The sequence below is a fragment of the Quadrisphaera sp. KR29 genome, from assembly GCF_052644995.1.
Window position 1 is genome coordinate 1 of the sequence record NZ_JBQXXG010000011.1, and the last position, 57,671, is coordinate 57,671.

General features: G+C 71.8%; 49 protein-coding genes (1 of these 49 running past the window's edge). 23 read left to right on the top strand and 26 right to left on the bottom strand.

From position 1 onward, the window contains the following. Positions 1-41 precede the first annotated feature (41 nt). On the bottom strand, positions 42-1,256 hold the full coding sequence (locus ACUN9U_RS11250) for an MFS transporter (RefSeq protein ID WP_445485059.1): 1,215 nt from the start codon (positions 1,254-1,256) through the stop codon (positions 42-44). A 188-nt stretch (positions 1,257-1,444) separates the two neighbouring features. Then, positions 1,445-2,500: a helix-turn-helix domain-containing protein gene (locus tag ACUN9U_RS11255; protein ID WP_445485060.1), complete on the bottom strand. Its 1,056-nt coding sequence runs from the start codon at positions 2,498-2,500 to the stop codon at positions 1,445-1,447. A 218-nt stretch (positions 2,501-2,718) separates the two neighbouring features. Here ACUN9U_RS11255 and ACUN9U_RS11260 point away from each other — a divergent pair, with 218 nt between their 5' ends. After that, positions 2,719-3,741 (top strand): zinc-dependent alcohol dehydrogenase family protein, encoded by a 1,023-nt coding sequence (locus ACUN9U_RS11260; RefSeq protein WP_445485202.1) that lies wholly within the window; start codon positions 2,719-2,721, stop codon positions 3,739-3,741. A 500-nt stretch (positions 3,742-4,241) separates the two neighbouring features. On the opposite strand, the gene ACUN9U_RS11265 is transcribed toward ACUN9U_RS11260, so the two are convergent. The 3 genes from ACUN9U_RS11265 to ACUN9U_RS11275 form a co-directional block, all read right to left on the bottom strand. Next, the gene (locus ACUN9U_RS11265; protein WP_445485061.1) at positions 4,242-4,577 is read right to left on the bottom strand and encodes a carboxymuconolactone decarboxylase family protein; all 336 of its coding nucleotides are present in this window, start codon (positions 4,575-4,577) and stop codon (positions 4,242-4,244) included. 42 nt (positions 4,578-4,619) lie between these two features. Further along, on the bottom strand, positions 4,620-5,027 hold the full coding sequence (locus ACUN9U_RS11270) for a (R)-mandelonitrile lyase (protein WP_445485063.1): 408 nt from the start codon (positions 5,025-5,027) through the stop codon (positions 4,620-4,622). Positions 5,028-5,153: 126 nt separating this feature from the next. Continuing rightward, positions 5,154-6,467: an MFS transporter gene (locus ACUN9U_RS11275; protein ID WP_445485064.1), complete on the bottom strand. Its 1,314-nt coding sequence runs from the start codon at positions 6,465-6,467 to the stop codon at positions 5,154-5,156. A gap of 487 nt (positions 6,468-6,954) precedes the next feature. Here ACUN9U_RS11275 and ACUN9U_RS11280 point away from each other — a divergent pair, with 487 nt between their 5' ends. Further along, positions 6,955-7,863, top strand: coding sequence for a helix-turn-helix domain-containing protein (locus ACUN9U_RS11280; protein ID WP_445485065.1), 909 nt, complete (start codon positions 6,955-6,957; stop codon positions 7,861-7,863). Between the two features lie 306 nt (positions 7,864-8,169). Here ACUN9U_RS11280 and ACUN9U_RS11285 read toward each other — a convergent pair whose 3' ends face one another. Then, positions 8,170-8,985 (bottom strand): SDR family NAD(P)-dependent oxidoreductase, encoded by an 816-nt coding sequence (locus tag ACUN9U_RS11285; protein WP_445485066.1) that lies wholly within the window; start codon positions 8,983-8,985, stop codon positions 8,170-8,172. Positions 8,986-9,114: 129 nt separating this feature from the next. Between ACUN9U_RS11285 and ACUN9U_RS11290 the strand changes: the two genes are divergently transcribed. The 3 genes from ACUN9U_RS11290 (at position 9,115) to ACUN9U_RS11300 (ending at position 14,528) form a co-directional block, all read left to right on the top strand. Next, positions 9,115-9,855, top strand: a complete 741-nt coding sequence (locus ACUN9U_RS11290; RefSeq protein ID WP_445485067.1) for a TetR family transcriptional regulator — start codon at positions 9,115-9,117, stop codon at positions 9,853-9,855. Positions 9,856-10,221: 366 nt separating this feature from the next. Beyond that, positions 10,222-13,254: a family 78 glycoside hydrolase catalytic domain gene (locus tag ACUN9U_RS11295; protein ID WP_445485068.1), complete on the top strand. Its 3,033-nt coding sequence runs from the start codon at positions 10,222-10,224 to the stop codon at positions 13,252-13,254. Then, a complete protein-coding gene (locus tag ACUN9U_RS11300) occupies positions 13,251-14,528 on the top strand; it encodes an MFS transporter (protein ID WP_445485069.1) in 1,278 nt (425 codons plus the stop codon). The genes ACUN9U_RS11295 and ACUN9U_RS11300 overlap by 4 nt, the downstream gene beginning before the upstream one ends. A gap of 33 nt (positions 14,529-14,561) precedes the next feature. Here the strand turns inward: ACUN9U_RS11300 and ACUN9U_RS11305 are convergent, their stop codons facing one another. The 4 genes from ACUN9U_RS11305 to rhaI are packed head-to-tail and all read right to left on the bottom strand — an operon-like array spanning position 14,562 to position 20,553. Beyond that, positions 14,562-15,800 (bottom strand): alpha-hydroxy acid oxidase, encoded by a 1,239-nt coding sequence (locus ACUN9U_RS11305; RefSeq protein ID WP_445485070.1) that lies wholly within the window; start codon positions 15,798-15,800, stop codon positions 14,562-14,564. Between the two features lie 5 nt (positions 15,801-15,805). Further along, complete coding sequence (locus tag ACUN9U_RS11310; protein ID WP_445485071.1) at positions 15,806-17,257, bottom strand: rhamnulokinase; 1,452 nt, start codon at positions 17,255-17,257, stop codon at positions 15,806-15,808. A gap of 7 nt (positions 17,258-17,264) precedes the next feature. Then, a complete protein-coding gene (locus tag ACUN9U_RS11315) occupies positions 17,265-19,334 on the bottom strand; it encodes a bifunctional aldolase/short-chain dehydrogenase (protein WP_445485072.1) in 2,070 nt (689 codons plus the stop codon). A 49-nt stretch (positions 19,335-19,383) separates the two neighbouring features. Beyond that, positions 19,384-20,553, bottom strand: coding sequence for an L-rhamnose isomerase (gene rhaI / locus ACUN9U_RS11320; protein ID WP_445485073.1), 1,170 nt, complete (start codon positions 20,551-20,553; stop codon positions 19,384-19,386). Between the two features lie 124 nt (positions 20,554-20,677). On the opposite strand from rhaI, the gene ACUN9U_RS11325 reads away from it, so the two are divergent. The 4 genes from ACUN9U_RS11325 (at position 20,678) to ACUN9U_RS11340 (ending at position 25,060) form a co-directional block, all read left to right on the top strand. Further along, positions 20,678-21,718 (top strand): LacI family DNA-binding transcriptional regulator, encoded by a 1,041-nt coding sequence (locus tag ACUN9U_RS11325; protein WP_445485203.1) that lies wholly within the window; start codon positions 20,678-20,680, stop codon positions 21,716-21,718. A 308-nt stretch (positions 21,719-22,026) separates the two neighbouring features. Beyond that, on the top strand, positions 22,027-23,202 hold the full coding sequence (locus ACUN9U_RS11330) for an ABC transporter substrate-binding protein (protein WP_445485074.1): 1,176 nt from the start codon (positions 22,027-22,029) through the stop codon (positions 23,200-23,202). A 98-nt stretch (positions 23,203-23,300) separates the two neighbouring features. Next, complete coding sequence (locus tag ACUN9U_RS11335) at positions 23,301-24,233, top strand: carbohydrate ABC transporter permease (protein ID WP_445485075.1); 933 nt, start codon at positions 23,301-23,303, stop codon at positions 24,231-24,233. Further along, on the top strand, positions 24,233-25,060 hold the full coding sequence (locus ACUN9U_RS11340; protein ID WP_445485076.1) for a carbohydrate ABC transporter permease: 828 nt from the start codon (positions 24,233-24,235) through the stop codon (positions 25,058-25,060). Before ACUN9U_RS11335 ends, ACUN9U_RS11340 begins: the two co-directional genes overlap by 1 nt. Before the next feature lie 609 nt (positions 25,061-25,669). Here the strand turns inward: ACUN9U_RS11340 and ACUN9U_RS11345 are convergent. From ACUN9U_RS11345 to ACUN9U_RS11355, 3 genes are all read right to left on the bottom strand, one after another. Beyond that, a complete protein-coding gene (locus ACUN9U_RS11345) occupies positions 25,670-28,273 on the bottom strand; it encodes a family 78 glycoside hydrolase catalytic domain (RefSeq protein ID WP_445485077.1) in 2,604 nt (867 codons plus the stop codon). An 11-nt stretch (positions 28,274-28,284) separates the two neighbouring features. Then, complete coding sequence (locus ACUN9U_RS11350; RefSeq protein ID WP_445485078.1) at positions 28,285-30,189, bottom strand: glycoside hydrolase family 3 protein; 1,905 nt, start codon at positions 30,187-30,189, stop codon at positions 28,285-28,287. A gap of 95 nt (positions 30,190-30,284) precedes the next feature. Continuing rightward, positions 30,285-31,595 (bottom strand): MFS transporter, encoded by a 1,311-nt coding sequence (locus ACUN9U_RS11355; protein ID WP_445485079.1) that lies wholly within the window; start codon positions 31,593-31,595, stop codon positions 30,285-30,287. Between the two features lie 123 nt (positions 31,596-31,718). On the opposite strand from ACUN9U_RS11355, the gene ACUN9U_RS11360 reads away from it, so the two are divergent. Beyond that, positions 31,719-32,354 (top strand): TetR/AcrR family transcriptional regulator, encoded by a 636-nt coding sequence (locus ACUN9U_RS11360; RefSeq protein WP_445485080.1) that lies wholly within the window; start codon positions 31,719-31,721, stop codon positions 32,352-32,354. Between the two features lie 112 nt (positions 32,355-32,466). Here ACUN9U_RS11360 and ACUN9U_RS11365 read toward each other — a convergent pair whose 3' ends face one another. Together ACUN9U_RS11365 and ACUN9U_RS11370 are read right to left on the bottom strand one after the other, a co-directional pair. Continuing rightward, positions 32,467-33,612: a sensor histidine kinase gene (locus tag ACUN9U_RS11365; protein WP_445485081.1), complete on the bottom strand. Its 1,146-nt coding sequence runs from the start codon at positions 33,610-33,612 to the stop codon at positions 32,467-32,469. 92 nt (positions 33,613-33,704) lie between these two features. Then, on the bottom strand, positions 33,705-34,424 hold the full coding sequence (locus tag ACUN9U_RS11370) for a response regulator transcription factor (RefSeq protein WP_445485082.1): 720 nt from the start codon (positions 34,422-34,424) through the stop codon (positions 33,705-33,707). A 266-nt stretch (positions 34,425-34,690) separates the two neighbouring features. Here ACUN9U_RS11370 and ACUN9U_RS11375 point away from each other — a divergent pair, with 266 nt between their 5' ends. The 7 genes from ACUN9U_RS11375 (at position 34,691) to ACUN9U_RS11405 (ending at position 40,984) form a co-directional block, all read left to right on the top strand. After that, positions 34,691-35,092 (top strand): hypothetical protein, encoded by a 402-nt coding sequence (locus tag ACUN9U_RS11375; RefSeq protein WP_445485083.1) that lies wholly within the window; start codon positions 34,691-34,693, stop codon positions 35,090-35,092. Between the two features lie 74 nt (positions 35,093-35,166). Then, positions 35,167-36,186, top strand: coding sequence for an AAA family ATPase (locus ACUN9U_RS11380; RefSeq protein WP_445485084.1), 1,020 nt, complete (start codon positions 35,167-35,169; stop codon positions 36,184-36,186). Between the two features lie 230 nt (positions 36,187-36,416). Then, complete coding sequence (locus ACUN9U_RS11385; protein ID WP_445485085.1) at positions 36,417-37,403, top strand: DUF58 domain-containing protein; 987 nt, start codon at positions 36,417-36,419, stop codon at positions 37,401-37,403. Then, positions 37,403-38,344, top strand: coding sequence for a VWA domain-containing protein (locus ACUN9U_RS11390; RefSeq protein WP_445485086.1), 942 nt, complete (start codon positions 37,403-37,405; stop codon positions 38,342-38,344). Before ACUN9U_RS11385 ends, ACUN9U_RS11390 begins: the two co-directional genes overlap by 1 nt. A gap of 132 nt (positions 38,345-38,476) precedes the next feature. Further along, entirely contained in the window at positions 38,477-39,391 is a 915-nt protein-coding gene (locus ACUN9U_RS11395) for a trypsin-like peptidase domain-containing protein (RefSeq protein WP_445485087.1), read from the top strand. A gap of 123 nt (positions 39,392-39,514) precedes the next feature. Beyond that, positions 39,515-40,228, top strand: coding sequence for a lytic murein transglycosylase (locus tag ACUN9U_RS11400; RefSeq protein ID WP_445485088.1), 714 nt, complete (start codon positions 39,515-39,517; stop codon positions 40,226-40,228). Between the two features lie 489 nt (positions 40,229-40,717). Further along, on the top strand, positions 40,718-40,984 hold the full coding sequence (locus ACUN9U_RS11405; RefSeq protein WP_445485089.1) for a helix-turn-helix transcriptional regulator: 267 nt from the start codon (positions 40,718-40,720) through the stop codon (positions 40,982-40,984). Positions 40,985-41,163: 179 nt separating this feature from the next. Here the strand turns inward: ACUN9U_RS11405 and ACUN9U_RS11410 are convergent, their stop codons facing one another. After that, complete coding sequence (locus ACUN9U_RS11410) at positions 41,164-42,399, bottom strand: Shedu immune nuclease family protein (RefSeq protein WP_445485090.1); 1,236 nt, start codon at positions 42,397-42,399, stop codon at positions 41,164-41,166. Between the two features lie 677 nt (positions 42,400-43,076). Continuing rightward, a complete protein-coding gene (locus ACUN9U_RS11415; RefSeq protein WP_445485091.1) occupies positions 43,077-43,274 on the bottom strand; it encodes a hypothetical protein in 198 nt (65 codons plus the stop codon). Positions 43,275-43,473: 199 nt separating this feature from the next. On the opposite strand from ACUN9U_RS11415, the gene cls reads away from it, so the two are divergent. Next, positions 43,474-44,964, top strand: coding sequence for a cardiolipin synthase (cls, locus tag ACUN9U_RS11420; RefSeq protein ID WP_445485204.1), 1,491 nt, complete (start codon positions 43,474-43,476; stop codon positions 44,962-44,964). Between the two features lie 22 nt (positions 44,965-44,986). On the opposite strand, the gene ACUN9U_RS11425 is transcribed toward cls, so the two are convergent. The 5 genes from ACUN9U_RS11425 to ACUN9U_RS11445 all read right to left on the bottom strand — a co-directional run bounded on the left by ACUN9U_RS11425 (position 44,987) and on the right by ACUN9U_RS11445 (position 48,778). Continuing rightward, positions 44,987-46,189: a GDSL-type esterase/lipase family protein gene (locus ACUN9U_RS11425; RefSeq protein ID WP_445485092.1), complete on the bottom strand. Its 1,203-nt coding sequence runs from the start codon at positions 46,187-46,189 to the stop codon at positions 44,987-44,989. Positions 46,190-46,217: 28 nt separating this feature from the next. Further along, positions 46,218-46,658, bottom strand: a complete 441-nt coding sequence (locus tag ACUN9U_RS11430; RefSeq protein ID WP_445485093.1) for an Asp23/Gls24 family envelope stress response protein — start codon at positions 46,656-46,658, stop codon at positions 46,218-46,220. Further along, entirely contained in the window at positions 46,655-47,089 is a 435-nt protein-coding gene (locus ACUN9U_RS11435) for a DUF2382 domain-containing protein (RefSeq protein ID WP_445485094.1), read from the bottom strand. The genes ACUN9U_RS11430 and ACUN9U_RS11435 overlap by 4 nt, the downstream gene beginning before the upstream one ends. A gap of 19 nt (positions 47,090-47,108) precedes the next feature. Further along, a complete protein-coding gene (locus ACUN9U_RS11440) occupies positions 47,109-48,080 on the bottom strand; it encodes a PRC and DUF2382 domain-containing protein (protein ID WP_445485095.1) in 972 nt (323 codons plus the stop codon). A 266-nt stretch (positions 48,081-48,346) separates the two neighbouring features. Next, on the bottom strand, positions 48,347-48,778 hold the full coding sequence (locus ACUN9U_RS11445) for a hypothetical protein (protein ID WP_445485096.1): 432 nt from the start codon (positions 48,776-48,778) through the stop codon (positions 48,347-48,349). A 198-nt stretch (positions 48,779-48,976) separates the two neighbouring features. On the opposite strand from ACUN9U_RS11445, the gene ACUN9U_RS11450 reads away from it, so the two are divergent. Then, complete coding sequence (locus ACUN9U_RS11450) at positions 48,977-49,879, top strand: hypothetical protein (RefSeq protein ID WP_445485097.1); 903 nt, start codon at positions 48,977-48,979, stop codon at positions 49,877-49,879. A 6-nt stretch (positions 49,880-49,885) separates the two neighbouring features. On the opposite strand, the gene ppgK is transcribed toward ACUN9U_RS11450, so the two are convergent. After that, a complete protein-coding gene (gene ppgK / locus ACUN9U_RS11455; protein ID WP_445485205.1) occupies positions 49,886-50,653 on the bottom strand; it encodes a polyphosphate--glucose phosphotransferase in 768 nt (255 codons plus the stop codon). A 201-nt stretch (positions 50,654-50,854) separates the two neighbouring features. Between ppgK and ACUN9U_RS11460 the strand changes: the two genes are divergently transcribed. Both ACUN9U_RS11460 and ACUN9U_RS11465 read left to right on the top strand, forming a co-directional pair. Then, positions 50,855-51,040: a hypothetical protein gene (locus ACUN9U_RS11460; RefSeq protein WP_445485098.1), complete on the top strand. Its 186-nt coding sequence runs from the start codon at positions 50,855-50,857 to the stop codon at positions 51,038-51,040. Positions 51,041-51,042: 2 nt separating this feature from the next. Continuing rightward, complete coding sequence (locus ACUN9U_RS11465) at positions 51,043-51,483, top strand: VOC family protein (RefSeq protein WP_445485099.1); 441 nt, start codon at positions 51,043-51,045, stop codon at positions 51,481-51,483. A gap of 43 nt (positions 51,484-51,526) precedes the next feature. Here the strand turns inward: ACUN9U_RS11465 and panB are convergent, their stop codons facing one another. From panB to ACUN9U_RS11480, 3 genes are read right to left on the bottom strand one after another with little or no spacing between them, the layout of a single operon-like run. After that, positions 51,527-52,342: a 3-methyl-2-oxobutanoate hydroxymethyltransferase gene (panB, locus tag ACUN9U_RS11470; protein ID WP_445485100.1), complete on the bottom strand. Its 816-nt coding sequence runs from the start codon at positions 52,340-52,342 to the stop codon at positions 51,527-51,529. After that, positions 52,339-54,168 (bottom strand): NAD+ synthase, encoded by a 1,830-nt coding sequence (locus ACUN9U_RS11475; RefSeq protein WP_445485101.1) that lies wholly within the window; start codon positions 54,166-54,168, stop codon positions 52,339-52,341. Before ACUN9U_RS11475 ends, panB begins: the two co-directional genes overlap by 4 nt. Positions 54,169-54,209: 41 nt before the next feature. Next, positions 54,210-55,715: an MFS transporter gene (locus ACUN9U_RS11480; RefSeq protein ID WP_445485102.1), complete on the bottom strand. Its 1,506-nt coding sequence runs from the start codon at positions 55,713-55,715 to the stop codon at positions 54,210-54,212. Between the two features lie 55 nt (positions 55,716-55,770). On the opposite strand from ACUN9U_RS11480, the gene ACUN9U_RS11485 reads away from it, so the two are divergent. Together ACUN9U_RS11485 and ACUN9U_RS11490 are read left to right on the top strand one after the other, a co-directional pair. Further along, positions 55,771-57,117 (top strand): glutamine synthetase family protein, encoded by a 1,347-nt coding sequence (locus ACUN9U_RS11485; RefSeq protein ID WP_445485103.1) that lies wholly within the window; start codon positions 55,771-55,773, stop codon positions 57,115-57,117. Next, on the top strand, positions 57,114-57,671 hold the 5' portion of the coding sequence (locus tag ACUN9U_RS11490) for a type 1 glutamine amidotransferase (protein ID WP_445485104.1). The gene runs 213 nt beyond the window's last position; the window shows 558 of its 771 coding nt (coding positions 1-558); the start codon lies at positions 57,114-57,116; its stop codon lies off the right edge, out of view. Before ACUN9U_RS11485 ends, ACUN9U_RS11490 begins: the two co-directional genes overlap by 4 nt.

Here is a 57,671-nt window from a genome sequence, read left to right on the forward strand (position 1 = left end):
GTCAGCCCTGGTCAGCCCTGGTCAGCCCTGGTCAGCCCCGGTCAGGCGGGGTTGAGGCCATGCTCGCGGCTGCGCGCAGCCAGCAGACCGAGCGGCACCAGCACCAGGGCAGCGCCGACGACTCCGACCAGCGGTGGCCCCAGCGCTCCCAGGGGGGAGTCCAGAGCCGAGGCGGCGGCCGCCGTTCCGAGTGCAGTGCCGAGGTTGAAGATGGAGGTGGGCATCGCGGTGGCCAGCGTGGGGGCCTCCCCGCCGAAGCGCACGGCCAGCGCTACGTAGATGGGGTTGGCCGACAGCCCCACCAGGCCGAGCCCACAGAAAAGGACAACAGCGGCGAAGGCACTGCCGGACAGCAGGCACAGGGCCACCGACACCAGCACGGTGGCCACCGCCAGGACCAGTGCTGTGCGGTAGGGGTGATGGTCACCCAGCCGCCCGGCAGTGACGTTGCCGGCCACCGCTGCCGCGCCAAAGCCCATCAGCACCCAGGGCACCGCTGAGGCAGGCAGGCCGGCGCGGTCAGTGAGCAGGGGGGCGACGAAGCTGTACGTCGACAGGACCCCAAAGGTGACCATGGCGCAGGTGGCTAACGCCAGCCACAGCCTGCCCGAGCGCAGGGCCGAGACCTCAGCTCTCACGGAGGGGCTTGAGTGCGTCTCCGCCCCAGGCAGGACTAGGCGGGCCACCACGCAGGCCGCCGCCGTCGCCAGCGCGGCCAACCCCCAGAAGGTTCCCTGCCAGCCCACCAGCTGGCTCGTCAAGGATCCCAGCGGCACCCCCAGGACGTAGGACAGCATCCCGCCCCCGAGCACCACCCCCAGCGCACGCGAGCTGGCCGCAGGGCCAGCAGTCTGCGCGGCCAGCACCGATCCGACCGCCCAGAACGCCCCGGTGACCACACCGGTCAGCACTCGAGCCACCAGCAGGACCCCGAAGTGGGGCACGGCGGCGGCGAGCACGTGACCGGCCGCGAAGACCAGCAGGGCCGCGACCAGGGTGGTGCGCCGCGACAGGCGAAGCGTCAGCAGCGCCATCACCGGCGCTCCGACGATCATGCCGACCGCGAAGGCGGTGATGGCCAGGCCGGCCCGGGCGATGGTCGTGCTGAAGTCCGTGGCGATCGAGGGCAGCATCCCCGCGAGCACGAACTCAGAAGTGCCCATCAAGAACGCCCCGACGGCGATCACGTAGATGACCACGGGCAGTCGCGTCGTCGGGGCTGACGAGGCGGTGGTCGGCGCACCGGTGGTGCTCATGTCGTCTCCAGGTCAGGCGGTGCGTTCTGGGGCAAGTGCGCCACTCGCGCAGCGGGCGTCATCGAACAGAGGGACACCGGAGCCGGAGCCGACGCCGACTGATCCGTCCCTCGCGCGCTCCGCGGCCGTCCAGACGCCGAGGGGCTGCCGGCGCGCCAGAGGCTCTTGGGGGACTAGGACGGGCGATGTCAGGCCTCGACCACGTCGTCCTCGCCGCCCACCATGGGCGTTGCGCGTTCCTCGCGGGCCAGATTCGGTTGACTGACGACGGCCTGCTCGGCGGGCTCGTGCCCGGACTGTCGTGCACGCGGCCCTGCGCCTTGTCCGTCGACCTGCTGCCCTGCGGAGGACACCGGAGCCTTCGCGGACTGGCTAGCGGCCCAGGAACCGAGCAGCCGCAGACGCTCAGCGGTCGCACTGCCCGGGTCCGCGGTGTAGATCGTCAGATTCAGGCCGGGTTCGGAAACCATGGCCATGGACTCGAAGGCCAGCTCGAGCTCGCCCACTGCAGTGTGGTGGAAGTGCTTGGTCCCGCTGCCGTGATGACGCACGTCGTGAGTGGCCCACAGGCGACGGAAGTGCTGGCTGCGGGTCGACAGCTCTCCGACCAGGTCATGCATCTCCTTGTCGTGGGGGTCGCGCCCCGCGGTCGTCCGCAAGATGGCCACGGCGATGGCTGCCGCGGTGTCCCACTGGGGGTAGAAGCGCTGGGCGTCGCTGTCCAAGAACGTGTACCGAGCGAAGTTCGGGGGTGCCGCCCCGAGCGAGCTCTCAGGTGCAGCAGCGGCAGACTCGTACAGCGAGCTGTGCATCGCCCGCCCGAGGAGGTTGGCCCCCAGCAGGTCCATGCGCCCGCTCACCACGATCGCCGGCGCGGTGATCGATTCCAGCGTCCACTGCAGGCTGGGTCGCGCCGTCCACCGGTTGGTGGATCGGCGACGCGGACGCGCCAAGGCCGCTGTGCCGTCAGCGGCCTGGGCGAGAGCAAACAGATGGGTGCGCTCTGCATCATCGAGCCGCAAAGCTCGAGCCACCCCGTCGAGGACAGGGGCTGAGACGCCCGCGAGGGCGCCGCGCTCGAGCTTGGCGTAGTACTCCACGCTGACCCCGGCCAGCGCCGCCACCTCCGAGCGTCGCAGACCTCGTACCCGCCGCTGACCGCCCTGGGGAAGGCCCGCCTGCTCAGGGCTGACCTTGGCGCGACGGGTGGTCAGGAAGTCTCGGACCTCGGCGCGGTTGTCCACGGCCACCACGCTAAGTGTCGTCGAGGCGGCAAGACAGTCTCTGGTGAGGGATGTACTGGTAGTACACCCATGACCAGGGCACCTCCCACAGCGGTTGACCGTCTCGTCGCTGGGCAATCATCGATGCGTCAGCGCTCTGCGGCCACGGCCGGACCGTGAAATCCGGTCGACTCTCAGCGCTGATGACGATCAGCCGTCTCGAAATGCAGGAGCTCTTCATGCGAGCCGTTGTCATGCACGCCCCCCGCGACGTCCGCGTCGAGGACGTCGACCGCCCCACCGTCATCGAGCCCACCGACGCCGTCATCCGCCTGGCCGCGACCTGCATCTGCGGGTCGGACCTGTGGCCCTACCGCGGCGCCGACGACGTCACCTCCCCGCAGCGGATGGGCCACGAGTACTGCGGCACCGTCGTCGAGGTCGGCAGCGCCGTTCACGACATCACGGTCGGTGACTTCGTCGTGGGGTCGTTCTTCGCCTCGGACAACACCTGCGAGATCTGCCGCTCCGGCTACCAGACCGGCTGCGTGCACCGCCAGCCCGGCGCCCCGACCGGCGCCCAGGCCGAGTACGCCCGCATCCCCCTGGCCGACGGCACCCTGGTCGCCACCCCCGGCCAGCCCGACCCCGAGCTGCTGCCCTCCCTGCTGGCGGCCTCCGACGTGCTCGGCACCGGCTGGTTCGGCGCGGTGGCCGCTGAGGCCGGGCCCGGTAAGACCGTCGCCGTGGTCGGCGACGGCGCCGTCGGTCTGTGCGCGGTGCTCGCCGCCAAGCAGCTGGGTGCCGAGCGGATCGTCATCTCCAGCCGGCACGCCGACCGGCAGGCCCTGGCCCGGCGGTTCGGTGCCACCGACGTGCTCGAGGAGCGCGGTGAGGAGTTCGTCGCGAAGGTCAAGGAGCTCACCGGTGGCCTGGGTGCGCACTCCGCGGTGGAGGCCGTGGGCACCCATGAGTCGATGCACCAGGCGATCGGCGCCACCCGCGCCGGCGGTCACGTCGGCTTCGTCGGGGTGCTGCACGACGTCGCCATCACCGGGGATGACATCTTCATGACCCACGTGCACCTGCACGGCGGCCCCGCCCCGGTGCGCCGCTTCCTGCCCGAGCTGATCCAGCTGATCTGGGACCGGAAGATCGACCCGGGCAAGGTCTTCGACCTGGCCCTGCCGCTGGACGAGGCAGCCGAGGGCTACCGCGCGATGGACGAGCGCAAGGCCACCAAGGTGATGTTGACCGTCTGAGCGAACGCCTCCTGAGCCCCCGGTGGGAGCCGACCAGTGATCGGTGACGACGGGGGCTGGGGCGCGAGGAGGCCGCGAGCCGGTGGGCAGCAGGGAGCGACTGCTGAGGATCGTGGGGCGCGCCGGGCGGTCCGATCGGGCGGCGAACCGGGTGGCGAACCGGGTCGCGGTAGACCCCCGCTCCGGCAGCACCTGAGCCGACATCGACGTCGAGTCGTGTGGTGCGCGGTCTCGTGCCTGGATGGCTGAGGCCCCGGTCCGATGGACCGGGGCCTCAGCCAGACACCTTCACCCCACCACCGTCATCGGGGAGCGGGCCTCGAACCGTCCTCTCGCGCCGAGCTGACACGCGGTGGGGAGCCCGGCGTCATCTGGTGTGGTGTCACAGGTCCGTGCGGGGTCGAGTCTTCGGCGCTGTCCACGGCGACTCCGTCGATGGAGCGGTGGGCGGGCATGACGTCCTGGCGCCTGTCGCGTCACGACCTCGGGCAGTACCGCGCTCAGCCGTCCAGGACCTCCTTGGCGACCCCCATGGCGGTCATGGCCTTGGGCCATCCTGCGTAGAAGGCGAGATGGGTCACCGCTTCGATGAGCTCGTCCTTGCCAACGCCGTTCTCCCTGGCGCGGCCGAGGTGGAACCGCAGCTGGGTGGCGTCGCCCGAGGTGACCAGGGCGGCAACGGTGATGAGGCTGCGGTCGCGGGCTGAGAGACCCGGTCGGTTCCACACGTCCTCGAAGAGCACGTCATCGGTGAGTTCTGCGAACTTCGGGGCGAACTGCCCGAATGATCGGCGTCCTCCACCGGTCTGGTGAGGCTGAGGGGTCTGGTCTGCCATGGATCTCTCCTCGTCGAGCTGTTGCCGGTGGTGTGTGGAGGGTCAGGCCCGCTGGGCCGCGGTGTACTCGGCCTCACCGACCGGCTCCAGCCAGGTCGTCGGGTCTGATCCGTCTTCGTTGACCTCCAGAAGAGCGAAGTGACTCATGAACGCGTCTGCACTCGCGCCGTGCCAGTGCTCCTCGCCAGGGGGACAGACCACGGTTTGACCTGCAGTGGCGTGCACGACGCTGCCATCCCGGGTGCCTACCAGCGCGACCCCTTCACTGACGTGGAGGGTCTGGCCGACGTCGTGCCGGTGCCAGTTGGTGTGGGCGCCGGGAGTGAAGCGCACCAGGCTGGCGGTCATGCGAGAGGGAAGCTGGCCGCGGTGGATCGGCGTGAGGTAGACGTCGCCAGTGAAGTTCGACGACGGTGCCTTCACCGTGGCGGCGGTTGGCTTGAGCTCCATGAACAACTCCTTCGTGTCGGATCGACGTGTGGGAGGTCGTGTTGCGGTGTCCGGATGACCGGCCATTCCGCGGCGGTGTCACCTGCTCGGTACCCATTCCTCCCGGGCCAACTTCCCAACCCCGGCTCAGGTCCGGGCAGAGGAACGGGAGGTGACTCGGATCAGGGGCAGGCACAGAAGCGCCAGCGCTGCGACGGCGGCGGTCAGCGCCAAGCTGATGCGCAGACCGGTCTGAAAACCTGCGCTGGCTGCGAGCAACGCCCCGAAGACGGCCACGGCCAAGGCGCCTCCGAGCTGTCGGGAGGTGTTGAAGACGCCGCTGGCAGTGCCGGCGAGCGAGGCCTCCACCTGGTCCAGCAGGGTGGCGGTGGTGGCGGGCATGACCAGTGGTCCGGAAAGACCCATGGGCACCAGGAGCACGGAGATGACCCAGACCGGCGCGGAGGCCGGCACCAGGGCCAGGGCGAGCGCCCCCAGCACCAGGCAGGCCAAACCCGCTGCGATGGGCGTTCGAGGGCCCAAGCGCCCGGCGATCCGTGCGGAGAAGGGAGTCAGACACGCTGACAGGACCATCATCGGCAAGAAGGTCAACCCGGCTTGCAGAGCGGATAAGCCCCTCACCTGCTGGAAGTACAGGCTGTAGAGGAACGGTGTGCCGTAGAAGCCGACCATGAAGGCGAACCCGATGACGACGGCGCCGCTGACTGTGCTGGAGCTGAACAGTCGCAGCGGCAGCATCGGGTGGCGTCCTCGAGCCTGGGTGAGGGCGAAGGCGACCGTGGCCACCAAGGCGATGGTGAAGGCGGCGAGGACGCGGCCTTCCAAGCCAGCGCTTCCGACTTCGATGGCCCCGTAGGTGAGCCCGCCCATCGCGGCTACCGCCGTCAGCTGTCCAGCGACGTCGAAGGGACGCTGCTGAGCGGTTGTACGCGGTGAGCGAAGCAGGAGCAGCACGGTCAGCAGGCCGACCGGCAAGTTGATGTAGAAGATGAGCCGCCACGACGCCATCGAGAGGAGGCCCCCCAGGAGAGGGCCTGCGGCCGCCGCCACTGCACCCCCCAGGGCCCACAGGCCCACCGCCCGCGCACGGGCAGCCGAAGCGGGGTAGGCGTGGCGGATGAGCGCCATCGTGGACGGCATGATCACGGCTGCGCCGATGCCCTGGGCGATGCGAGCCGCCACCAACATCGACAGGTTGGTGGCGAGCGCGCAGGCCAATGAGGCTGCCATGAAGAGGACGAGGCCGACGGCGTGGGACTGGCGAGCGCCGACCCGGTCGGACAGGGACCCCGCCGAGAGCAGGAAGGCGGCGAACATCAGGGCGTAGCCGTCCACGACCCACTGCAGACCACTGATCCCTCCCCCCAGCTCTTGCCGGATGGAGGGCAGCGCGACGTTGACGATGGTGGCGTCCAGCGTGATGACGAAGAAGCCCAGCACTGCTGCCGCCAGCGCCGCCCGTGCGTTGCCTGCTGTGTCTGCGCGAGGAGGGAGCCGCGGGCGCCTGCGCGGGCCGCTGGAGCCGGACAGTCCAGGAGTGGACAGGCTGCTGGCCGGTGTCGTGCGGGATGACGTGTGCTGCTCGGTGGTCATGGCCGTCAGGAGGGGGTGATGCTGCGCGGGGAAGGACCGGTCGCAGCCGTGGACGCTGCGCCCCAGGTTCGCGCACTCGTGAAGAGATCGAGCAGCCGCGGACGTGGCCCCTGCGGTGCCACTGGGGTCGTGGAGGCTGAGCTGGGCATGACTTCCTCTTTTCCGCTCGCAGCCGCCTGGGCTCCTCACAACGAAGAGAAGTGGCTGGTCAGCGGCAGTGGTGGGTTCGATTCCGTCTCAGCGAACACCGCGGCCGCGGTGACAGCCAGGCCTGGTCTTTCCAGGTTCTGGCAGAACCTGGCTGCAACCACGGCTCGTGCCTAGCCTGCCCTGCATGGACCACAGCGATGAGGTGCGCGCCTTCCTGTCCAGCCGTCGAGCGCGCATCACCCCCGACCAAGCGGGGGTCCCGCTGTACGGAACGCGACGACGCGTCTCCGGGCTGCGCCGGGAGGAGGTCGCACAGCTGGCGGGCGTGAGCACCGACTACTACGCCCGCTTGGAGAAGGGCAACCTGGCGGGTGCCTCAGAGGCGGTCCTGAGCGCGATCGCGGGTGCGCTGAGCCTCAACGACGTGGAGCGCTCTCACCTGTTTCACCTCGCCCATGCCGCGGGACCGGGCAGGGGGCACCAGCCCAGGCGGCGCGTCCAGCACCTCGTGCGACCTAGCGTCCAACGCATCTTGGACTCGATGACAGACACCGCGGCGTTCTTGCGCACGGGCCGTCTCGACGTGCTGGCCTTCAACGACCTGGGACGGGCCCTGTACGCGCCAGCAGTGAGCAGCACCGAAGGCAAGGGTGGGTCGGGGCGTGAGGCTGCGAGAACAGGCAACGTGGGGTCAGTGGTCAACCTCGCACGTTTCGTCTTCCTCGATCCGGCGGCTCAGACGTTCTACCGGGACTGGTCTCGCATCGCGGCTGAGGCTGTCGGGAATCTGCGTGCGCAGGCAGGGCGCGACCCCCAAGACCCCATTCTGAGGGACCTCATCGGACAGCTGTCCATGCGCAGTGAGGCGTTCGCTGCTCAGTGGGCGGCCGCTGACGTGCGTTCCTACCGCAGTGGCACGCAGCTGTTCCACCATCCAGCGGCGGGAGAGCTCGAGCTGAGCTACGACGCCCTCGACCTGCCGGCCGATCCCGGACAGACGGTCATCGCATACTCCGCCGCGGCGGGCAGTGAGGCCCAGAGACGCCTGACGCAGCTGCGCGAGGTCGCTGGGCGATGCGCGACTGATGCATGAGTGCCGCGAACGTCTGCTGGCAGACCTCCGCGGAGGGAGTAGTCGTCGACTGGACGCTCAGCAGGGGCGCTGCGCCGCACTCGTGGCCCGGGTGCGATGGCCTTCGAGAACAGGGGGGCTGCGGCGCCTGATGCCGTCGCGGTTGGGTTTGCCGCCGGGCCGGCCGCACTCACCCCCCGCCCACACAGCCCGCACGCGCGGTGCGGCGCGTGCGCGCACGACCTCGCTTCCTCAGCCAGGCGCCGTCCCGTATCTGGGGTGGCCTACCTCGCACCACCGGGGGCTGGGACGGTGCTGCTGGCCGGCTCACACCAACGCGGCGCTGGTGTCCCAGAGGTCTCGTGCCAGAGCGTCGTCATGGGCCTGCGGGGTGGTGCTGCCGACCTTGTGCCCGTCGTAGTAGGCCGCCCGCTGCCAGGTCTGCCCGGGGACGCCGTTGATGAGCCAGACCAATCGCTTGGCGGACTCCTGCGGGCTGATCAGCGCCAGACGCTTGAGAGGGGTGCGGTAGATGAACCGGAACCAGCTGGTGGTGTCGCTGGCGAAGTTGGTGGCCACATTGCCGGGGTTGAAGGTCACTGCGTCGATGCCCTGCGCGCGGTAGCGGCGGTCCAGTTCCTTGGTGAACAAGATGTTGGCCAACTTGGCGTCGCCGTAGGCCTTGTTGGGGGAGTAGGCACGCTCGTTCTGGAGGTCCGTCAGATCGATCTTGCCGAAGTTCTTGGCTGCCGAGCTGGAGGTGGCGATGACCTTGGCGCCGCTGACGGTGAGCGTCGGCAGGAGCAGGGTGGTGAGCAGGAAGGGGGCGAGGTGGTTGACCTGGAGGGTCCTCTCCAGTCCGTCTCTGGTCTGCTCGCGTGCGCCGAAGATGCCGCCGGCGTTGTTCGCCAGGACGTCGATACGGGGGTAGGTCGCTGCTAGGTCCTGTGCGAGTCGCCTGACCTGCGAAAGATCCGCGAAGTCGACGGCCCGGTGGTCGGCGCCCAGTCGCGCGGCAACCGCTGCGGTCTTCGCGGGTGACCGACCCACCAGCACGAGTTGATCGCCCTGACCGGAGAGCTGGGCGGCTGCGGCCGCACCGATGCCGTCGCTCGCACCAGTGATCACGATGGTTCGGGGCATGCTCATCTCCCTTGGGTGGCTTCGTCGCCCCACAGGAGCGCCTCTCTGCGCCAACTATGGCACTAGGTGTCAAGTTTGGCGCTAGGTCTCTATGATGGAGGAATGGTCACGAGCCCTCACGGGTCATCAGTGCTCAACGGCAGCGAGGCGATGGTGTTGTCGGATGTGCCCGCACGGGCGGCCACGACCTCACCGACGACCTCACCGACCGAAACTGAGGTGACCCCAGGGTTGCGCGAGCGGGCGCGGCGGGCCGTCGTGGCCGAGCTGACCGCTGAGGCGATGGCGCTGTTTCTCGAGCACGGTTTCGACGCCACCACGGTCGAGCAGATCGCCTCTGCCGCCGGCATCTCCAAGCGGACGTTCTTCCGCTACTTCCCCACCAAGAACGCAGTACTCGCCGCTGCGATGCAGGCTCCAGGGCGCGCGCTGGTCGACGACCTGGTGCGCCGTCCCCATGACGAGGAGCCCTGGCTAGCGCTGCGGCGCTGCTTCGACGCCCTGGTCGGGCAGCTCGGCGCCGACGAGCGCACGCTAGCGCTGACGCGGATGATGCTCAGGTCGCCAGACATGAACGCCAGTCATCAGGACAAGCACGCGACCTGGCACGCCATGTTGACGACGGCCCTCATCGCGCGCATCCCATCTCCAGCGGATGACCCGAGATGGGTCGCTCCGGCCGACGGGGTCGATGAGCCCGATCAGGACGCACGGCACCTGCGTGCTCAGGCGCTGGCTGGTTCAGCACTGGCCTGCTTGACGGCGGCTCAGAACCGGTGGGTCGACTCCGATGGCGCACTCTCGCTGGCTGTCCTGCTCGATGTGGCCATGGGCGCTGTGCATGCTCTGCCTGGCGCCCAGCTGTCGTAGTCGGTCGTCCCAGGTGGTTGGCGCTCGGCGGCAAGCGGGCCTGACCAGATGCATCACCTGCGCGCCGTCCTCGGAGTCGTCTCGATGCACGTCACGGCGTTCGCGCCTTCGGTTCCCGTTGCCCCGCGAAGCACACGGTGGCCTTCGTGCCTGGTGGACGTCCGCTTCGATCGAGGCGTGCCTCCGGCCGGTTGAATGCCGCGCCGGGGCACGAACCTGCACAGCACTGAATCACGGTCTACGGATGAGTCGCTGGCCGTCCTAACCCTGCCCTGACATGCAGCGAGGGGCGCTTGACAGCGGCCGCACCAAAACGCATAGGCTCCAGTGAAACGTTCCAAAATCTCTGGACAGCGAGGCGCGTCGATGACGACGGACCACACGGCGGACCACACCCAGCGCACGGCCGGCAGCGCCCAGCGCCCACAGGTCAGCGCCCTGCGGGTGGAGCACCACCGCCAGGGGGAGGCCCTGGGCATCGGCCAGGCTGAGCCCCGGCTGTCCTGGCAGGTGGCCGCCGGGCCGCGCGACTGGGTGCAGGCCTCCTACGAGCTCCGGCAGGTCGACGACCAGGGTGCCGAGCTCGCAACCACCGGGCCGCACGGCTCGGCCGAGCAGGTGCTCGTGCCCTGGCCCTTCGCGCCGCTGGCGAGCGGGCAGCGGGTCCTCGTGCAGGTGCGCACCACCGGCGCCGACGGGCTGACCAGCGACTGGTCGGCGCCCGAGCCGGTCGAGGCAGGGCTGCTGCAGAGGTCCGACTGGCACGGCGTGCTCGTCACAGCAGACCCACCGGGGGAGCCCGGCGCTCCCGTGGCATCGCCCGCGCCGCGCCTGCGCCGCAGCTTCGTGGTCCGCGACGGCCTCGTGCGCGCCCGGCTGCGGCTCACCGCGCACGGTCTCGTGGAGGCGCACCTGAACGGCGAGCGGGTCGGTGACGAGCTGCTCGCGCCCGGTTGGACGGCCTACCGCGACCGCCTCCGCTACCGCACCCATGACGTCACCGCGCTGCTGGTGCCGGGAGAGAACGCCGTGGGAGCGCTGCTCGGCAACGGGTGGTGGCGGGGCCGCCTCACCTGGGGCGGGCGCCGGGCCCTGTACGGGACCCAGCGCGCGCTGCTCGCGCAGCTGGAGCTGACGTACGCCGACGGCAGCACCGAGCGCGTCGTCACCGACGGGTCCTGGCGCTGGAGCAGCAGTGAGGTGCTGGACGACGACCTCTACGACGGGGAGCACGTCGACCTCCGCCTGGCGGACCGGGCCTGGCTGCTGGCCGGCTTCGACGACTCCAGCTGGGCAGCGGTCACCGAGCTCGGGCTACCCGACGCCGAGCTGGTGGCACCGGACTCCGCCCCGGTGCGCGCCGTCCGCACCGTGCGCCCCGCCTCCGTGGAGGTGCTCGACGGACCCGGTGCCGGTGCCGGCCCCGGGGAGACGACGGTGCGGGTGGACCTGGGCGAGAACGTCGTCGGGCACCTGCGCCTGCGGGTCCGGCCCGGCACCGAGAGCGGCGGGCCCCAGGACGGCGACCGCGTGGTGGTGCGCCAGGCCGAGGTGCTCGAGCACGGAGCGCTGGGCGTGCGGCCGCTGCGCACCGCGCGCGCCACCGACGTCTTCGACCTCGCTGCAGGTGCCGCGGCCGGAGAGCAGCTGCTCGAGCCCCGCTTCACCTTCCACGGCTTCCGCTACGCCGAGGTCTCCGGCCCGGCCTGGCTGTCCGGGCTCACCGCGGACGACGTCGAGGGCGTCGTCATCACCTCCGACCTCGAGCTGGCCGGCGGCTTCTCCTCCTCCGAGCCGCTGCTAAACCAGCTGCACGACAACGTCCTGCGCGGCTGGCAGGGCAACGCCGTCGACGTGCCCACCGACTGCCCCCAGCGCGACGAGCGCCTCGGCTGGACGGGCGACGCGCAGGTCTTCAGCCCCACCGCGTCCTTCCTCACGCGTTCGGGCGGGTTCTGGACGAGCTGGCTGAAGGACGTCGCCGCCGACCAGGTCGACGGCGCCGTGCCGTTCGTCGTGCCCGACGTGCTGTCCGGGCCGGGCGTCTTCGGAGCCGACGGCGGCCCGGTGCCCGCGGCCGCGTGGGGCGACGCCGGCGTCGTCATCCCCTGGGTCGTCTTCGAGCGCACCGGCGACACCGCGGTGCTCGAACGGCAGTGGCCGAGCATGGTCGCCTGGGTCGAGCGCCTCTTGCGCGAGGCCGGCGACGACCTCCTGTGGTCGGGCGGGTTCCAGTTCGGCGACTGGCTCGACCCGACGGCGCCTCCGGACGACGCCGCCGCGGCGCAGGCCGACCCCGACGTCATCGCCACCGCCCACCTCGCGCGGGGTGCCGACCTCCTCGCCCGGACCGCCCGGGTGCTGGGCCGCGACGAGGCCGCCGCCCACTGGGACGGCGTCGCGCGCCGCGTCCGCGCCGCCTTCGCGGCGGAGTACGTCACGGGCGCGGGACGCGTGCTGTCGGACTGCCCCACGGTCTACGCCGTGGCGATCTGCTGGGACCTCCTGCCCGAGGGGACGCGCCAGCACGCCGGTGACCGGCTCGCGGACCTCGTGCGCACCTCGGGGTTCCGCATCAGCACCGGCTTCGTGGGGACCCCCCTGGTGACTGACGCCCTCACCCTGACCGGCCACGTCGACGTCGCGCACCGGCTCCTGCTGCAGCGCCGGGTGCCCAGCTGGCTCTACCCCGTGACCATGGGCGCCACCACGGTGTGGGAGCGGTGGGACTCGATGCTGCCCGACGGCACCATCAACCCCGGCGAGATGACGTCCTTCAACCACTACGCGCTGGGCGCCGTGGCCGACTGGATGCACCGCACCCTCGCCGGGCTCGCGCCGTCGACCGCTCCGGAGGCCGCGGGGTACCGGGAGCTGGTGGTGGCCCCTCGCCCCGGCGGCGGGCTGACCAGCGCCTCGGCGTGGCACGACACCCCCTTCGGCCGCGCCGCCGTCGCCTGGAGCGTCGACGTCGAGGGTGGGACCTGGCACCTCGACGTGGCGGTGCCTCCGGGGGCCCGCGCCGTCGTCCACCTCCCCGACCGCAGCGAGCCGGTCCGCGTCGGGAGCGGTGAGCACGCGTTCTCCCTGCCCGTCTCCGCGGTCTCCGGCGCGGGGGGTCCGACGCCCGGTCTCGACTCCTCGGTGCGGGAGCTCCTCGACGACGCCCGCGCCTGGGATGCGGTGTCCGCGGCCCTCGTGGGCGCGGGAGTGGGCGCCGACGACGGCGAGGCCGCCCGGCGCATCGCCCCCCTGCTCGACCGCAGCGTGCGCGTGATGGCGCTGACGGCCGCCGCACCCGGCAGCGTGCCGGCGGGGTCGTCGCTGCTCGACGCCGTCGAGCGAGCCCTCCGTGGCGTCGCCCCCCAGACGGGAGCCGCCGCCGGAGCGACGCCGTGAGCGCCGTGGCCGCGCCGGTCGCCGGTGGTCGGCCACCGTGGAAGGTGGCCGTGCTGGGCGGGGCGGCGTCGTACATCGACGCCGCCACGATCATCGCCGCCGGGACGGCGTTCGTGCTCTACCGGGACGCCCTCGGGCTCGGCGCCTGGGACATCGGCGTCCTGTCGGCCGTCCTCACGCTCGGCCTGGCCGTCGGAGCGCTCGTCGGCGGGCGGCTCGGTGACCGCTTCGGGCGCAAGCGGGTCTTCTCGGTCGACCTCCTCGTGCTCGTCGCCGGACTGCTCGTGCTCGCCCTGGCGCCCAGCACCGCGCTGCTCTACGCGGGGACGGCGGTGACCGGGCTGGCCCTCGGCGCCGACATCCCGGTGTCCCTGGCCCTCATCGCCGAGGAGTCACCGCCGGAGCACCGCAGCCGCCTGGTCGCGTTCTCCCAGGTGATGTGGATCGGCGGCATCGTCGGGTCGCAGGCGGTCGGCTTCGCCGTCTCCGGCCTCGGCGAGCTGGGCGGCCGCATCCTCTTCGCCCAGGTGGCGGTCATCACGCTCGTCGTCTGGGCGCTGCGGCGGACCCTGCCCGAGTCGACAGCGTGGAGCCGGGTGAGGACGGCGGCCGACGTTCCCCCACCTGGTGCGCCGGGCACCCGGCGGCCGCGCCTGGGCGTGCTCGCCGCGTACACCGCGCCGCTGACGGCGGTGACGCTCTTCTACGTGCTGAACAACCTGTCCGCGAACACCATGGGCCAGCTCGGCACGTTCCTCTTCGTGGACGTGGCGGGCGTCAGCCCCACGCTCGCGACCGGTACCGGCCTGGTGGGGACCGCCGTCGGGCTGACGGCCAACCTCCTGTTCATGCGCATCGCGGGGCGCCCGTCGCGCATGACGGGCTTCGTGGTGGGCACCCTGCTGCTGGCCGCGGGGTTCTCCGTGCCGGTCGTGCTCGGCGTCAGCTACCCGACGGTGCTGGTGGCCGCGCTCCTGTCGGCCTTCGGCGGTGGCCTCGCCGGCGAGGCGATCTTCAAGGTCTGGAGCCAGGAGCTCTTCCCGACCGCGGTGCGCGCCACCGCCCAGGGCACGGCCATCTTCGTCACCAGGGCGCTGACCGCGGCCTTCGCCGTCGTCACGCCGGCGCTCGCTGAAGCCTCGCCCCGCGGTCTCTTCGCCGTGCTGGTGGCGGTGAACCTCGGCGCCGGCCTGGTCGGGCTGCTGTGGGTCGCCCGCCGGCCGCGCGTCGTCGAGCCGGAGGACACCCGGGGACCGGAGGCCGTGGCCCGCTGACCTGCCGCCTACGAGGTGGAGGTCAGGCGCGGGTCAGGCGCGGGCGCGGGGGACCAGGCGCTCCAGCTGGGTGACGTGCTCCGGGGTCAGCTCCTCCAGGGAGTGCGCCCCCAGCAGCTTCATCGTCCGCACCACCTGCTCGGACAGGATCTGCACCATCCGGTCGACCCCCGGGCGCCCGCCGGCCATCAGCCCGTACAGGTAGGCCCGCCCCACCAGGGTGAACCTCGCGCCCAGCGCGACCGAAGCCACCACGTCGGCGCCGTTCATGATGCCGGTGTCGACGATGACCTCCAGGTCCTCGCCGACCTCCTTGACCACCTCGGGCAGGAGGTGGAAGGGGATGGGCGCCCTGTCGAGCTGGCGGCCGCCGTGGTTGGACAGCACGATCGCGTCGACGCCGGCGTCGGCGAACCTCTTGGCGTCGGCGAGGGTCTGCACGCCCTTGACGGCCAGCTTGCCCGGCCACATCGACCGGATGACCTGGAGGTCGTCGAAGCTGATGGTGGGGTCCATCGCCATGTCGAGCAGGTCTCCGACGGTGCCGCCGGTGGCGCTCAGGGAGGCGAACTCCAGCTTCGGGGTGGTGAGGAAGTCGTACCACCACCACGGGCGGGTGGAGGCGTCCAAGACCGTGCCCAGGCTCAGCTGCGGGGGGATGGAGAAGCCGTTGCGCTTGTCGCGCAGGCGGGCACCGGCCACGGGGGTGTCGACGGTGAAGAACAGGGTGTCGAAGCCGGCGGCGGCAGCGCGCTCGACCAGGGCGTAGGAGATCTCCCGCTGGCGCATGACGTACAGCTGGAACCAGTTGCGCCCGTGGGGGTTGGCGGCCTTGACGTCCTCGATGGAGGTGGTCCCCAGGGTGGACAGGGTGAAGGGGATGCCCGCCGCGGCGGCGGCGCCGGCTCCGGCGGTCTCGCCCTCGGTCTGCATCAGGCGGGTGAAGCCGGTGGGGGCGATGCCGAAGGGCAGGGCTGAGGTGCCGCCCAGGACGGTGGTGGTGGTGTCGACGTGGGCGACGTCCCGCAGGACCTGGGGGTGGAACTCGACGTCGGCGAAGGCCTGGCGGGCGCGGGTGATGGAGATCTCGGCCTCGGCGGAGCCGTCGGTGTAGTCGAAGGCGGCCTTGGGGGTGCGGCGCTTGGCGATGGTCCGCAGGTCCTCGATGGTGAAGGCCCCGTCGAGGCGGCGCTTGCGCCCGTCGAGGGTGGGCTTCTTGAGCTGCAGGTACTCGAGCAGCTCGGCGGGCCTGGGTGCTTGGCGTCGGACCATGGCGGTCAACCTCTCGATGTCGTTGACGCGGAGGTGCGCGCCTGGTGAGTGCGGGGCGGGAAGGACCGGGCGACCACCGCGCGCAGCGCCTCGAGGTCTCCGCTGATGAGGCGGTGGGTCCGGGCCTGGACGAGCAGGTTGCCCATCGCGGTGGCCTCTACCGGGCCGGCGACCACGGGCAGTCCCGTGGCGTCGGCGGTGAGTTGGCACAGCAGGGCGTTCTGGGCTCCGCCGCCGACCAGGTGCACCGTGCGGGTGGTCCGCCCGGTGAGCCCGTCGAGGTGGCGGATGGTGTCGGCGTAGGCCAGCGCGAGGCTGGCCAGGATGCTGCGCACCAGTTCGGGTGCTGAGCCCGGCACCGCGTCGCCCTGCTCGGTCAGCAGGTCGGCGATGCGGGCGGGCATGTCCCCAGGGGCCATCAGCCGTGGGTCGTTGGGGTCGAAGGTGGGCACGTCGGAGCGCACGAGGGCGGCCTGCTCCAGCAGGGCGGGCAGGTCGTGGTCGGTGCCGGCCTTGGCCCAGGTGCGCAGGGACTCCGACAGCAGCCACAGGCCCATGACGTTCTTGAGGAACCTCACGCGTCCGTCGACGCCGCCCTCGTTGGTGAACCCCGCGCGGCGGGCCTCCTCGGTGGTGACGGCCGCCTCCAGCTCCGCGCCGACGAGCGACCACGTGCCGCAGGAGATGTAGACGGAGTCCTCCGGGCTCATCGGGACGGCGGCCACCGCCGAGGCGGTGTCGTGGGAGCCGACGGTGGTGAGGGTGAGCCCGTCGGCGATGCCGAACTCGGAGCTGACCGCGGCGGAGAGGCCGCCGATGACGGTGCCGGGGTGGACGAGCTCGGGCAGGAGCGACGCGCGCAGACCCAGCCGTTCCACCAGCTCGACGTCCCAGCCGCCGCCGGCCACGGGCAGCAGCCCGGTGGTGGAGGCGTTGGTGCGCTCAGCTACCGCGCGACCAGTGGCCCAGCACCCGAGCAGGTCGGGGATGAGCAGCACCTGGTCGGCCAGCTCCAGCTCGCCGCTGGCCCGGGAGGCGGCCAGCTGGAAGAGCGTGTTGAACGGCAGGTGCTGCAGCCCGTTGCGGCGGTAGAGCTCCTCCGCGTCCACCAGGGCGTGCACGGCGGTCACGCCGTCGTCGTTGCGCTCGTCGCGGTAGTGGTACGGGTTGCCCAGCAGCCGGCCGGAGCGGAGGAGCCCGTAGTCGACAGCCCAGGAATCGATCGCCGCGCCGACCAGACGGGGCTCCTCGCGGGAGGCGCGTCCCAGGCCGTGCATGGCGGAGGAGTACAGGGAGAGGACGTCCCAGTGCAGCCCGTCGGGCAGGCGGACGGGGGTGTTGTCGAAGCGGGCGACGTGGCGCAGGTGCAGCTGCTCGCCGCCCCGCCCGCCCGCGAGGGTGCCGGTGATGACCCGGCCGCTGGTGGCACCGAGGTCGACCGCGGCGACGCTCGTCACCGCCGGCTCACCGCAGGAAGGCGGCGGCGACGCCGGCGTCGACCGGGACGTGCAGCCCGGTGGTGTGGCTGAAGTCCGGGCCCGTGATCGCGGCGACGGCGTTGGCGACGTTCTCGGGCAGCACCTCGCGCTTGAGGATGGTGCGTTGGGCATAGAACTTCCCCAGGTCGCCCTCGTCGATGCCGTAGGTCTTGGCGCGGTTGGCGCCCCACCCGGCGGCGAAGATGCCTGAGCCGCGCACCACCCCGTCGGGGTTGATGCCGTTGACCTTGACTCCGTGCTCACCGAGCTCGACGGCCAGCAGGCGGACCTGGTGGGCCTGGTCGGCCTTGGTGGCGGAGTAGGCGATGTTGTTGGGCCCCGCGAAGACGGAGTTCTTGGAGGAGATGTAGACGACGTCGCCGCCCAGCCCCTGCTCGATGAGCGGCTTCGCGGCGGCCTTGGAGACCAGGAAGGAGCCCTTGGCCATCACGTCGTGCTGCAGGTCCCAGTCCTTCGCGGTGGTCTCCAGCAGCGGCTTGGACAGCGACAGACCCGCGTTGTTGACCACCAGGTCGATCCCGCCGAACGCCAGGACGGTCGCCTCGACCGCGGCGGCGACGGCGGCCTCGTCGGTGACGTCCGCGGCGACCCCGACGGCGACGTCGCTGCTGACCCTCGCGCCGGTCTGCGCGGCGATCTCCTCGGCGGCGGCCTGCGCCTTCCCCAGGTCCAGGTCGGCGACGACGACGCACGCGCCGTCCGCCGCCAGCCGGGTGGCGATGGCCTTGCCGATGCCGGAGGCGGCGCCGGTGACCAGCGCGATGCGGGTGGCGTGGCTCTTGGGCTTCGGCAGGCGGGCGAGCTTGGCCTCCTCCAGCGCCCAGTACTCGATGCGGAACTTCTCGGCCTCGGCGATGGGGGAGTAGCTGGAGACCGCTTCGGAGCCGCGCATGACGTTGATGGCGTTGAGGTAGAACTCGCCCGCCACGCGGGCGGTCTGCTTGTCCTTGCCGTAGGAGAACATCCCGACTCCGGGGACCAGGACGACGGCGGGGTCGGCGCCGCGGATGGCAGGGCTGGCGTCGGGGCCCTCGGTGACCGCGTGGCGGTCGTAGTAGGCCTGGTAGTCCTCGCGGTAGGCGGCGTGCAGCTCTCGCAGCCGGGCGGTGGCCTCCTCGACGGTCGCGGTGGTCGGCAGGTCCAGGACCAGGGGCTTGACCTTGGTGCGCAGGAAGTGGTCCGGGCAGGAGGTGCCCAGGGCCGCCAGGCGCGGCAGCGCCTCCCGGGCGAGGAAGTCGAGCACCCGGGGGTCGTCGGTGAAGTGCCCGACGACGGGGTGGTCGTGGCTGGCGAGCCCGCGGATCGCGGGGGCCAGGGCAGCGGCGCGGGTGCGGCGCTCGGCCTCGGGCAGCGCCTCGAAGCCGGGCCGGACGGGACCGAAGGGGTCGGGGCGGCCGTGGGCGTCGAGGTGCGCCTGCGCGGTGGCGATGATCCACAGGGAGTTGGCCTCGGCCTGCTCGGAGGTCTCGCCCCAGGCGGTGATGCCGTGGCCGCCGAGGATGCAGCCGACGGCGCCGGGGTTCGCCGTCTTCACCGCAGCGATGTCCAGGCCGAGCTGGAAGCCGGGGCGGCGCCACGGCACCCAGACGACGCGGCCGCCGAAGACCTCCTTCGTCAGGGCCTCGCCGTCCGCGGCGGTGGCGATGGCGATGCCGGCGTCGGGGTGCAGGTGGTCGACGTGGGCGGCGTCGACCAGGGCGTGCATGGCGGTGTCGATGGAGGGGGCGGCGCCACCCCTGCCGAAGAGGCAGTGGTCGAAGGCGGCGACCATCTCGTCCTCGCGCTGCACCCCGGGGTAGACCTCTCGCAGGGCGCGGACCCGGTCCAGGTGCAGGACCGCCAGGCCCGCCTCGGTGAGGGTGCCGAGGTCACCGCCGGAGCCCTTGACCCACAGCAGCTCGACAGCCTCGCCGGTGACGGGGTTGGTGGCGGTGCCCTTGGCGGAGGTGTTGCCGCCGGCGTAGTTGGTGTTGGCCGGGTCGGCGCCGAGCCGGTGCGAGCGGGCGATCAGGTCGGCGGCGGTGGGGTTGGTCATGGCGTCCTCGGGGGGTGGCGGGTCGTCGCTGGTCGGGGCCGAGCGGTGCTCAGGCGCCCCAGGAGGCCTGGGCCCCGCCGATGCGCTCGGCGGCGATGCGGTCCAGGTACCCCGAGGCCGCGAAGGCGGCGTACGGGTCGCGGGGCAGCCCGCGGCTCTCGCGGAGATCGGCGAGCAGCCCGCGGACGTCGGTGTTGTAGGCGTCCATGAGCACGCCGTTGGCCCCCAGCACGTCACCGGCCGCCTGGGCGGAGGCGAGCGCCTCGCGGTCGACCAGGAGGGCCTTGGCGGTGGCCTCCTGCACGTTCATCACCGAGCGGATCTGGCCGGGGATCTTCGGCTCGATGTTGTGGCACTGGTCGAGCATGAAGTTCACGCCCGAGCTGGGCAGGTGCGCGTCGGCGCTCACGATCTCGTTCATGATGCGGAACAGCTGGAACGGGTCAGCGGCGCCGACGATGAGGTCGTCGTCGGCGTAGAAGCGGCTGTTGAAGTCGAAGGCGCCGAGGCGGCCGGCGCGCAGCAGCTGGGCGACGATGAATTCGATGTTGGTGCCGGGGGCGTGATGACCGGTGTCCAGCACCACTGCAGCCTGGTCGCCGAGGGCGAGGCAGTGGAGCAGCGAGGTGCCCCAGTCGGGCACGTCGGTGGCGTAGAACGCCGGCTCGAAGAACTTGTACTCCAGGAGCAGGCGCATGTCGGCATCCAGGCCCGCGTACACCTGCGCCAGGCCCTCGGCGAGGCGGTCCTGGCGGGCGCGCAGGTCGTCCTGGCCGGGGTAGTTCAGGCCGTCCGCCAGCCAGATCTTGAGGTCCTTGGAGCCGGTCTGGCGCATGACCTCGATGCAGTCCAGGTGGTGGCGCACGGCCTTGGCGCGGACGCGGGCGTCGGGGTTGCACAGGGACCCGAGGCGGTAGTCGTCGTCCTGGAAGACGTTGGAGTTGATGGCGCCGATGGTCACGCCCTCGTCGGCGGCGTGGGCGGCGAGCTTGCCGTAGTCGTCGACGAGGTCCCAGGGGATGTGCAGCGAGACGCGGGGGGCGGCGCCGGTGTGGCGGTGCACCTGGGCGGCGTCACTGACCTTCTCGAAGGGGTCGCGGGGGGTGCCCGGCGTGGAGAAGACCTTGAAGCGGGTGCCGGAGTTGCCGAACGCCCAGCTCGGCAGCTCGATCGTCTGCTGGGCCAGCGCTGCCAGCGCCTCGTCGCGCAGGTCTGACACGGTGTCTCCATCCCTCGATGAAACGATTCAGACACGCTAGCCGGGTGTGTCCCTCGGCGTCAACGCCTCCATCGGAGCACGGGGCGCCCGCTCGTGCTGCCGTGGCGGCTAGCGTTCGGCCGTGGTGGTGGGCATCAAGGACGTCGCGCGCGAGGCGGGCGTGTCCGTCGGCACCGTGAGCAACGTGCTCAACCGCCCCGACAGCGTGAGCCCCGTCAAGCGCGCCCTGGTGGAGGCGGCGGTCGAGCGGCTGGGGTACGTGCGCAACGAATCGGCCCGTCAGCTGCGGGCCGGCTCCTCGCGCACCATCGCCCTGGTGGTGCTCGATGTGGCCAACCCCTTCTTCGCGGACGTCATCGCCGGTGCGGAGGAGGCCGCCGAGGACGTCGGCGCGCTCGTCGTCGTGTCCAACAGTGGTGGGAACCCGAGCAGGGAGGCCCGTCATTTGGCCCGCCTCGAGGCGCAGCGCGTCATGGGGGTGCTGCTCTCCCCGGTGCGCGACGGCGAGAACGCTGCGGCCGCTGAGCTGGAACGGCGTGGCACACCGGTGGTGCTGGTGGATCGGGTCTCGGAGTCGGCGTCGGCGCCGTCGGTAGCCGTCGATGACGTCCGTGGAGGGCGCCTGGCAGGGGAGCACCTGCTCTCCTTGGGGCACCGGCGCGTTGCTTTCATCGGCGGGCCGGACCATCTGGGTCAGGTGCGTGACCGGTTGGCAGGGCTGCGTGCAGCTGTCGTCAGGGCCGGTGGGGCAGCCAGGGTCGAGGTCGTCTCCAGTGATGACATGTCCGTGCGTGCTGGCAGTGCTGCGGCGGCCCGGCTCTTCGCGCAGTGGCCCGACGCCGCCGATCGGCCGACAGCGGTCTTCTGCGCGAACGACCTCCTGGCGCTGGGCGTCCTGAACGAGTGCGTGCGCCGCGGGGTGCGCGTCCCGCACGAGCTGGCCCTCGTCGGGTATGACGACATCAGCTATGCCGGCACGGCGGCGGTGCCCCTGACCTCCGTGCGCCAGCCCCGCGAACTCCTCGGTCGCACGGCCGTCGAGCTCCTACTGGAAGCCGCCGAGAGTGCAGCCTCCGGCAGCAGAGGTGGTGCCACCGGTGCCGGGCGCCACGTGCAGTTCACTCCCGAACTCGTCATCCGAGAGTCGACCCGGTCCTTGCGCTGATCGTCGGTTGATCTGCTGACGCACGAGGGCGTCGGCGGCTTGTTACCAAGAAGTGCTTGACGCCGCCGCCGGCAGGCGCGTACGTTCCCGGCACTGAAACGATTCATCGACGGTGTCCGGGAACCCCCGGCTACCGCCCGTCTCGACGAGGAGACCTCGTGAAGGTGCCCCGCTCCCGCATGCTCGCAGCCCTGGTGGCTGCCCCCCTCTTGCTGACCGGCTGCAGCGCCGGCTCACTCGGCTCCTCCTCTGACGAAGGCCCCGAGGGCTCCACCGCCATCACGTTCTTGGTGGACAATGGTGCCGGGGTGCCGGAAACCGCTCAGGCCCTCGTGGACGCTTTCGAGGCGGACCATCCTGACATCAGCATCTCGGTGGAGACCCGCCCCGGCGGTGGCGAAGGCGACAACCTCGTCAAGACCCGCCTGTCTACGGGGAGCATGGCAGACGTCTTCCTGTACAACTCCGGCTCGCTGTTCCAGCAGATCGACCCGACCAGGAACCTCACCCCCCTCACCGACGAGGACTTCGCCTCGCGCATCGACGACGCCTGGAAGCCCAACGTCTCCGCAGGCGATGACCTCTACGGCGTGCCGATCGGCACCAGCTTCGGCGGCGGGGTGCTTTACAACATCCCCGTCTACCAGCAGCTGGGACTGCAGGTGCCGACGACCTGGCAGCAGTTCCTGGACAACAGCCAGAAGATCAAGGACTCCGGTCAGGACGTCGCCCCGGTCGTCCAGACCTACGGCGACACCTGGACGTCCCAGCTCTTCGTCCTGGGCGACTTCCACAACGTCGCCGCTGCCAACCCGACCTGGGCCGAGGACTTCACCGCCAACAAGGCCAAGTTCGCCACCGACCCGGCGGCCATCAAGGGCTTCGAGCACCTGCAGCAGGTCCACGACCTGGGCCTCATGAACGAAGACTTCGCCTCGGCCACCAACGCCGACGGCCTGCGCATGGTCGCCGAGGGCACCGGAGCGCAGTACCCGATGCTCTCGGCCGTGGTCGCGGGCCTGCAGACGGCGGCCCCCGACAACATCGACGACGTCGGCTTCTTCGCCCTCCCCGGCGACGACGCCGCCAGCAACGGACTGACCGCCTGGGCGGCCAACGGTCTCTACGTCCCCACGAGCACGACCGGCGCCAAGCTCGACGCCGTCAAGGAGTTCCTCGACTTCATGACGACGCCGGCTGCCTGCGACGTCCAGAGCGAGGCCAACACGCCCACCGGGCCCTACCCGATCACCGAGTGCACCCTGCCCAGCGACGTTCCGCAGCTCACCAAGGACGTCAGCGCCTACTTCGATGAGGACAAGCAGAGCCCGGCGCTGGAGTTCCTCTCCCCGGTCAAGGGCCCGGCGCTCGAGCAGATCACCGTGCAGGTCGGCTCCGGCATCTCCACCGCCGCCGAGGGCGCGGCCCTCTACGACCAGGACGTCCAGAAGCAGGCGCAGCAGCTCGGCCTCGCCGGCTGGTGACCACCACCCCCGCCCGTCCCGGCCCGCACCGCGCGGGCCGGGGCGGGGCCCCGTCCGACCCCTCGCCACCGCGCGCAGGGCAGACCCGAGGAGGAGCCGTGGCCAGCACCACGACAACGCTCCCGCCGGTGCCCCCACCACCGGCCAGCCAGCCGCGGGCGACCCGACGCGGCCGCCGAGGCAGCCCCTACCCCAGCTGGTTCTACCTGCCGGCCGCGGTGATCTACGTGGGCATCTTCCTGCTGCCGACCTTCGCCTCCTTCTACTTCAGCCTCACCCGCTGGAACTTCAACAGCTCGGAGTTCATCGGCCTGGACAACTTCGTCCAGTTCTTCCGTGAGCCGGCCCTGGTCAAGGGCTTCGTCAACACGCTCGTCTACGGCGTGGTGACCTCCGTGCTCAAGGTCGTCCTCGGCATGGCCCTCGGCGTGCTACTCACCAGCCAGATCATCGGCCGCGGCTACCTGCGGTCCGTGGTGTTCTTCCCCGTGCTCGTCTCCACCATCGGCGTGGGCATCACCTTCACCGCGCTCATGAACCCCACCCGTGGCCTCATCAACCAGGTCATCGGCCTGGTGGGCGTCACCGGCCCCGGCTGGCTCACCGACCCGCAGATCGCGCTGCTGTCCGTGGCCCTCGTCGACGTCTGGAAGGGGGTGGGCCTGGCCACCGTCATCTACATCGCGGGCATCGTCTCCATCCCGCAGGAGTACACCGAGGCCGCCGCCGTCGACGGCGCCACCGCGTGGCAGCGGTTCCGCAACGTCACGCTGCCGCTGTCGTGGCCGGCCACCTCCACCGTGGTCACCCTCAGCCTCATCGGCGGCCTGCGGTCCTTTGACCTCATCTGGGCGATGACCCGCGGTGGGCCGGGCTTCACCTCCGACGTCATCGCCTCGGTGATCTACAAGCAGTACCAGGCGGGCTTCTACGGCCTGTCCACAGCGGGCAACGTCGTCCTGTTCCTCGTCGTCACCGCCGTCGTCATCCCCCTGACGCGCTGGCTGGCCAAGAAGGAGGTGGCCCTGTGATGCGCACCGCCACACGCTGGTGGGCCGGCGCCCTGGCCATCGCTGCCAGCGTCGTCGTCTTCCTCGTGCCGTTCGCCTTCATCGTGCTGCAGGCCGGCAAGGACGCCACCGACGCCTCGCGGCTGAGCTTCTCCTGGCCCGAGCAGCCACAGTTCGTGCAGAACTTCATCGAGGTGCTCGAGGCGCGTGACTACATCCTCGTGATCGCCTTCATCAACAGCACGATCCTCACGGTCGTCTCGGTGGCCTTCCTCGTGGTCCTCGGAGCGATGGTGGCCTTCGTGCTGCAGCGGCGGGTCACCCGCTGGACCGGGCTCATCAACTTCCTGGTGCTCGCCGGGCTCATCGTGCCGCCCGCCGTGGTGCCCACCATCTGGGTGCTCCAGGGGATCGGCCTGTTCGGCACGATGCCGGGGCTCATCCTCGTGGAGGTCGCCTTCGGGCTCTCCTTCTCGGTGCTGCTGTTCCGCGCCTTCATCTCGTCCATCCCGCGGGAGCTGGACGAGGCCGCGATCATCGACGGCGCCGGGCCGCTGCGCCTCTTCTTCCGCGTGATCATGCCGCTGCTGCGGTCGGTCATCGTGACCGTGGTCGTCGTGCAGTCGGTGGCGGTCTTCAACGACTTCGCCAACCCCCTGTACTTCCTGCCCGGGGAGCAGAACGCCACGGTGCAGCTGACGCTCTTCAACTTCCAGAGCCAGTTCAACACCAACTTCAACCTGCTCTTCATGAACATCCTGCTCATCACCATCCCGCCGCTGGTGATGTACGTCTTCTTCAACCGCCAGATCGTGGCCGGCATGACCTCTGGCGCCGTCAAGGGCTGAGGCTGCAGCACCACCTGCTCCTCGAACGACCAGGGCCTAGGGGACGATCCCCCTGGCCCTGGTCGTTGAACGAGGTTGATCCCTCCGAGCACCGAATCGTGAGCGCTGCCGCGGGGCGTGTTGACGCTGACGCGCAGCCGCAGCTGATCAGAAGCTCCTGGACCAGCAGCAGTCGGTCACTCGGCCCCTTGAGGGATGCCGCCGCCGGTCAGCGTGCTGGCTCACCTTCCAACGGGAGTTCCCTGGGTACGGGCCCCACCCAGCGGCGAGCCTGCGCAGGGAAGGCTCGCGGGGCTGCCGGTAGGAGGCCGCCCTGCACCGCCTGACGATTACCAGGTAGGGGCAGGCGCTCGAGGAGGCGCGCCGGTGCCCTCGGCGTCGGGCCCAGTGAGCTCGGACGCGGACGTGCGCCGTGGGGACGAGTGCACCTGCGCGCGTGGCGACAGCGCGCAGGCCAGGCAGCCGTTGTGTGCGCCCCTCGCCCATCACGGCCCACGGGACCCTCGCTGGTCAGGCACTCGGGCTGGGGCCGCAGCGATGGAGGTCGGCCGGGGTCGTCACCCACCCAGCTGCCAGGCGACATCGAGGACGAACCTGAGGGCGGGTGCCTCAGATGAGCAGGGAGCGGTGGTGCTGACCGTGGCCGATCTCCTCGACCTGCCCGCCGGGCAGATCCAGGACGGCGGTCGTCCCGACCGGAACGTTCACCTCCACCTCCAGCGTCGCGCCCTCGACGCGCCAGGTCACCTTCGCCTCGCCGTAGGGCGTCAGGTGCTTGGCCCTGGCGTACCTCACTGTCCCGCCCGGTCGCGGCGCCACCAAGAGTTGGCGGTAGCCGGGCTCCAGAGGCGCCAGCCCGCCCACGACTCGGTGCAGCCAGCCAGCCACGGCGCCGAGGGCGTAGTGGTTGAAGGAGGTCATCTCCCCGGCGTTCACAGTGCCATCCGCCAGCAGGCTGTCCCACCGCTCCCAGATGGACGTCGCACCCCGGTCGACCATCGACAGCCACGACGGGCTCTGATGTGACTGCACCAGGGCGAAGGCGTCTTGCACGCGGCCACCGATCGTCAGGGCGTCGGCCACTGCGGGTGTGCCGGCGAAGCCTGTAGCTACCGTGTAGTCGCCGTCTTGCACCAGCTGCGCCAGAGCCAGCGCGCCGGCCTGCGCTGAGGCCGCATCGGGCCACAGGTCGAAGGCGGTGGTCAGCGCCAGCGCAGTCTGGGTGACCGCCTGCAGCTGGCCGCCCGGCAGGAAACGCTCCTGGTAGGCGGCGACGACGCGCTCGGCAAGCCCCGCGTAGCGCTCGGCGTCCTCGTCCTGGCCGATCACACGCGCGATCGTGGCCAGTCGGCGGGCGGAGTGCGCGAAGTAGGCCGTCGCGACCAGGGGCGCGGGCGTGGTGGCGGCCCACGGCTGGTCTGGTGGTGCGGCCGGGTCCAGCCAGTCACCGAACTGGAAGCACTTGTCAGCGATCAGATCCTCACCTGCCGTGGCGGCAACGCGCTCGAGCCAGTCACGGGCGCTGGGCCACTGCCGGCGCAGCAGGCCGACGTCGCCGGTGGCCAGGTGCAGGTCTGCTGGGGTCAGCACTGCTACGTCCCCCCAGACAGCTGCCGGCGGCATGTCCGCGGAGAAGATTCCCAGCTGCATGAAGGGCACGTAGAAGGGCACCGTCCCACGCTCGTGCTGTTCGGCGGCCAGGTCCTGCAGCCAGGAGGCCAGCATCCCGGTGACGTCGTAGAGGTAGGCGGCGGTGGGAGCGAAGACCTGCAGGTCACCGGTCCAGCCGAGGCGCTCGTCGCGCTGCGGGCAGTCGGTTGGCAGGTCGACGAAGTTCGATCGCAGCGACCACACGACGTTCTCGTGCAGCCGGTTCAGGTCAGTGTCGTCGCACTCGAACCACCCGCGTCGATCCATGTCGGTGTGCAGGACCCGCGAGACGACGTCGCCCGCGTGGATCTCACCGGGCCAGCCGCTCACCTCGGCGTAGCGGTAGCCGTGGATGGTCGCCCGTGGTTCCCAGGTGACGGGACCCCCAGGCAGGACCACCCGGTCGGTCGCAGCAGCTTGGCGCAGTGGTCGGGTGCACAACTCTTCGTCCTGGAGCACCTCGGCGTGTCGCAGTGTGACCACGGTGCCCTCGGGGCCTTCCAGCCGCAGACGCAGCCGGCCGGAGTGGTTCTGCCCGAAGTCCAGGACCCACCGGTCCGGGCCGCGGCGCGTGACGCTGACGGGCGTGAGCTCCTCGGTGCAACGCACGGGTGGGCCGGTGGGAGCCACCAGCACAGAGGCGTCCAGCTCAGCGGTGTGCACCGGCTCCCAGCCGGGGGCCAGGAAGCCTGGTGTCGACCACGACGGGTCAGCCCGACGCAGATCGGTGTGCTCACCGTCGTACAAGCTCGCCTGAGATGTGGGGCTGGGTCCGACCATCCAGCTGTCGTCGGAGACGACTCTGACCAGCTCGCCGGCGTCGGTGAGGGCCTCCAGCTGCACCAGGGCCGCAAGATCGGTGCCCCACAGGTCGGTGCGGCCGCCCTCGAAGCCGATGCGTCCGCGCCACCACCCGTCGGCCAGCCACACCCCGATGGCGTTGTCGCCAGGAACCACGTGCTCGGAGACGTCGAAGGTGGCCCAGCGCAGGCGGTGGGCGTAACTGGTCCAGCCGGGGGTGAGCTCCTCGTCGCCGACGCGGCGCCCGTTGATCTCAGCCTCGACCAGCCCGTGTCCGCTGAGGTGCAGACGTGCGCTGGTGATCCCAGCGGGAAGGGTGAAGGCGTGGCGCACTCGGGCAGGGGGACGCTCGGCGGCGCCCGGCTCGGTGGACGCTCGCTGCGCGCGAGGGCCGACGAACTGCGCCGTCCAGTCCTGCTCTTCGATCAACCCGACCTCGACCGTGCTGGCCTCAGACCACTCACCCCACGGTGAACCCGGCTCAGCGCCGCGCACCCGGACGCGGGCGCTGACGCGGTCACGGGAGGTCAGCGGCCGTGCCGGCCAGGCCACGAGCACTTGGTCGGGACCGGTGAGCTGGTGGGTGCTCGTACGGACCTCGCCCAGCCCTGAGGTCACCTGCAGGTCGACCTCAGCCCCTCCTTGGGCCCAGTTCTGTGGGGCCTCGGGGATCATCCAGGACAGACGGGGTGCGCGCTCACCGATACCCAACCTTCCGGGCTCATGGTGCTCGAATCGGGGTTGCGAGGGTCGCGGTGACATGGGAGGCGTCCTTACTTCACGGTGCGCGGCGCCGGGCCGTCACCGACGCGGAACAGTGGATCGTGGGTGCCCTGCGGGGTGTCGGGATGGGAGGCGGCCACCGCCGCTGAGCTGGACGGCAGGTCTAAGGGCAGCCGTCCCTCTGCCGTTGCTGCACCGGTCAGCACGTCGACGACGGCGTCGTCGTCGGCTCCGAACTCCACCAGCAGGGCAGCAGCTGCCTCGGCGAGCTCGGGGATGACGGCCGCTCGGTCCAGGTAGAGCACCACCACAGTCGGCGCCGCTCGGCACACCGCGAGCAGCCTGGACAGCTCTCCGGCCTCGAACTCCAAAGAGCCGGCATGGAACATCGCCTCGAACTTGCCAGGGCGCGACTCGAACGGCGCCTGCAGCCGAAGCACCGCTACGTCGGCGTCCTCGGGAGAGGTCACCTTCCTGCCCAGACGAGCCACAGCTCGGTCGGCCAGGCCCTCGGCGTAGACGGTTCGAGCTGGGGGAGAAGCGCACCCGTGCGCGGAGACCTCGGAAGTCGACGAACCGGCAGGCTGATCAGCCCCAGCCGCTGGCTGCGCCGTGAGATCGGCGGCGCTCCTGGCGGCGGGTTCCACAAGACGCACCACGGCCGAGCGCTGGGCGGCTCGTCCGGCGGCCACGTGATCGGGGTGACCAACCACCTCCAAGGCCTCGTCCAAGTCGAGGAACGGGCGATCGAACAGACCCAGGGCGAACTTCTCGGACAGTAGCCGGCGCACCGACCGGTCCAGGCGCTCTTCGGTGAGCAGCCCCTGCTCCAGCAGCTCCACGACGAGGGCGGGCTCGCACTCACCGCCAAACTGGTCCACACCCGCGTCCAGTGCCTTCAGCAGACGGGCAGGGATGTCGAGGTGCTCCACGCCCCATGCGCGGGCCGGCATCGGCTCACCCATGAAGGACTTGTCGGTCAGCAGGCCCCAGTCGGACAGGACGATGCCCTCGAAGCCGAGCTCCTCACGCAGCAGCCCGGTGACCACGTCGCGGTTGAAGCCAAAGGCCACCTCTTCGAACGGCATCCCCACTGGCTTGCCGTAGTAGGGCATCACCTGGCGCGCTCCCGCGGCCACTGCTGCACGGAAGGGCGCGAGGTGGGTCTGGAAGTGCCCACCGGGCCAGGCCTGCTCGGCGCCGTAGGCGAAGTGGGGGTCTTCGCCGTCGACCTGGGCGCCACCGCCGGGGAAGTGCTTGACCACTGCGGAGACCGAGGTGGCCCCGAAGGTGGAACCCTGCAGCCCCTGCAGCTGAGCCAGGAGCATCTGCACGGTGAGGTCGACGTCCTCCCCGAAGGTCATCCCCGATCGCGCCCAGCGCGGTTCGGTGGCCAGGTCCACCTGTGGGTGCAGGGCCACACGCAGCCCCATGGCGACGTACTCGCGTCGCACGACGTCGGCCTGTGCGCGAGCGAGGTCCGGGTCACCCACCGCGGCGATCCCCAAGGACTCCGGCCACCGGGAGAAGACTCCGGCCATGGCGGCAGTGCCGGGGTTGGAGGAGAAGGCGTGGCGGGGGTCGGTGGACAGCGTGACCGGAATCCCCAGCGGAGTCTGAAGAGCGGCCTCCTGCAGTGCGTTGTACCAGCGCACGTGGGCAGCGACATCGTTGACCGGGCCTACGAGGTTGAAGTGGTTGACCCTCAGGTCACGCACCGCTCGCGCGGTAGCGGGACGGCCGAGAAAGTTCTCCTCACCGGCCAGGCGGCCCTCAGCACCCGGCACGACCATGTCGTGGAAGAGGAGTCCGGCCTTGTCCTGGGGGGACATGCGTGCCATCAGAGCCTCTACGCGCTGCTGGTCCAGGTCGCCGCGGTGCTCGGCGGCGGCAGGCGCCTCGTAGTCATCAGTGGACTCGGGGGACTCAGGAAGGGCGGAAGCTGCTGAGCTCATGATTGGCTCCAAGTGTGCTGTTGGCGGCCGGTGGGAGGGTCCGGTGGCGCAGTTGCAGTCGACCTGCGGCCCGGGCACCCAGTTTTGGACCCGCCTCAGGCGGCGGTGTCGGCAGGCTGGACCGCCGAAATGGCCGGGTCGTTGTGGGCATCGTCGATCACGTGCCTCTGGCGAGCGACCCACAGGATGCCGATGAGCACACCGACCACGTTGGTGGCCACCAGGACTCCAAACAGCACGCCGGCGCCCTGAGCGAGCAGCGCCGGGGTGAACAAGGCGAAGACCGCCGCCACGCCGCGGGTTGCAGCGATCATGAGACCCTGGGCGCTGGAGCGCAGCCGGGTGGGGAAGAGCTCCTGGGCCCAGACCTTGAACATCGGCTCCCCAGCAATCGCCCCGCCCAAGCCGTACAGGACGCCTGCGACCAGCAGGGTCGGCACCGAAGCACCCGCCAGCACCGGAATCATGAAGGCCGCAGAGGCCAGCACGCCACCAATGATGAAGATGACCATGCGTCGCGCGCCGTCGACGAGGCGCATGAGCACGGCCATGCCGACGAAGACAGCCAGCAGGCCCGCCAGGCCAGCCATGTTTGCGGTCTGCACCGAGGCGCCTGCGGCGTTCACGTACAGGAAGGTGGAAAACTGCCCGTTCGTGTTGGCTGCGATGTTCACCACGGCGTAGAAGCAGGTGAGGGCCACCAGCGGGGTCAGGTAGCGGGTGAACAACTCACGGGCCCCGCGCAGGGAGACCCGGTCGGAGGCTGCGTCGATGAGCGCCTCGTCGTGCTCGGCCTTCCAGGCTGCCGACTCGGGGATCCCCCAGCGAAGGACGAGCACCACCAAGGCGATGACGAAGAGGTGGCCATAGATCAGCCGTGCTCCGGTCACGCCCAGCGGGCCGCCGACGATTCCCAGCACGATGGTCACGACGATGCCGAGCATCCACAGGACGTGGGAGAAGGACACCAGGCGTCCGCGCTTCTCCGGCGGGGCGCTCTCGGCGACCATGGCCAAGGCCACCGGCAGGTCGGCGCCGCCGGCGAAGCCGAGAAGGGCGATCCCGAGGTAGAGCAGGCCCGCGCTGGGTGCCAGGGTCAGGAGCCCGGCGCCCAGGAGGAACAGGACCATGGTGGCGGTGAAGACGCGACGGCGTCCGTAGCGGTCGCCCAGCCAGCCACCCACGAGAGCCCCAACGGCGATGGTGGCGGTCAGCAGGGCGGACAGCTGGGCGAACTGCGTGTTGGAGAAGCCGAAAGCCTGCTGGTACAGCACGAGTGCGGTAGCTGAGCCTGCGATCGCGGCGGCGTCCAGGTAGGAAGCCATGCCGGCGACGACGGCTGTGTACCAGGGTCGGCGCGGGGCTATGGACAGAGCGGCGTTGCTCATGATTCTCCTTCGAACCATCTGTGGTCCGGTCGCTTGCAGCTGCGCCCGGGCGGCCGGTGTGCGGCCTGATGCGGTGGACGCTAGCAGGTTGCTAACCAGTTGGTAAGACTCACCAAGTGGTTAGTTTGGTACGGTTCCTCGGTGCGGGCGGAAGCGGCGAAAGTGGCAGAGCCCGCGGCCTCGCCTGGTGGCAAGCGCGCACAGCTGAGTCGCCGCCGCCGAGAAGAGATCTTGGATGCCGGTCTAGGGCTCTTCGCCGAATCCGGTTTCCGTGGCACATCTCTACGTGACATCGCCACGCGCGCAGACCTCACGCACGCCGGTGTCCTGTACCACTTCGCGGACAAGGAGCAGTTGCTGGTCGCGGTTCTGCTTCGCCGCGACGAGCAGGTCAGCGCACGGCATCACCTCGTGTCCGAGGATGGCCTCGAGGTGCTGCGCGGCTTCTTGGCCCTGGCTCGGGAGAACGCTGCCAACCGCCAGATCGTGGAGCTGTTCGCCACCCTGTCCGGGGAAGCGGCCGCCGCCGCCCACCCCGCCCATCGCTACTTCGCCGACCGCTACTCCTTCTTGGTCGACACCCTGCGTGGTGCCATCGCCAACCTGCGATCACGCGGGCTGCTGCAGCGCGGAGAGTTCAGCGATGACCAGATCGCACGCCAGCTCATCGCGGTCAGTGACGGACTGCAGGTCCAGTGGCTCATGTCTGGCTGCCAGCTCGACCTCGCTGGAGAGATCGCCGCTTTCGTCCAACCCTTTGTCGGTACCCAGCTCTAGGGCTTCCCCGGAGCTCACTTCTTGGAGGGCAGCGGCGCGTCGGCCCGAGCAGGAGGCGTTCACCTGCCCCCGGCGGCCAGCACGCACCGGGCCGTGGGCTAGCGAGGTGCACTCAAGCGACGGGGGGCTTGGTGGCGCGCTCCGGCCCGCCGCTGACGGCGCGGTCGGGCAGCCAGATCGTGAACCGACTCCCCGAGCCGTCAGTCCCTTCGAGCACTAGTCGCCCGTCGTGGCTCTCGACGATCTGACGGGCGATGGCCAGCCCCAGCCCGGTGCCGCCGCTGGGCTCGTCGGATCCGCGGTGGAAGCGATGGAAGATCCGCTCCCGGTCGACCTCGGGGACACCTGGTCCCTGGTCCTGCACCGCGATCCACGCCCAGCCAGCCCGGCTCCCCGCCGACACGGAGATCGTCGAGCCCGTGGGTGCCAGCCGCACCGCGTTGGACAGCAGGTTCGACAGGGCGCGAGAGATCGCCGTGGCGTCGCCGTAGACGACGGGGCCTGCGGGCGAGCTCACCTGCAGCGCCAGCGAACGCTGCTGCGCCATGAGGTGGTGCTCCTGCGTGACCGACTGTGTGAGGCGAGCGACATCGATGTCGCTGTCCTGGAAGGCGCCTGACCGCTTGCGCGCCGTGGCCAGCAGGTCATCCAGCAGGCGACTCATCCGCGCCGTCGCACGAAGGACGACTCCGGTCGCGTCAGCGCGGTCTGCGGGGGTCGAGCGCTCATCACCAAGCACGGCCTCAACGTTCGTAGTGATCACCGCCACTGGGTTGCGCAGCTCGTGGGAGACGTCTTCGACCAAGCGCCGCTCGGTGGTGAAGGCTTCCTCGAGTCGCTGCAGCATCCCGTCGATGGTGTCGGCCAGGGTGCGCAGCTCATCGGGCGGCCCGCTGGCACCGATGCGCCGCGACAGATCTGTGGCGGTGATGTGCCGGGTGGTGGCCACGATGTGGCCCAGGGGCCGCAGTGTCCGCCCCGCCACCCACCACCCGACCACCAGACTGAGGACGAACATGACCGCCAGGGCGATCAGGGAGTACGTCCGCAGCGTCTGCAGCGAGGCGTAGTTGACCGCCAGCTGGACGCTGGCCAGGTCAGCGGCCTGGAACTGCTCACCGCTGCGGTACTGCACGGTGCCGTCGGAGGCCCGGGTGAACTTCTGGACCGTCACCGGATCCAGCGGTGCCGCCGGCACGCTGTGCGACAGCGCTAGGTAGACCCCCAGGAGGAGCAGCGCGGTGATTCCGAAGAGCACCCCCGAGTAGGTCAAGGTGAGGCGGACCCTGACGGTCCGCATCCAGTTGGGCGGGCGCAGGACCCTTGAGCTCCGGTCGGCCAGAGGCGATCTCATGGCGCGGACTCCCCGGGCGCTGCACCGCTCTGCTCCCGCAGGCGGTAGCCCCGTCCCACCACGGTCTCCAGCAGCGGCTCCTCCTGCGCCAGGGTCAGCTTGCGGCGCAACGTGCCCACGGTGACGCGGACGGTCTGGGTGAAGGGGTCGGCGTTCTCGTCCCACACGTGCTCCAACAGCTCCTCAGCCGAGACGACGTGGCCGGGACGTGACATCAAGTAGCGCAGCACGCCGAACTCCTTGAGTGTCAGCTGCAGCTCGCGCTGCCCGCGTGAGGCCAGATGCCGGGCCAGGTCCAGGCGCACCGGGCCGACCTGGACCACGGTGGACGCGGCGCTGGTCTGGCGGCGCAGCACTGCGCGCAACCGAGCGCTGAGCTCACCCAAGGCGAACGGCTTGGTGATGTAGTCATCAGCCCCCACGTCCAGCCCACGGATCCGATCGCCGAGCTGGGAACGCGCAGTCAGCATGATGATGCGCAGGTCACGGCCCGCAGCACAGGTCACCCGCCCGCTGCGAATCCCGGCCGCCAGAGCCAGACCGTCACCATCGGGCAGGGTGATGTCCAGCAGGGCTGCATCGAAGTCCGTGGTCGCCAGCCGCTCGCGCGCCGCCGCGCAGGACCCGGCGACGTCGACGGCGTAGCCCTCCCGCGACAGCCCGATGCGCAGGGCGCTGGACAGGCCCTCCTCGTCCTCCACCACCAGCAGTCGCACCCGATCACGGTAACCAGCACCGTGAGCGGGCGCGGTCTGCTCTTTCGCCGACCTTTCGCTCTTGCTTCCTGTGGCTTTCGCACGTGCTTGCTGAAGTGGACATCACCGCTGCACCGCGCAGCGCCGCTCAGCCGCTGACCGGCCGGCCTCATCGGACTCCACCCCGGAACCGCCACGGACAAGCGTGGCGAGATCCGGTCAGGAGCCGAGGCCGGACCACATGCAGCGAACCGACGAACCCGCACGAGAGCACACGGAGGCACCTCATGAAGCGCAGTCCCTTGGAGAAGAGGGCCCGCCGTCGGCTGGCGATGGTCACCGCACTGGCGGGGCTGGCGGTGGGCGCCGGCGCAGGAGCCGCCTACGCCACCGACGCCCACGGCACGCGCACCATCGTGGAGACCGGCTGGGCCACGGTGGTCGACCAGCGCGGCGAGTCACCGCTGGCTTTGCGCAGCAGCGACGTGGCCTCCGTCGGCAACTCCGTGATCGCAGCCGTGCAGGGAAGCGAGGACCGGGACTGCCCGTGGGGGTCCGGCGGCGGCTCGAGTGCTGGCGCTGCCTCCAGTCCCGGGTCCGATGGACCCGCCAGCGCAGGCTCCGCCACCGATGAGGACGCTGAGGCCGGCCAGCCGACGGTCGAGCAGATCCCGAGCGCGGACCTGTGACCGAGCAGCCCCACCTCGACGTGCCCAGCCGTCACCAGCCCGACCTCGAGCAGCATGGCCCGGATGCCCTCGCGGTGGGACGCCACGAGGCACCCGCTGCCGCGCCGGCCTCCAGTGACGCCTCAGCAGCGCTGAACCGAGCCCTGTTCCAGGTCAAGCGCGTCGTGGTCGGCCAGGACGCGATGGTCGAGCGGATCGTCGTTGGCCTCCTGGCCCGCGGGCATGTACTCCTGGAGGGAGCACCGGGGGTGGCCAAGACCCTGGCCGTGCGCACGCTGGCCGACGTCGTCGGCTGCAGCTTCTCCCGGTTGCAGTTCACCCCAGACCTGATGCCTGCCGACATCATCGGCTCCCAGGTCTGGCGTCCCTCCACCGAGAGGTTCGAGACCGAGCTGGGCCCCGTCTTCGCCAACCTCGTGCTGGCCGACGAGATCAACCGGGCGCCGGCGAAGGTGCAGGCGGCGCTGCTGGAGGCCATGGCCGAGCGGCAAGTCACGATCGGCGGCCACAGCCACCGCCTGCCCGCGCCCTTCGTCGTCCTGGCCACCCAGAACCCGTTGGAGACCGAAGGTGTCTACGTCCTGCCGGAAGCCCAGCGCGACAGGTTCCTGCTGAAGGTCGACGTCCAGCACGCTGAGGAGGCCGACGAGCTGGCGATCGTGCACCGGATGAGCACCACACCTCCACGCGCCCAGCGGGTCCTGTCCCTGCCTGAGCTGGTCGACCTGCAGGCAGCCGCCGACGCCGTCTTCGTGCACCCGGCGATCGCCCAGCACGCCGTGCAGCTGGTGATGGCCACTCGCCATCCGCAGCGCTACGGGCTGGAGCTGTCTGCGGTGCTGGAACATGGCGTCTCCGCACGCGGAACCCTCGGCTTGATCAGCGCTGCTCGCGCTATGGCCCTGCTGCGTGGGCGGGACTACGTGCTGCCGCACGACCTCACCGACATCGCTGCCGACGTGCTCGCCCACCGGCTCGTCCTCACCTTCGAGGCCACCGCTGACGGCGTGGACCCGCGTGCGGTCATCCACAGCGTGCTCACCGCGCTGCCCCGCCCCGTGGTCGCTCCGGAGCAACAGGACGACGCAGCGTGATGCGCCGCAGCAGAAGCACCCAGCGGCCGCAGCGGGTGACGCCGCCGCCGGCGCTGAGCGTGGTGCCGGATGCACGTTCCTCCCTGTCCAAGGGGCCGTCAGCGTCAGCGGCGAGGGCGCTGTCGGGGGTCTCGTCGAGCACATCGACTGCGACCGGTCGTTCCGCCCGCTCGCCCGCACACCAGGAGGTCTACGGCGCGCTGGCGACCCTGCGGCGCCTGGAGCTCATCGTGCGGCGCAGGCTGGACGGCCTGGTGGTGGGAGAGCACACGGGACTGCGCACCGGACCGGGCAGCCAGGCCGAGGAGCTCACCGCCTACCGCCCCGGAGCCGACGTCCGGCGCATCGACTGGCGAGCCAGCGCGCGAGCTCGGGACCTGCAGGTCTGGCGCACCCAGGCCGAGCACGAACTGACCTGCTGGCTGCTGCTGGACCAGACCGCGTCCATGGCCTTCGGCACGGTGGGCCTGGAGAAGGCAGAACTGGCCACCACCGTCGCGGCCGCCTACGGGCTGCTCACCGACCGGCCAGGCAACCGGCTCGGCGTCGCGCGTCTGACCACGACCGGTCTGAGCTGGGGACGACTGCGACCCGGGCGTCAGGCCGCCGTGCACGTCCTGCGCTCCGACCCAGCCCCCCGCGAGGGACCCGCCGTCACCAGCCTCGCCGAAGCCCTGCAGGAGATGGGACGACGCTGCACCCGCTCGGAGGTCATCGTGGTCGTCACTGACCTGCTCGAACCCTCGGGACGAGTCGAGCGCCCCTTCGACTGGGAACCAGCTCTGCGCCGGCTGGCCCGGCGCCACGAGGTGGCCGTCGTGGAGGTCATCGACCCCCGCGAGCTGGACCTGCCGGCTGTGGGCCAGCTCGTGCTGGTCGATCCGGAGTCCGGTCACCAGCGCAGCATCGACAGCGATGACCACCGGCTGCGTCAGGCCTACCGACAGCACACCGCGGCTCACCGCAGCGCCACCGCTGCTGCGGTGCGCTCCGCCGGAGCCGGACACCTGCCCCTGCACACCGATACCGACTGGCCGCGCGCCCTGGCTGACTTCCTGCGCTCCAGGCGTCGGCGCGCTCCGCGACCGGCCTCAGCAGGACGCCCCCCGGGGCTGGCCGGCGACGTCGGCAGTGGTGGCAGCGCAGACCTGCCCGCAGCCGGAGCTGCCCCCACCGTGCTTCGTCCCGAGAACAACGCGACCACCAGGAGGCCGTGATGAGCCTGCTCACGCCTTGGGCGCTGCTCGCGCTGCTACCGGCAGCCGCGCTGGCCTTCGCCTACGTCCTGACCCAGCGCCGACGCCAGCGCTACGCCGTCCGCTTCGCCGCGCTGCCGATGCTGGACCGCCTCATCCCCCGCAGACCCACCTGGCGGCGCCACGTGCCCGCGGGGCTGGTGCTGCTGGCCATGGCCGCGCTCTGCCTGGCCGCGGCACGGCCAGAGGTGTTGGTGCGGGTCCCGCAGGAGCGCGCCACCGTCATGGTCGCCATCGACACCTCCGGCTCGATGGCCGCGACAGACGTCGAACCCAGCCGCCTCGGCTCGGCCACCCGCGCTGCCCAGCAGTTCATCGACCAGCTGCCCGAGACCATGAACGTCGGCGTCGTCACCTTCGCCGGGTCGAGCTCGGTCGTGGCTGCCCCGACCACCGACCACGCCGCGGTGCAGGCCCAGTTGCAGACCCTGCGTGAGGGCACCGGCGGCACGGCCATCGGTGACGCCGTCCTGGCCTCCTTGGAGCAGGTGCGCGCCCTGGCGGCCCGCGATGAGGCCGAGAGCGTTCCGGCTCGACTGGTGGTCCTGTCGGACGGAGCCAACACCTCAGGCAGCCCCTTGCAGCAGGCCGCTGCGGCAGCCACCGCAGCTGACATCCCGGTCTCCACCATCGCCTTCGGTACTCCTGACGGCGTCCTGCCCGGAGGTGAACGCGTCCCCGTCGAGACCGAGGCGATGGCAGCCCTCGCCGAGGACACCGGCGGAGCCACCTACTCGGCCGAGAGCGCCCAGGAGCTCACCGAGGTCTACAGCGACATCGGCTCCTCCATCGGCTGGGACCTGCAGCCTCGCGAGATCACGGCCTACCTCGCCGCCGTGGGCCTGGCGCTGGCAATGGGCGCAGCGGCGCTGTCCCTGCGCTGGTCCCCGCGCCTGCTCTGACTCGAAGCGACCACGACGCACGACGTGACCCGCATCCCAACCCCGTGCTCCCCTGAAGGGACAGCGATGACCGAGCAAGCCCCACCAGCCGGCACCCCCGCCGGCCCCCCGCCCCAGCGTCGCGGACCGGACATGCTCTACCCACCGGTCAGTGCCGCGTCTCCGCCCACCTCCACTACCCCACCCGCCGCTGGCTCCACGGCTGAACCTGCCGGTGCGCCTCCCTCGCCTGCGGTGGTCGCGCCTGGGGGAGTGCTTGGTTTCCCCGCGACCTCAGCGCCCTCGGCGGTCGCCAACGCGGGGACCCGACCACGACGCGGCCGCGGACTGCTGCTCACGGCCGTTTTGGCCGCAGCCTCTGGCGCCATCGCGGCTTCGGTGGTCACGGGGCCGAGTGCGAGCGGGCCGGTGACCCTGTCTCAGACCGCTTCCGGCGCCCGCGTCGCCGGCCCCAGCGGTACCGCCCCCGCAGGTCAGGGCACCACCCAGAGCGCAGCGGCGGCGCTCTTGCCCAGCGTGGTCCAGGTGCGCACCACCCGGGGGGCGGGATCCGGCGTCGTCATCGACGCCGAAGGTCACGTGCTGACCAACCACCACGTCGTGCGCGGCAGCGACGAGGTCTCCCTGCAGGACTCCACCGGCGCCATGGTGCGTGCTGACGTCATCGGGTCCGACGCTGACTCCGACATCGCCGTTCTGCGGGTGCGGGGTGGGGCTCCACCGGCGGCAGCGCTCGGCACCAGCGCCGACCTGGCCATCGGCCAGCCCGTGATTGCCGTGGGATCCCCCTTGGGTCTGAACGGCACGGTGACCTCGGGTGTGATCAGCGCACTCGAGCGGCGCTCGAGCTCTGAGGCGATGATCCAGACGGATGCTCCGATCAACCCCGGCAACTCAGGAGGCCCTCTGGTCGACCTCGCTGGCCGTGTCATCGGCATCAACACCTCCATCGCGACGGTGCGGGGCGCCGGGGGCAACATCGGCATCGGCTTCGCCGTGCCGATCGACCGGGCGGTCGCAGTGGCTCAACAGCTCATCGACGGCTGAGCCGACCCGCTGCTGGAGGCGCCGACGCGCGACTTGAGCATCGGCGCCCTACCCGATCCACCACCTGCCCTGAGGAGTTGTGGCCACATCAAGACCGCCGTCACACGTCGGCTCGCGCTGTCCGTGACCAGTGCCCTGCTGACCCTCACCGGATGCTCCCTGGACGGGGCGGCGCCCGCTGACGACCGGCCAGCCCCCCAGCTAACAGCCCCCGAGCAGCAGCTGCCGCCCGCCGCCGCAGGGCAGGGCTCGGAGGTCGGCGCGCCCATCGATGGACTCGTCGACCCGACGTGGATCCAGGAGACCTCGGACCGCTCGGGCATCCCGCCGCGGACATTGGCCGCCTATGCAGGTGCTGCTGTGCACACCGCGGCGACGGACCCCAGCTGTCGCTTGGGCTGGAACTCCTTGGCCGCGATTGGTCGAATTGAGTCTGCCCACGGTGGCTTCGGTGGAGCTACCGTCAGCGACGACGGGCGCGTCGAGCCAGCGATCACCGGCGTCCCGCTGGACGGGGAAGCCGGGGTGATGGCGATCCCGGACACCGATGGCGGTGAGCTCGATGGAGACCCGGAGTGGGACCGAGCGGTGGGCCCCATGCAGTTCATCCCCACGACCTGGGACCGATACGCCCAGGACGGCAACGGTGATGGGCGTGCTGACCCGCACCAGGTGGACGACGCGGCTCTGACTGCAGCCGTCTACCTGTGTGCCGTGGGCGACCAGCTCGACGAGGAGCGCGGGTGGAGCCAGGCGGTGATGGCTTACAACCGTTCGAGTGCCTACCTGCGGGATGTCACGGAGGCGGCCGAGACCTACGCGAACATGACGCGGTGAGCCGTGTCCTTGCAGGCTCCAGTCACTAAAGCCAAAGAAAACCTTCGCCGCACGTCGTGACGGCGGACCCCGCGCGACGAGCCCCCAGTTCGGGCTACACCGCTGGCACCGATCCCACTCTCGCGTGGCGAAGCTTTGCGAGGGCTCAGACAGAGCCCACTGGGTTCGGCATGACCTTGCTCAGTCTCCAGCGCTTTAGGTTCTTGGCCAGCAACTATCGCTCTAGAGCTTGACGACGGCCCGTAGGTCTTGGGGCGGAACCAGGCCCTCGCCGGGGGGAACGGTTGGGGCCTTGGGGCGGAGCAAGATATACGGAGTGGTGACCCACTCCGGTTGCCTGCGGCAGCCCGACCGGCGCGGTTGGGCGTGTAGGGCGCGGAGACGGAGCCGTGGTGCGTGGCGCCGATGACGCCACGACCCGTCAGTCGGGGTCTACAACCGTTCGAGGCGGCAGGAGTTTGGCGGGCAACGGCATCGATGAGGCAACCGATGCGCGGTCAGGTGCCTCCGAGCGTCGGCACCGCGCAGTCGCTGTCACGGAGAACGGGGGTCGTTGTGAGCGAGTTCCTACTCACTCGAGAGGTCGCCGACCTGCTGCGGACGTCGGAGTCCACTGTGCGGTACTGGCGGTACACCGGCGATGGCCCGGCGAGCGTCAAGGTTGGGCGCCGCGTCCTGTACCGGAGAGAAGCCGTGCTGGCGTGGCTGGCCGGGCTCGAGACGGCTGGGCCGGTGCGGGAAGAGAGGGCCCGATGAGCGATCGCCCGAACCGGTACGCCTGCCAGCTACTTCCGTCTCACAGGGACCGAGGACGAGGCGTGGCGCGGACGGGCGACGCTCCTCGAGCAGCTAGACCGCGGGTGTCTCTTCGTCTGAAGGAGGGCGGGCCGCAAGGGGCCGCTCCTTACTCCTGTTGGAATGCCGCGGTGGGTGGCTTACGAGTTGCCGCGATTAGTCCGCTGCCGCTTCTCGGCGAGTTGCACGTGGCACCTGGCCCCCTCGAGCAGTTCATCGAAGGTAATAATTTCTGGTTCGGTCAGGCTCCGTCGCAGCAGCTGGAAACTACGAAATTCTGAGCGCTTGATTCCGCCTGCTGCTGTCACGAGTTGCTCCAGAGATCCCACGATCAGATATGATTTAGGCCGGAGCAGGAAGGATCCCTGTGGAAGGTCTCCGCCGTCTTCGTCCACCTGGCGCAACTCTTCGCCGATGCTGCGAACCGCCAGATCCACCGTCTGATGAACCTGCGTGATGGCGCCCATGAGATCACTGGAAGCCGCGTGGCAGCCGCTTCTATAGGGTGCACCCGGGGCGAGAAGCGGAGTGTTCTGATGTTTGATCTCCGCAAAGACCAGAGACTGGATGGCTCCTTGTGTTTTCAATAGCGCGTCAACAGTTTTTCCTACTCCTGAGACGCTCTGGCCGGTGACGCGCTGCTCAAGCCGAGCATCATCCCAGGATGTAAGAAGTTGGCCGCCCAGGCCGACTCCCAGGATCCACGGATTGGCCTCCAAAAGATGTTGCCAAGCGCGCTCTGGCCCTCCGGCCTCGGATACCGCCGCTGCGAAGGCACCAGCGTCTGCAAGCCAAAGTTCCATCTTCTGCACCACGGCTCGTCGCCGGGCCAAAGCTAGAATGTCATCTGCTGACTCGTCGCTTTCGAAGTGCTCACGCACCTCATCTCGCTTTCTCGAGTACAGCTGCGTCAGCAGTCGAGGGTCATTCAGTGCAGCTGACAGGGTCGAGTCGTCTAGGACCTCAGAAGTATCACCGTCGGCCGGTATGTGTTGCAGCGCCTGGATCAGTTGTATGAGACTGGCGGCTTGGCTGCGGTCGAGGGTGAGGAGTGTCTCAAGATTGCTTCCGTTCCTCCCGCTCGTTACTCGCTGAAGGCGCAGCTTCCGCACGCCGCCGGGAGTTCTAGCGACCTGCAATTGAAGTTGCGTCCGCCCTTTAGGGCTCACGTAAAACACCTCGTTATCCCAATTTTCAGTCTCGTCCGCGGCGTCGACGGTCTCGTCAAAAACCTTGTAGATGTAGCGAGCTGCTTCACCATCGTCCTGAGATCCCGGCTGGCGCAGAACGAATGACCGATTGATGTAGAACCGGTCCGTGCGGCGCCCCAGGGCGTAGTCCACTTCCGTGGCAGGCTCGGAAAGGTCGTATCTCATTCGCCGTACCCCCTGTTCGACCCGTTGCAGTGATGATGCTTGAGTGACGGCGCTTTCGTGGGGCGAATCAAGTGATCATCTGCGCCTGTCGGCACGTGATGGGAGAGCGGCGCAACAGGATGGGTGCAGGCTCAATCGGCACCATCCACTCCCGGAGGGATGGGATGGGCGGGGCGTGGCGGAGAAGAGCCTTGACCTGGTCGCGGCGGTCTCCCTGGCGTGTGTCCGGGGCGTTCGAGCGCCAGTAAGAACACCGCTTGTGCCGTGATCGTCTTCCAGTGGCTCCGCCCGGCTGCGGCTGATGCGGGCTGATGCGGGCTGATGCGGGCCTCTAGTTGAGGAGCCGCGTCGCGTGTTGGGCCCGCTCGTCACTTTGCGGAGGGTGTCGCGGCGATGAGAGCTGCACCCGGGGCACGCAGGTGTCCATTGCTTCAGGCCATCAGTTTTAACTTCGGTCGCTGTCCTCCTCGTCTCTGTCCTCAGATCGTCCTCAACGGGGCCGTTTGCGACCGTCGCTGGCCAACGGGCGCCAACGGCAGAACTGCAGGTGGGCGGCCATGGAACGTTATCTCTGCAGGTCAGCGGCTTGTGCGGGCCCGTTCCCGGCGTACAGGCTGGCTCGTCCGCCCGCACCACCGGCCGGCCCGCGCAGCTGCTGCGCGGGCCGGCCGCCGGCGTCAGCCCTCGCGGCGCAGCTGCAGGGCGCGCCGGCGCAGCGCGCCCACCCGCGCGGCCCCGCGCCGGTAGTCGGCGCTCTCGCGGGCCGCGGGCGGCCAGCTGCGCACGCCGTGGACGTGGTCGCCCTCGTGCCGCGCCGGCAGCTCGCACTGCAGCCGCGGGCCGAGCACCGACGCGCAGCGGTCAGGGTTGAGCACGGCGACCCCCATCGTCCCGCCCCAGCGGCGGACCGTCCCGCCACGCGACCATGATGCGCGCGCGGCGCGAGCGCGCCGGGCGCGGCGCGCGGAGCGACGCTCGACCTGCGGCGAGCCCCGAGGCCGCCCGCGCTCCGACCCCGCCGTCGGGTGATCTCCGCGGGCGGGGCGTGCCCGGCTGCGGTGGAGTGGTGCAGTGCTGCCGATCTCCGACGTGCTGCCGGACGCCCTGCCCGAGTGGGCGGGGCCGGTGGTCGTGGTGGTCGGGGTGCTGGCGGGCCTGGTGGTCGCCGCGGTCATCGCCCACGACCGGCACCCCTCGGCCGCGCTGGGCTGGGTGCTCGCCGTCGTGCTCATCCCCTACGTGGGGCTGCTGGCCTTCCTGGTGATCGGCAGCCCGAAGCTGCCGCGCGCGCGGCGCGAGAAGCAGCGCCGCTTCGACCAGCTGGTGCTCGAGCGGACCACGGAGCACCGGCCGGTGCACCTGACCCCCGAGCACGAGCAGCTGCCGGTGCTGCGCACCGTCCACGCGATGAACCGGCGCCTGGGCGCGATGCCGGTGCTCTCGGGCAACACCGCCGACCTCCTGGAGGACTACGTGGGGTCGCTGTGGGCGATGACCGCGGAGGTGGAGGCCGCCCAGCACTCGGTGCACGCGGAGTTCTACATCCTGGCCCTGGACGAGACCACCGAGCCGTTCTTCGCCGCCCTGGAGCGCGCCGCGGCCCGCGGGGTGGTGGTGCGGGTGCTCTTCGACCACCTGGCCAGCCTGCGCGTCAAGGGCTACCGCGCGATGCTGCGGCGGCTGCGGCGCTCGGGAGTGCTGTGGCGGCGCGTTCTGCCGGTCTTCCCCACCACGCCCGAGCTGCTGCGGATCGACCTGCGCAACCACCGCAAGCTCCTCGTGGTCGACGGCGCGGTGGCCTTCACGGGCAGCCAGAACGTCGTCGACCCGGCGTACGGCAAGCGGAGCAACCGCCGGCGGGGGAGGCGCTGGGTGGACGTCATGGCCCGCTTCGAGGGCCCGGTGGTCACCGCCCTGGACGCGGTGTTCGTGGCCGACTGGTTCTCCGAGACCGGGGAGCTGCTCGACGACAGGCTGCGCACCGACGTGCCCCCGGCCCCCGACCGCAGCAGGGAGCTGCAGGCGCAGGTGGTGCCCAGCGGGCCCGGCTACGAGCAGGAGAACAACCTGCGGCTCTTCGTCTCCCTGCTGCACGCCGCCCAGGAGCGGGCGGTGGTCGTCTCGCCGTACTTCGTGCCCGACGAGTCCCTGCTGCTGGCCATGCGCAGCGCCGCCGAGCGGGGCCTGGACGTGCAGCTGTTCGTCTCCGAGCGCGGCGACCAGGCGCTGGTGCACCACGCGCAGCGCTCCTACTACGAGGCGCTGCTGCGCTCGGGGGTGAGGATCTTCATGTACCCGCCGCCGTTCGTGCTGCACGCCAAGACGCTCAGCGTGGACGAGGAGGTGGCGGTGATCGGCTCCTCCAACCTCGACATGCGCTCCTTCGAGCTCAACCTGGAGGTCACCGTCCTGGTGCGCGGCACCGACTTCTCGCGCCAGCTGCGCCAGGTGGAGGACCTGTACCGCTCCCGCTGCCGGGAGCTGACCGCCGAGGAGTGGGGCCGGCGCGACCTGGTGGCCCGCACGGCGGACGGCCTGGCCCGCCTGGCCAGCGCGCTCGTGTGAGCCGGTCCGCCCGGCGCGCGCCTCAGCGCACGGCGAAGGGACCGCCGGCCGCGAAGGCCCACCGCGCGAAGCGCTCCGCCACCAGCCGGTGCGTGGCTGCGTCGGGGTGCAGCCCGTCGGGCAGCGGGTGCTCCTCGGCGTCCAGCGGGCCGTAGAGCTCCAGCCCGTCGAGCAGGTGCAGGTGCGGGTCCTCGCCCTGGCGGGCGGTCACCACCTCGGTCACCACCTCGCGGGTCGCCCGCAGCGACAGCCGGCCGGTCGCGACGTCGGCAGGGTCCCCGGTGGCGGTGAAGCGCACCTCGCCCCCCTCGAGGACCGGGGCCGACGGGCCGGGCACGTCCTCGTGCACGGGGCAGGCCAGGGCCGTCACCACGACCAGCGGGACGTCGGGGTGGCCCTCGCGCACCGTGTCGAGGAAGCCGTGCAGTGCCGGCCCGAACGCGCGCCGACGCATGACGTCGCCGTTGACCACGTTGATCCCGACCTTGAGGCTGACCAGGTCGGCGGGGGTGTCGCGGACGGCCCGGGCGGTGAAGGGGTCGAGCAGCGCGCTGCCGCCGAAGCCGAGGTTGACCAGCTCCACGCCCCCGAGCGCCGCGGCGAGCGCGGGCCAGGTGGTGCTGGGGCTGTCGGCTCCCGAGCCGTGGCTGATCGAGCTGCCGTGGTGGACCCACGTCGGCCGGCGCGGTCCGGCGGTGCCGGCGTCGGCGTGACCGGCGCCGCCGGTCGGGAGCGCCACCGGCTCCACCGGGGCGTCGGCGCGCAGGGCCACCAGCGTGGTGACCTCGGTGTGCGGCAGCCACACCTCCAGGTGCTTGCCACCGGGGGGCAGGTGGCGGAAGCGGACGGTGCCCACCGGCCCGCGGCGCAGCGACCGGGCCCCGCTGACCAGGTCGATCTCCAGGACGTCGCCGCCGGGAGCCGTGGCGCGCTCGACCAGCACGCCGTCGACCAGCGCGTCGTAGACGCCGTCTGGGCGCGGCGGAGCACCGGGGTAGTGGTTGGTGGTCCGGACCACGTCCAGCTCCAGCTGGGTCGCCGCGGTCCGCAGCACCAGGCGCACCCCCGAGGGCTGGGCGACCGCCATCGCCGTCTGCTCGTCGGGCACCTGCGCCCGCGCCCGCGCGGGGAGGCGCTGCGGGAGCAGGCCCCTGTCGGTGCGGGCCAGGTCGAGGGCTCCGCGCAGCAGGTCAGGGGTGATCGGAGCTGTCGTCCACGCGGTCACCGGCCCACCCTGTCAGGGGCGCCACGGGTCAGCGCGCGCTGGTGCGGGTGCGCGGCAGCGGCGGCCGGCCCGGCAGGGCGACCCGCCCCTGGTCCTGGGCCCTGGGGTCAGCGCCACCGCTGGGAGGGGCGTCGTCGGCGGGGACGTGCACGTCGGCCACCACCACGTCGACGGCGGTGACCCGCAGCCCCGTCAGGCGCTGCACGGCCTCGGCGACCGAGCGGCGGACGGCAGCCGCCACCGCCGGCAGGGAGGTGCCGAGGTCGGCGACCAGCTGCACGCCCACCGAGGCCCGGTCGGGTCCGACCTCCACCACCACGCCCCGGGTGGGCGGGGGGCCGGTGGGGACCAGCGCGTGCACACCGGGGACGTCGCGGACCGCGAGGGCGGCGACCTTCGCGACGACGCGGTCGGCGACCGCCGTGGTGCCGCGCGCAGCCGGGGAGGCTGCGCCTGCGCCCTGGCTCACGGGGCGCCGCCGGGGGAGCTGGAGCGCACCGCCTCGTCGGTGGTGACGTCGAGGACCTCGCGCCGCTCGTCGAGCCTGACCTGCGCCGCCCCCTCCACCCGGCGCACGCCCACGTGGACCCTCTCGTAGGGCACCACCTCGAGCCCGACCACGGGGCGCTCCTCGGACAGGACGAGCTCGAGGGGCAGCGGGGGCGCCGGTGTGCTGCTCGCGCCCGAGACGTCGAGGGCGTCGTCGAGGCGTCCGTCGAGGGGTTCGGCCTCGACGCGGAGCACCTCCCGCCGCACCGCCACGACGACGGTCACCTCCTCGGTGACGACCTCCCGGCGCACCCGCACGCGCTCGCGGGGGACGCGGCGCAGGCCGACGGTGGTGCTCTCCGCGGAGAGCACCACCTCGGCCTGCTCGCGAGGCCCGCCGTGAAGGGTCACGGCCCGGCCGCTCGGTCCCTCAGAAGCGGTCGCGGTCGCGACCGGCGTCGGCGCGGGCAGCGTCGGCGTCGAGGTCGATCTCCTCCTTGCGGACGTCCGCGGAGACGGTGCGCTCCTCGGCGACCTCCCGCGTGCCGACCTTGACGCGCTCGACCGGCTCCACGGTGGTGTTCACGACGGGCACCTCCTCGTGGAGGACCACCTCGTGCTCCTCGTCGCTGAGCTCGGGGCCGGACGTGGCGGCGCCGCGGTTGGCCTCGGTGATCGGCTCGCGCTCGACCACGACCTCCTCGTGGGAGGTCGGCACCTGGCGGGTCTGGGTCTCGGTGACCACGTGCTTGCGCAGGCGGGCGCGTCCGGCCTCGCGGCGCTGGGTGCCCACCTCGAGCCGCTCCTCGGAGCGGGTCATGGCGTCGTCGGTCGTGGGGCCGGAGGTGTCGTGGCCCTCGGTGCCCAGGCCGCGGCCGGTGCCGGTGCGGTCGGTGGAGGTGCGGTCGGTGGCGGCCAGGCCGGCGGTGCCCTGCGCGGCGCCCAGGTCGTCCATGCCCTCGTAGTCACCGCGGTGCTGCCCGGTCCCGCCGGCGTAGCCAGCGCCCTCGCCGGCGAGGTGCTCGGCGCCCGTCGTGCCAGCGGTCGTGCCGGTCACCTCGTCGGCGCCGGGGCGGCCGTGCGAGGCGTCCAGGCCGTAGTGCCGGTAGAGGCGCTCCTCCTCGTCGGGGGTGAGCTGGCCGTCGGCGTCGGTGCGCGGGGCGTCCTTGACGACGTCCTTGGTGTAGGGGACCTGCAGGTCGTCGGCGGTGGTCGTGGCGCCGGCGAGCGGGACGAAGGTCTCCGAGGTGCCGAACAGGCCGGTGCGCACGGTCACCCACTCCGGGCGGTCGGTGGTGTCGTCGAGGTAGACCTCGCCGACCTTGCCGATCTTGGAGCCGTCAGAGGCGATGACGGTGGACCGCCGCAGGGCGTCGATGTCGAAGGTCGTACCAGAAGCCATGGGGTTCCTCCCGTGGAGCGTTCGTCGGCGGGTGGTGGGCCTCGCAGGGAGCCCGCGCGCCCGCCTCGCGGTCTCGGGCGCCGGGGTTCTCCAGCGCCGCAGGACGTGCTCCAACGGTGGCAGTGATGGCATGCGCTCGCCACCTGAGCGCGGGCCCGCGGCGGTCCGCCGGACCCGTCCGCCCCGCTCGGGCCGGGCGCCGCACCCGGACGCACCTCGGGGGCGCCCACCGGTGGTGGGCGCCCCCGAGGAGCGGGGCCGTGCGCTCAGTCGGTGCGGCCCGCGCGCCGGGCGGTGTCCGCCAGGAGGGTGCCCGCGATGCCGGCGAGGAAGACGTCCTTGGCGATGGCCTGCCCCTGCTCGGTCCAGCGCAGGCTGCCCGGCTCCCGCATCCCGGGCACCCGCAGGTACAGCCCCAGCAGCCCCCCGCTGAAGGCGGCGAGGGCGGTGGCGACCAGCCCCGTCGGCACGAGCGGCACCAGCAGCGCGGACCCGAGCACGATCTCCGCGGTGGACAGCGCCCTGACGAACGTGGCCGGCTCGACCTGCCGCAGCACCGGGTAGGCGGTGGCCGCGAAGCCGTGCAGGCCCTCGGCCACCTCCTGCGGCGCGTTCCGCTTGGACAGCCCCGAGTTGAGGATGTACGCGCCGCTGGCGATGCGGGCGGGCAGGTGCGAGGGCACGACGGGGCTGCGCACGGAGGTCCTCCGGGTTGTTCAGGGTCTGTTCGGCGGGGCCACGAGCAAAGGCGCTGGTCAGGCTAGCCAGCACGACACCCCGGCGCGACCGGCGCCGATCGGGCGAAGTCCCGGACCGAGGGCCCCCGGCTGGCTACCGTGGGTGGCGGGCTGCCGCAGCGTCCGGTGCTGCGCGGTGTGCGGAGGTGGAGGGCGGCTGTGGGGCGACGGGCGAAGCGGGGCTCCGGCCTCCGCCTGGCGCACCCCGCCGAGGGCGTCGCCCTGGGGGTCGCCGGCCTGCTGGTCGCCGCGACACTCACCATCTCCCTCGGCGGCCTGCCGGGCGGCGCGGACCCCGCCGCGTCGGGGACGTCTGCCGCCGGCCCCGGAGCTGCCGCCGGGCGCGGCGGCGCGGTGGCCGGCTCCGGTGGGGCCGCCGCCAGCACCGCCGCCGCGGCGACCGCCGACCCCTTCAGCACCGCCCAGGCCGACCGCCTCTCGCGGCTGGTCAGGGTGCAGCCGCCGCTGACGGCCCACGGGTCCGAGGACGCCATCCTGCCCGGGGCCGGGGTGATGATCGAACCCCGTGGCTACCAGGTGGCGGCCACCAACCCCGCAGCCCTCCTGCCCGACGGCGTCTTCGACCTCCCGGGTCCGGAGGCTGCCGCCTCGGGCGACCTCGGGGCCGGCAGCAGCAGCACCACGGCCACGGCGGGCCCGACCACCTCTGCACCGCCGGCGGGCCCGGGCAGCGCACCGGCCACGCAGCCCGGCGGCGCTGCGGGTGCCAGCAGCCCGGGCGCCTCCCCGGCGCCCAGCACCGCGCCCCCCACCTCCCCGCCGCCCGCCGCCGGCGGCTCGGGCGGCGCCGGCGCGGAGGGCGCAGCGCCCAGCCCCGGCACCGACAGCTCCTCCGGCGGCGCCGGCACGGCGACGACCTCGACGGGCACCACCGCCGGCGGCTCCAGCAGCACGACCGCCGACGCCGCCCCCGGCGACCCGGTCACCGCCCTGTCCGCGCCCGCCGCCGGGTCCGGCTCGCGCACCGGTGACGGCTCGACGTCGCCGTCGTCGTCCGCGGCGACCACCACCGCGGACGCCCCGACGGCCTCGGGGGGCTGAGGCGGGTCAGCGGTGCCGCTCGCTGGCCAGCGCCGCAGCGCCGACGATGCCCGCGGAGTTCAGCAGCTGCGCCGGCACGATCGGCGTGCGCAGGGACAGCTCGGGCAGGAACTTCTCCGACTTCTTCGACACGCCGCCCCCGACCACGATGAGGTCGGGCCACAGCAGCGCCTCCAGGCTCCTGAAGTACTTGGTCAGGCGCTTGGCCCAGTGCGACCAGGACAGGTCGTCGCGCTCGCGGGCGGCGTCGGAGGCGCGCGTCTCGGCGTCGTGCCCGTCCACCTCCAGGTGCCCCAGCTCGGTGTTGGGCAGCAGGACGCCGTCGTTCAGCACCGCGGTGCCGATGCCGGTGCCGAGCGTGGCGACCACCACGACGCCCCGCACGCCCTTGGCGGCGCCGTAGCGCGCCTCGGCCACCCCGGCGGCGTCGGCGTCGTTGACCACGTGGACCGGGTGCCCGGTCACCGCCCCCATGAGCGTGGCGACGTCGAAGTCGATCCAGCCCTTGTCGACGTTGGCGGCGGTCCGCGCGACGCCGTGCTGGATCACGGCCGGGAAGGTGATGCCGACCGGCAGGCCCGCGCCGCCGTCGGGCAGCCGCTGGCCGAGCTGCTCGACGATGTCCTTGACCACGCGGGAGACGGCGTCGGGCGTGGAGGGCTTCGGGGTGGCGATGCGGATCCGCTCGGCGGAGAACTGCCCGGCGGCCAGGTCGACGGGGGCGCCCTTGATGCCCGAGCCGCCGATGTCGATGCCGATCCCGGTGCCGCGCACGGCCCCGGAGGACGCCGGTGCGGGCGCTGCGGCCGGCACGGTCGCGGGGGCGGTGGTCGGCTCGGCGGGGGTCTCGGGTGCCACGGCGACGCAGGCTAGCCCGAGGCCGTGCCCGCGGCAGCGCGAGCACCACCGCGCGGGTGGCGGCCCCGCGGGGGGCCTGGCTCGCGCGGCCGCGCGCCCGGGAGCACGATCTCGCGCATGAGCGACGACCGGGACGCCCCGCAGTACTGGTTCAACACCAAGACCGGCCAGGTCGACGTCGGCCACCTCAAGCCCGGCGCCACCCTCATGGGCCCCTACGCCACCCGGGAGCAGGCCGAGCGGGCTCTGCAGACCGCCAGGGAGAAGACCGAGGCGTGGGACCGCGCCGAGGAGGAGGACTGAGCGTGGACGCGACCGCCCCGCCCGCCCCGCGGGTGCAGGTGGTCCTCGACTGCGCCGACCCCCACGCCCAGGCGGAGTTCTGGGCCGCCGCGCTGGGCTACGAGGTGGAGGACGTCGCGCCGCTGGCACGGCGGATGCTGGACCAGGGGCACGCCACCGGCGCCGACGTCCTCGAGCGCGGCGGGACGCTCGTGTGGCGCGACGCCGCCGCGGCCCGCGACCCGGGCGGCGTGCGGCCGCGGCTGTACCTGCAGCGGGTGCCCGAGCCCAAGACCGTGAAGAACCGGGTCCACCTCGACCTGCACGTCGGGGCCGACCGCGTCGACCCCGAAGTCGCCCGGCTCGAGGCGCTCGGCGCGGCGCGCGCGGGGGAGGGGCGGCAGGGCCCGCAGCGCTGGGTGGTCATGACCGACCCCGAGGGCAACGAGCTCTGCGTCAGCTGACCCGCCGCTCGGCGGGCCGACCGCCCACGGGCGGGAGGGGCGTCTACTCGGGGAAGGTGTGCTCGGGACCGGGGAAGGCGCGCGAGCGCACCTCGGCGGCGTACTCGGCCGCCGCCTCGCGCAGCGCGGTGCGCAGCTGCGCGTAGGCCTTGGCCAGCCGGGGGGTGCGCGCCGACAGCCCCGCCATGTCCAGCCAGACGAGCACCTGCCCGTCGCAGCCCGCCCCCGCGCCGATCCCGATGGTCGGGACGTCCAGCGCCGCCGTGACCCTCTCGGCCACCGCCCCGGGCACCACCTCCAGGACGACGGCGAAGGCGCCCGCCTCCTGCAGGGCGAGGGCGTCGGCGAGCAGCTCCTCGGCGGCCGCGCCGCGGCCCTGCACGCGAGGGCCGCCCATGGCGTTGACCGACTGCGGCGTGAACCCGAGGTGGCCCATGACGGGGATCCCCGCGTCGACGAGCGCCCTGACCTGCGGCACCACGCGGCGCCCGCCCTCGAGCTTGACGCCGTGAGCGAGCCCCTCCTTGAGCATGCGCACGCCCGTGCGCAGCGCCTGGGCGGGGCCCTCCTCGTAGGAGCCGAACGGCAGGTCGGCGACGACGAACGGCCGGCCCCCCCGGGAGGCGACCGCCCGCACGTGCGGCAGCAGGTCCTCCACGGTCACCGGGATGGTGGTGGCGTGCCCGTGGAGGTTGTCGCCCACCGAGTCGCCCACCAGCAGCACGTCGATCCCGGCCTCGGCGAAGACGTCGGCCGTGACCGCGTCGTAGGCGGTGAGCATGGTGATCGGCTGGCCGGCGGCCTTCATCTGGCGCAGGTGGTGCACCCGCACGCGCTTCGGCGCGATGGGCTCGCTCATCGGGACTGCTGCTCCCGCCAGTGGGTGGTGATGGGCAGGCGCCGGTCGCGCCCGAACGCCACCGAGCTGATCTTCACGCCCGGCGCGAACTGGCGCCGCTTCCACTCCGCGCGGTCCACCAGCCCGACGACGTCGTCGACGACCTCGGCGGCGAAGCCCGCCTCGAGCAGCTCGCTGCGCCCCTGGGCCCCCACGACGTAGTGCTCCAGGACCTCGTCGAGCACCTCGTAGGGCGGCAGGGAGTCCTGGTCGGTCTGCCCCGGGCGCAGCTCGGCCGACGGCACCTTGGAGATGCTGTTCTCGGGGATCGGCGGCACCTCGCCGCGCTCGGCGGCGCGGGCGTTGCGCCAGCGCGCCAGCTCCCAGACCAGCATCTTGGGCACGTCCTTGAGCGGGGCGTACCCGCCCACGGAGTCCCCGTACAGCGTGGAGTACCCCACGCTCAGCTCGGACTTGTTGGAGGTGGCCAGCACGAGGTGGCCCTCGGAGTTGCTCAGCGCCATGAGCGTGGTGCCGCGCACGCGCGCCTGCAGGTTCTCCTCGGCCACCGGCGAGAGCGTCATCGCCTCCGCCAGGCCGGCGGTGAACGCGTCGACCATCGGGGCGATGGGCACGAGCCGGTAGTCCAGCCCGGTGCGCGCGGCCAGGTCGTCGGCGTCGGTGCGGGAGTGCTCGGAGGAGTACGACGACGGCAGCGAGATGCCCGTCACCGCCTGCGGCCCGAGCGCGTCGACGGCGATCGCGGCCACCAGCGCGGAGTCGATGCCGCCGGACAGCCCCAGCGCCACCCTGGAGAAGCCGTTCTTGCGCACGTAGTCGCCCAGGCCCAGCTGCAGGGCCGCCCAGACCTCCCCGACCGGGTCGAGGCGCTCGCGCTCGCCGCGGTCGACGCTGTCCAGCGCGGGGCGCTCGCGGCCGGCGGTGGCGGGTGCGTCGCTCACGACCACGTGCTGCACCCCGGCGGTCAGCCGCTGCGGGTCGAGGCCGTTCTGAGGGAGCTCGACGTCCACGAGCAGCAGGTCCTCGGCGAACTGCGCACCGCGGGCCAGCAGCTCCCCGTCGGCGGCCACCACGAGGGAGTCGCCGTCGAAGACGAGGTCGTCCTGGCCGCCGACGAGGTTCAGCCACGCCAGCGGGCAGCCCGCCTCACCGGCGCGGCGCTGGGCCAGCGCCAGGCGGGTGTCGTCCTTGTCGCGCTCCCACGGGGAGCCGTTGAGCACCAGGAGCAGCTCGGCGCCGGCCTGGCGGGCGCGCTCGACCGGCCCGCCGTCCTGCCAGAGGTCCTCGCAGATGACCACGGCGACGTCGACACCGCCGATGCGCGCGACCAGCAGGTCGCGGCCGGGCACGAAGAAGCGGAACTCGTCGAAGACGCCGTAGTTGGGCAGGTGGTGCTTGGCGTAGCGGGCCACCACCTGGCCGCGGTGGAGCACCGCGGCGCAGTTCTGGGGCATGCCCTTGGGCACGCCCACCACGCCGCGCTCGTCGCGGCCGGAGCCGGCGCGGGCGGCGGCCTCGGCGTCCAGCTGCGTCGCGGGGTCGGTGACCCTGTCGAGGTACCCGACGACGACGGGGGTCTCGCCCAGCCCGTCGGCGGCCAGGTCGCGCGCGAGCTGCTGCACGGCGCTGCGGGAGGCCTCCACGAAGGAGGAGCGCAGCGAGAGGTCCTCCACGGGGTAGCCGGTGAGCACCATCTCGGGGAAGGCGACCAGGTCGGCGCTGGCTGCGGCGGCCCGCGCGGCGTGCTCGCGCACGAGGGCGGCGTTGCCGGGCAGGTCCCCGACGACCGCGTTGACCTGGGCCAGCGCGAGGCGCAGCTGCGTCATGGTGCGAGCCTAGCCAGCGCGTCCGCGGGGGCCCCCGCGCCTCAGCGGTGGGCCCGCTCCTGCCCGCCGGTGGGGGAGGAGCCGTCGCCGTGGCCGCTGCGCCGCACGTCGACGAGGGCCACCACGAGCGCCGCGAGCACCAGCAGCGCGCTCATCGCCAGGGCCGCCGACAGGCCGTCGCGGGGGTCGCCCGCGGCGCTGACGGCCAGGAAGACCGCGCTGACCACCGCGAGCCCGATGCCGGACCCGACGCGCTGGAAGGTCTGGAAGACCCCCGACGCGCTGCCGGCGTCGCGCGCGTCGATGTTCGCCAGCGACAGGTTGACGTTGGGCCCGATGACGATGCCGCTGCCGAAGCCGGCCACGAGGAAGGGCACGAGGAGCAGCAGGCCGGTCCAGGCGTCGCCCACCGCCGGGGCCACCAGCTCGACCACCGCGATGACGGCCAGCAGGCCCACGGCGACGGCCACCAGCCCGCGCACCACCAGCAGGCGCCCCTGGGCCACGACCCGCCGGCCGGCCCACGGCGCCGCGACCGCCGACGCCAGCGCGAACGGCGTCTGCGTCAGGCCGGCCTCCAGGGCGGAGTAGCCCAGGCCGTCCTGCAGGTAGAGCGTGACGGTGAAGAAGATGGCGATGAAGCCGCCGAAGTACAGCGACCCCAGCAGCACGCCGGGCCCGAAGCCGGGGGCGCCCAGCAGCCCCGGGCGCGCCAGCGGCAGGTGCCCGGCCGCGGCGTAGCGGCGCTCCCAGCGCACGAAGGCCCAGCCGCTGGCCGCGGCCACCACCAGCGCCACGACCACGAGCAGCGGGCCGAGCACCTCCCGCTCCTGCACCGCGCCGAGCACGAGGCCCACCGCGACGGCGAGCAGCACCGTGCCCACCCAGTCCAGCCGCGAGCGCTCGGCGCTGGCGCGGTCGGAGATCAGCCGCAGCCCCAGCACGAACGCCGCGGCCGCCACCGGCATGTTGACCAGGAAGACCAGCCGCCAGGACTCCTCCCACGGGATGAGCGTGATGATGACGCCGCCGAGCAGCGGCCCGACCGCCGTCGACAGCCCCACCGTGGCGCCGAACCTGCCGAAGGCGCGGCCGCGCTCCGCGCCGCGGAACTCGGAGTTGATGATCGCGGTGATCTGCGGGTTGAGGACGCCGGCGCCCAGGCCCTGGGCGATGCGGGCGGCGATGAGCGCCTCCGGGCTCGGCGCCAGGCCGCACGCCAGGGAGCCCAGGGCGAAGAGCACCAGCCCCACCAGGAAGATCTTCTTGCGGCCGAACGAGTCGCCCAGGCGCCCCGCCGGCACCAGCGCGAGCCCGAAGACCACGGCGTAGCCGGTGACCACCCACTGCAGCTGGCTGCCGGAGGCGCCCAGGCCGGAGGAGATCGAGGGCAGGGCGACGTTGACGATGCTGACGTCGAGCAGCGTCATGAAGCCGGTCACGAGGCAGACCCACAGCACCCGCCAGCGGTTCGGGTCCAGCTCGGGCCCGTCGTCGCCGGAGCCGGGTGCGCCGCCGGTGGAGCGGGCGCGGGAGTCGGTGGTCACGACTGACCATCCTCAGCCCGCTCTGGCGCCCGCGCGCGTTCGGCATGATGCCCCCATGGACAGGCAGCAGGAGTTCGTGCTCCGCTCGGTGGAGGAGCGCGACATCCGGTTCATCCGGCTGTGGTTCACCGACGTCAACGGCTCGCTGAAGTCGGTGGCCGTGGCCCCCGCGGAGCTCGAGAGCGCCTTCGCCGAGGGCATCGGCTTCGACGGCAGCGCCATCGAGGGCCTCACCCGCGTCTCCGAGGCCGACATGCTCATGCGGCCCGACCCGGCGACCTACCAGGTGCTGCCGTGGCGCACCGACGCCGTCTCGGGCCAGGGCACCGCGAGGATGTTCTGCGACATCCTCACCCCCGAGGGCACGCCCGCGGCCTCGGACTCGCGCCAGGTGCTCAAGCGGGTGCTCGCGAAGGCCGCCGACGCCGGCTTCACCTTCTACACCCACCCCGAGGTGGAGTTCTACCTGCTGCAGGACGACGCCCGCCGCACCGGCGTGCCGGTGCCGATCGACTCCGGCGGCTTCTTCGACCACGTCGCGCGCGGGGAGGGGCAGGACTTCCGCCGCCAGGCCATCTCCATGCTCGAGGCGATGGGCATCTCGGTGGAGTTCAGCCACCACGAGGCCGGCCCGGGCCAGAACGAGATCGACCTGCGCTACGCCGACGCGCTGTCCACCGCCGACAACATCATGACCTTCCGCACCGTCATCAAGGAGGTCGCGATCCAGCAGGGCGTCTACGCGACCTTCATGCCCAAGCCCATCGCGGGCCAGCCCGGTTCCGGCATGCACACGCACATGTCGCTGTTCGAGGGCGACCGCAACGCCTTCCACGACCCGGGGGGCCAGTACGGGCTGTCGAAGACGGGCAGGTCCTTCATCGCCGGGCTGCTGCACCACGCCCACGAGATCACCGCGGTGACCAACCAGTACGTGAACTCCTACAAGCGCCTGTGGGGCGGCGACGAGGCGCCCTCCTACGTGTGCTGGGGCCACAACAACCGGTCGGCGCTGGTGCGGGTGCCGATGTACAAGCCCCGCAAGGCCGGCGCCGCGCGCGTGGAGTACCGCGCGCTGGACTCCGCGGCCAACCCCTACCTGTCCTTCGCGCTGCTGCTGGCGGCCGGCCTCAAGGGCGTGGAGGAGGGCTACGAGCTGCCCGAGCCCACCGACGAGGACGTCACGCGCATGACCGACGCCGAGCGCCGCGTCATGGGCATCACCCCGCTGCCCGCCAGCCTGGACCGGGCGCTGACGGCGCTGGAGGCCTCCGACCTGGTCGCCGAGACCCTCGGGGAGCACGTCGTCGACTACCTGCTGCGCGACAAGCGCGAGGAGTGGAGCCAGTACCGGGCGCAGGTCACCCCGTACGAGCTGCGGCGGCACCTGCCGGTCCTGTGAGCGCCCCGCTGACGGGTCCGGTGCTGCTCGTCGTCGAGCACGAGGACGGCTGCGGGCTGGGCCGCCTGCAGCCGCTGCTGGTCGGCTCGGCCACCGCGGCCGGCGGCCGGCTCGACGTGCGCCGCCCCTGGGCCGGCGACCCGCTGCCCAGCGGACCCGGCGCGCTGGACGGCGTCGACGCGCTCGTCGTCCTGGGCGGTCAGGTGGCCGCCTGGGACGACGAGGTCGCGCCCTGGCTGCCGGCGACCCGCGCCCTGCTCGCCGCCGCGGCCTCCGGCGGGGTGGCGGCCCTGGGGCTGTGCCTGGGCGCGCAGCTGCTCGCCCTGGCCACCGGCGGACGCGTCGAGCCCGGCGCCGCGGGCGCCGAGGCCGGGCTGCTCGAGGTGCGCGCCACCCCCGCCGGTCGCGCCGACGCGCTGGTCGGCGCCGTCGTCGCCTCCTGCGGCGAGCGGTGGCTGGCGCCGCAGGCGCACGGGGACGCCGTCACCGAGCTCCCGCCGGACGCCGAGCTCCTCGCCACCAGCGACCTCTACCGCGTGCAGGCGCTGCGGGTG

What these genes read in the sequence shown, in the direction of transcription:
- ACUN9U_RS11355 (WP_445485079.1), bottom strand. Translation starts at nt 31,595, where the DNA reads ATGGTTCGAAGGAGAATCATGAGCAACGCCGCTCTGTCCATAGCCCCG.
- ACUN9U_RS11260 (WP_445485202.1), top strand. Translation starts at nt 2,719, where the DNA reads ATGCGAGCCGTTGTCATGCACGCCCCCCGCGACGTCCGCGTCGAGGAC.
- ACUN9U_RS11345 (WP_445485077.1), bottom strand. Translation starts at nt 28,273, where the DNA reads ATGTCACCGCGACCCTCGCAACCCCGATTCGAGCACCATGAGCCCGGA.
- ACUN9U_RS11375 (WP_445485083.1), top strand. Translation starts at nt 34,691, where the DNA reads ATGAAGCGCAGTCCCTTGGAGAAGAGGGCCCGCCGTCGGCTGGCGATG.
- ACUN9U_RS11340 (WP_445485076.1), top strand. Translation starts at nt 24,233, where the DNA reads ATGCGCACCGCCACACGCTGGTGGGCCGGCGCCCTGGCCATCGCTGCC.
- ACUN9U_RS11350 (WP_445485078.1), bottom strand. Translation starts at nt 30,189, where the DNA reads ATGAGCTCAGCAGCTTCCGCCCTTCCTGAGTCCCCCGAGTCCACTGAT.
- ACUN9U_RS11410 (WP_445485090.1), bottom strand. Translation starts at nt 42,399, where the DNA reads ATGAGATACGACCTTTCCGAGCCTGCCACGGAAGTGGACTACGCCCTG.
- ACUN9U_RS11485 (WP_445485103.1), top strand. Translation starts at nt 55,771, where the DNA reads ATGGACAGGCAGCAGGAGTTCGTGCTCCGCTCGGTGGAGGAGCGCGAC.
- ACUN9U_RS11405 (WP_445485089.1), top strand. Translation starts at nt 40,718, where the DNA reads ATGCGCGGTCAGGTGCCTCCGAGCGTCGGCACCGCGCAGTCGCTGTCA.
- ACUN9U_RS11395 (WP_445485087.1), top strand. Translation starts at nt 38,477, where the DNA reads ATGCTCTACCCACCGGTCAGTGCCGCGTCTCCGCCCACCTCCACTACC.
- panB (WP_445485100.1), bottom strand. Translation starts at nt 52,342, where the DNA reads ATGAGCGAGCCCATCGCGCCGAAGCGCGTGCGGGTGCACCACCTGCGC.
- ACUN9U_RS11305 (WP_445485070.1), bottom strand. Translation starts at nt 15,800, where the DNA reads ATGGTCCGACGCCAAGCACCCAGGCCCGCCGAGCTGCTCGAGTACCTG.
- ACUN9U_RS11265 (WP_445485061.1), bottom strand. Translation starts at nt 4,577, where the DNA reads ATGGCAGACCAGACCCCTCAGCCTCACCAGACCGGTGGAGGACGCCGA.
- ACUN9U_RS11440 (WP_445485095.1), bottom strand. Translation starts at nt 48,080, where the DNA reads ATGGCTTCTGGTACGACCTTCGACATCGACGCCCTGCGGCGGTCCACC.
- ACUN9U_RS11460 (WP_445485098.1), top strand. Translation starts at nt 50,855, where the DNA reads ATGAGCGACGACCGGGACGCCCCGCAGTACTGGTTCAACACCAAGACC.
- ACUN9U_RS11475 (WP_445485101.1), bottom strand. Translation starts at nt 54,168, where the DNA reads ATGACGCAGCTGCGCCTCGCGCTGGCCCAGGTCAACGCGGTCGTCGGG.
- ACUN9U_RS11285 (WP_445485066.1), bottom strand. Translation starts at nt 8,985, where the DNA reads ATGCCCCGAACCATCGTGATCACTGGTGCGAGCGACGGCATCGGTGCG.
- ACUN9U_RS11250 (WP_445485059.1), bottom strand. Translation starts at nt 1,256, where the DNA reads ATGAGCACCACCGGTGCGCCGACCACCGCCTCGTCAGCCCCGACGACG.
- ACUN9U_RS11390 (WP_445485086.1), top strand. Translation starts at nt 37,403, where the DNA reads ATGAGCCTGCTCACGCCTTGGGCGCTGCTCGCGCTGCTACCGGCAGCC.
- ACUN9U_RS11295 (WP_445485068.1), top strand. Translation starts at nt 10,222, where the DNA reads ATGACGACGGACCACACGGCGGACCACACCCAGCGCACGGCCGGCAGC.
- ACUN9U_RS11280 (WP_445485065.1), top strand. Translation starts at nt 6,955, where the DNA reads ATGGACCACAGCGATGAGGTGCGCGCCTTCCTGTCCAGCCGTCGAGCG.
- ACUN9U_RS11315 (WP_445485072.1), bottom strand. Translation starts at nt 19,334, where the DNA reads ATGACCAACCCCACCGCCGCCGACCTGATCGCCCGCTCGCACCGGCTC.
- ACUN9U_RS11270 (WP_445485063.1), bottom strand. Translation starts at nt 5,027, where the DNA reads ATGGAGCTCAAGCCAACCGCCGCCACGGTGAAGGCACCGTCGTCGAAC.